Below are 57,671 nucleotides of genomic sequence, written 5' to 3'. Positions count from 1 at the left end.
TCGCCCACCCCACCCTCAACCCCCTGCTGGCGGCGGGCCGCACCACGTGGTCGGACATCCGCCGCGCCCTCACGGCCTGGCTGACGGTCCCGTCCCACCGCGAGACGATCGCCCCCCACTTCCACCCGCTCTCCGCAGTGACCCTCCATCTCCCCTTCGAGGTGGCGGACTACGTGGACTTCTACGCCTCGGAGAACCACGCCCGGAACGTGGGCAAGATCTTCCGCCCCGACTCCCCGGACCCTCTGACCCCCAACTGGAAGCACCTGCCCATCGGTTACCACGGCCGATCCGGCACGGTTGTCGTCTCCGGCACCGAGGTGGTACGCCCCGCCGGCCAGCGCAAAGCACCCACCGACCCGGCACCCGTCTTCGGCCCCTCCACCCGCCTGGACATCGAGGCGGAGGTCGGCTTCGTGGTCGGCGTCCCCTCCGACATGGGCCACCCGGTGGAACTCGGCGACTTCCGCGACCACGTCTTCGGCCTCTGCCTCCTCAACGACTGGTCCGCCCGCGACCTCCAGGCCTGGGAGTACGTCCCCCTCGGCCCCTTCCTCGGCAAGTCCTTCGCCACCTCCGTCTCGGCCTGGATCACCCCCCTGGACGCCCTGGACGAGGCCCGCGTCTCCCCACCCGAGCGCACCCACCCCCTCCTCCCCTACCTGGACGACTCCGCCCCCGACATCGACCCCGGCGGCTACGACCTCCACCTCACCGTCACCGTCAACGGCCACGTCATCTCGGAGCCCCCCTTCTCCACCATGTACTGGACCGCCGCCCAGCAACTCGCCCACCTCACCGCCAACGGCGCCTCCCTCCGCACCGGCGACCTCTACGGCTCCGGCACAGTGAGCGGCCCCACCCCCCACCAACGCGGCTCCCTCCTGGAACTCACCTGGAACGCCCAAGACCCCCTAGACCTCCCCACCGGCAAACGCACCTTCCTGGAAGACGACGACGAGGTGACCATCACGGCCTGGGCCCCGGGCCCGAACGGGACACGGGTAGGCCTGGGCGAGGTAACGGGCAGGGTCGTACCGAGGGACTAGGACGCGGAGGGAAACGTACGACCAGAGGATCCACCCCGACGGCGGGCCCGGCCGCGTACGGCGAGAGCCACGTACGGCGGGCCGGCGACACACGGCGAGAAGGGGGCGTACCTGGGGGTGTCCGCCCGCAGCGGCCGGCGCGTCAACAGGCTGAACTTCTCAGGCGACCCATTCCGCGCCAGACCGAGGACGGACCCCCCCCGGCGCGCCCCCGACGCACCCACCGAACCGCACGCACCCACCCACCCACGGCCCCAAAGGCACCCCAACCGCCGGGGGCACCCATCACACGTCTCCTACGTCCAGTCCTCCGGCTCGGGCTCCGCCTCATCGTCCGGCCAGTCGATCCCACCGTCCGCATTCGAGGCGCCGGCCTCACGCGCCGCCCCCCTCGCCCCGCCGGAGCCGGAGGCCGACGCGCTGCCGGACGGAGCCCCAGCCAGCACCCCCAGCACCCCCTCCCCGTACGTCGCCAGCTTCTTCTCCCCGATTCCGCTGATGGTGCCGAGCTCGGCGACGGACGTGGGCCCCATCGCCGTGATCTCACGAAGCGTGGCGTCGTGGAAGATCACGTACGCTGGGACCCCCTGCTCACGTGCCTGCTCGGCGCGCCAGGCACGCAGCGCCTCGAAGACGGGCAGCAGCTCCGCCGGCAGTTCGACCGCGGCGGCCTTGGCCTTGCGCTCACCCCGGCCGGAGCCGGAGGAACCCGATCCGGAGGAACCGGAGCCGCCCGAAGCCGACCGCGAGGTCACCGGCTTCTTGGGCCCCTTGCGCAGCGGTACGTCCCGCTCCCGCCGCAGTACCGTCCCGCTCTCCTCGGTGAGCACGAGCGTGCCGTACTCGCCCTCGACGGCGAGGAGCCCCTGGGCGAGCAGCTGCCGTACGACGCCCCGCCATTCGCCCTCGGCCATCTCCTCGCCGATGCCGAAGACGGAGAGCTGGTCGTGGTCGAACTGAATGACCTTGGCGGTCCGCCGCCCCAGCAGGATGTCGACGATCTGCACGGCGCCGAACTTCTGCCCGCGCTCCCGCTGCAGCCGCACGACCGCGGAGAGGACCTTCTGCGCTGCGACGGTGCCGTCCCAGGTCTCCGGCGGTACGAGGCAGGTGTCGCAGTTGCCGCAGCCGTCGGCCTGCGGTTCCTGGCCGAAGTACTGGAGCAGCTGGCCGCGCCGGCACTGGGCGGTCTCGCAGAGCGCCAGCATCGCGTCGAGGTGGGCGGCGGCCCGGCGGCGGAACGCCTCGTCGCCCTCGCTGCCCTGGATCATCTTCCGCTGCTGTATGACGTCGTTCAGGCCGTACGCCATCCATGCCGTGGAGGGCAGCCCGTCACGGCCGGCGCGGCCGGTCTCCTGGTAGTAGCCCTCGACCGACTTCGGCAGGTCCAGGTGCGCGACGAACCGTACGTCGGGCTTGTCGATGCCCATGCCGAAGGCGATGGTCGCGACGACCACGAGCCCTTCCTCCCGCAGGAACCGCGACTGGTGTGCCGCGCGGGTGCCCGCGTCGAGCCCCGCGTGGTACGGCACCGCCTCGACGCCGTTCTTGCTCAGGAACTCCGCCGTCCGCTCGACGGAGTTGCGGGACAGGCAGTACACGATGCCCGCGTCGCCGGGGTGCTCCTGGCGCAGGAAGGACAGCAGCTGCTTCTTCGGGTCGGCCTTGGGGACGACCCGGTACTGGATGTTGGGCCGGTCGAAGCTGGCCTCGAAGTGCCGGGCCCCCGGCATGGCCAGCCGCTCGGTGATCTCGCGGTGCGTGGCGTGGGTGGCGGTGGCCGTGAGCGCGATGCGCGGTACGTCGGGCCAGCGCCGGCCCAGCAGCGACAGGGACAGGTAGTCGGGCCGGAAGTCGTGTCCCCACTGGGACACGCAGTGCGCCTCGTCGATCGCGAACACCGAGATCTTGCCGCGCCCCAGCAGATCCAGCGTGGTGTCGAGCCGCAGCCGCTCCGGCGCGAGGTACAGCAGGTCCAGTTCCCCGGCGAGGAACTCGGCCTCGACCACGCGCCGCTCGTCGAAGTCCTGCGTGGAGTTGACGAACCCGGCGCGCACGCCCAGGGCCCGCAGCGCGTCCACCTGGTCCTGCATCAGCGCGATCAGGGGGGAGACCACAATGCCCGTACCGGGTCTGACCAGGGACGGGATCTGGTAGCAGAGTGACTTGCCGCCGCCGGTCGGCATGAGCACGACGGCGTCGCCGCCCGCGACCACATGGTCGATGACCGCTTCCTGCTCACCCCGGAAGGCGTCGTAGCCGAAGACCCGGTGGAGTACGGCCAGCGCCTCGCTCTCCGCAGGGCGCCCGGCGCCCATGGCCCCGCCCGGCCCCGGAGCCGTCCCGCCCGCTCCCGGCCCCGCCGTCATGCCCTCGTCCGCCATCACACTCGTTCCGCCCATCCCGTATGTACCGGTCGTCCCGGTCATCGTCTGTCCCCCGTGTTCCGCGCCGCCGTGCTTCCTCCAGCCCCTGCCACGATAGGCGCCCGCACCGACAGCCTCAGAGTTATCCACAGGCTCCACCCTTCGGAGCGCGCCTCGCCCACGTTCAGCCCCATGGACGACCCCGCCTGACGCCCCCAGGCCGACCCACCGAGCCCCAGCTCGACACCGGCACACAACGGCGGGGCCCCGCCTCCCGAAGGAGGCCGGACCCCGCCGCACAACCGCGCAACCCAGCGGAGCTCTACCGCACGAACACCCCCGCCTGCCCCGCCAGATCCAGGAAGTACTGCGGCGCGACACCGAGCACCAGCGTGACGGCCACCCCGACCCCGATCGCGGTCATGGTCAGCGGTGACGGCACGGCGACCGTCGGCCCCTCCGGGCGCGGCTCGCTGAAGAACATGAGCACGATGACGCGGATGTAGAAGAACGCGGCGATGGCCGAGGAGATCACACCGACCACGACGATCCCGCCCGCACCGCCTTCCGCAGCCGCCTTGAACACGGCGAACTTCCCGGCGAATCCGGAGGTCAGCGGGATGCCCGCGAAGGCCAGCAGGAAGACCGCGAACACGGCCGCCACCAGCGGTGATCTGCGGCCGAGCCCGGCCCACTTGGACAGATGGGTGGCCTCGCCACCCGCGTCCCGCACGAGGGTCACCACGGCGAAGGCGCCGATGGTCACGAACGAGTAGGCGCCCAGGTAGAACAGCACGGACGAGACGCCGTCGGGCGAGGCCGCGATGACACCGGCGAGGATGAAGCCGGCGTGCGCGATCGACGAGTAGGCGAGCAGTCGCTTGATGTCGGTCTGGGTGATGGCGACGATCGCGCCGCCCAGCATGGTGACGACGGCGACGGCCCACATGACCGGCCGCCAGTCCCAGCGCAGGCCGGGCAGGACGACGTAGAGGAGCCTGAGCAGCGCGCCGAAGGCGGCCACCTTGGTCGCTGCCGCCATGAAGCCCGTGACCGGCGTGGGCGCGCCCTGGTACACGTCCGGTGTCCACATGTGGAAGGGCACCGCGCCCACCTTGAACAGCAGGCCCATGATGACCATGGCGGCGCCGATGAGCAGCAGTACGTCGTTGCCCATCGTGCCGGCGAGGGCGGGGTTGATGTCGCCGATGGTGCCGTCGACGACCTGGGCGATCGTCGCGTACTTCACGGAGCCCGCGTACCCGTACAACAGGGCGATGCCGAAGAGGGTGAAGGCGGAGGCGAAGGCGCCGAGGAGGAAGTACTTGACCGCGGCCTCCTGTGACATGAGCCGCTTGCGGCGGGCCACGGCGCACAGCAGGTAGAGCGGGAGCGAGAAGACTTCCAGGGCGATGAAGAGGGTCAGCAGGTCGTTGGCGGCCGGGAAGACCAGCATGCCGCCGATGGCGAAGAGCAGCAGCGGGAACACCTCGGTGGTGGTGAACCCTGCTTTCACGGCGGCTTTCTCGCTGTCGCTGCCGGGCACGGAGGCGGCCTGTGCGGCGAAGGAGTCGACCCGGTTGCCGTGCGCCTCGGGGTCGAGGCGGCGCTCGGCGAAGGTGAAGACGCCGAGGACGCCGGCGAGGAGGATCGTGCCCTGCAGGAATAGGGCCGGTCCGTCGACGGCGATCGCGCCCATCGCGGCGATGCCGGCCTTCGTCGTGCCGTAGCCGCCCGCCGCGAGTGCGACGACCGCGGCGAAGGCGGCGGCGAGTGCCACGACGGAGACGAACATCTGGGTGTAGTAGCGGGACTTGCGTGGCACGAAGGCCTCGACCAGCACCCCGATGATCGCCGCTCCGATGACGATCAGTGTGGGCGACAATTGCCCGTATTCGATCTTCGGCGCGTCGATCTTGGTGATCGGGTCGGCCGCGGTTGTCCACAGGCTGTGGACGGCTGATGCGCTCACTTGGCCGCCTCCACCTCGGGCTGGGGGTCCTTCTTCTGGACGTCGGACATGGTGTGCTCGACCGCCGGGTCGACGATGTCGGTGAGCGGCTTCGGGAAGACGCCCAGGAAGATCAGCAGGACGATCAGGGGGGCGACCACCACGAGTTCCCGCGCCCTGAGGTCGGGCATTCCCTCGACCTCGGCCTTGACCGGGCCCGTCATCGTCCGCTGGTAGAGGACGAGGACGTAGAGCGCGGCGAGGACGATGCCGACGGTGGCGATGATCCCGATCACCGGGTAGCGCGCGAACGTGCCGACCAGGACCAGGAACTCGCTGACGAACGGGGCGAGGCCGGGCAGAGACAGGGTGGCGAGGCCGCCGATCAGGAAGGTGCCGGCGAGCACCGGCGCGACCTTCTGGACGCCTCCGTAGTCGGCGATGAGCCGGGACCCGCGCCGCGAGATCAGGAAGCCGGCGACCAGCATCAGGGCGGCCGTCGAGATGCCGTGGTTGACCATGTAGAGCGTCGCGCCGGACTGGCCCTGGCTGGTCATCGCGAAGATGCCCATGATGATGAACCCGAAGTGCGAGATCGACGCGTACGCGACCAGCCGTTTGATGTCCCGCTGGCCGACGGCGAGCAGCGCCCCGTAGATGATGCTGATGAGCGCCAGGACGAGGATCGCGGGCGTCGCCCACTTGCTGGCCTCCGGGAACAGCTGGAGGCAGAAGCGGAGCATCGCGAAGGTGCCGACCTTGTCGACGACCGCCGTGATCAGTACGGCGACCGGGGTGGTGGCCTCGCCCATGGCGTTGGGCAGCCAGGTGTGCAGCGGCCACAGGGGCGCCTTCACGGCGAAGGCGAAGAAGAAGCCGAGGAACAGCCAGCGTTCGGTGCTGGTCGCCATCTCCAGTGAGCCGTTGGCGCGGGCCTCGGCGATCTCCTGGAGCGAGAAGTTCCCGGCGACCACGTACAGGCCGATCACCGCGGCCAGCATGATCAGGCCGCCGACCAGGTTGTAGAGGAGGAACTTCACGGCGGCGTACGACCGTTGGGTGGACGCCGTCTCCTCGCCGTGCTCGTGGGCACGGTCCCCGAAGCCGCCGATGAGGAAGTACATCGGGATGAGCATGGCTTCGAAGAAGATGTAGAAGAGGAAGACGTCGGTGGCCTCGAAGGAGATGATCACCATCGCCTCGACGGCCAGGATCAGGGCGAAGAAGCCCTGCGTCGGCCGCCACCTTGTGTTGCCGGTCTCCAGCGGGTCGGCGTCGTGCCAGCCCGCGAGGATGATGAACGGGATCAGCAGGGCGGTGAGCGCGACGAGCGCCACCCCGATGCCGTCCACGCCCAGTTCGTACCTCACCCCGAAGTCCGCGATCCAGGCGTGGGACTCGGTGAGTTGGTAGCGGTCGCCGTCCGGGTCGAAGCGGACCAGGACGATCACGGCGAGCACGAGCGTGGCCAGCGAGACGCCCAGGGCCAGCCACTTGGCCGCGTTGCGCCGCGCGGCCGGTACCGCGGCCGTGGCGATCGCCCCGAGGGCCGGGAGCACCGCCGTCGCTGTCAGCAGAGGAAAGGACATCGGTATCAGACCGCCCTCATCAGCAGGGTCACGGCGATGAGGATCGCAGCGCCGCCGAACATCGAGACCGCGTACGAGCGGGCATAGCCGTTCTGGACGCGGCGCAGCCTCCCGGAGAGGCCACCCATGGTGGCCGCCGTGCCGTTGACGACACCGTCGACCAGGGTGTGGTCGACGTACACGAGGGAGCGCGTGAGGTGCTCTCCGCCGCGGACGAGGACGACGTGGTTGAAGTCGTCCTGGAGCAGGTCGCGCCGGGCGGCCCGGGTGAGCAGCGATCCGCGCGGGGCGGCGACGGGGACGGGCCCCCGCCCGTACTGGAGCCAGGCGAGGCCGACGCCGATGACCATCACGGCGACCGTGGCGGCGGTGACCGTCAGCGCGCTGATCGGCGGGTGGCCGTGCGCGTGCTCGGTGACAGGCTCCAGCCAGTGGATGAACCGGTCGCCGAGGCTGAAGTACGCGCCGCCGAAGACCGATCCGACGGCCAGCACGATCATGGGGATCGTCATGACCCTGGGCGACTCGTGCGGGTGCGGTTCCGCGTGCTCGCCGTGGTGCTCGGCGGCGGGCTCCACGCTCGGCTCCGCCGGGGAGGCGGTGGGCCGGCTGCGCCAGCGTTCCTCTCCGAAGAACGTCATCAGCATCACGCGCGTCATGTAGTACGCGGTGATGGCCGCGCCCAGCAGGGCCACGCTGCCGAGGATCCAGCCCTCGGTGCCGCCCTTGGCGAAGGCCGCCTCGATGATCTTGTCCTTGGAGAAGAAGCCGGACAGACCGGGGAAGCCGATGATGGCGAGGTAACCGAGGCCGAAGGTGACGAAGGTGACCGGCATGTACTTGCGCAGGCCGCCGTACTTGCGCATGTCGACCTCGTCGTTCATGCCGTGCATGACCGAGCCGGCGCCGAGGAACAGGCCGGCCTTGAAGAAGCCGTGCGTCACCAGGTGCATGATCGCGAAGACGTAGCCGATGGGGCCGAGGCCGGCGGCCAGCACCATGTAGCCGATCTGCGACATCGTCGATCCGGCGAGGGCCTTCTTGATGTCGTCCTTCGCGCAACCGACGATCGCACCGAAGAGAAGCGTGACCGCGCCGACCACGGTGGTGACGAGCTGCGCGTCCGGGGAGCCGTTGAAGATGTCGGCGGAGCGGACGATCAGGTAGACGCCGGCGGTCACCATGGTCGCGGCGTGGATGAGGGCCGAGACGGGGGTCGGGCCCTCCATCGCGTCCCCGAGCCAGGACTGCAGCGGCACCTGGGCGGACTTGCCGCAGGCGGCCAGCAGCAGCATCAGCGCGATGGCGGTCAGCTTGCCCTCGCCGGTCTCACCGGTGGCCTCCAGGACCGGCCCGAAGGCGAAAGTCCCGAAGGTGGTGAACATCAGCATGATGGCGATGGACAGGCCCACGTCGCCGACGCGGTTGACCAGGAAGGCCTTCTTCGCGGCGGTGGCGGCGCTGGGCTTGTGCTGCCAGAAGCCGATCAGCAGGTACGAGGCGAGGCCGACGCCCTCCCAGCCGACGTACAGCAGCAGGTAGTTGTCGGCGAGGACGAGCAGCAGCATTGCCGCGAGGAACAGGTTCAGATAGCCGAAGAAGCGGCGTCGGCGCTCGTCGTGCTCCATGTACCCGATCGAGTACACGTGGATGAGCGAGCCGACTCCGGTGATCAGCAGGACGAACGTCATCGACAGCTGGTCGAGCTGGAAGGCGACGTCCGCCTGGAAGCCCTCGACGGGGATCCAGCTGAACAGGTGCTGGCCCATCTCGCGGTGTTCGGCGTCCTTGCCGACCATGTCGGCGAAGAGGACGACGCCGATGACGAAGGAGGCGGCGGCGAGGGCCGTGCCGATGAGGTGGCCGACGGCGTCGAGGCGCCGGCCGCCGCACAGCAGGACCGCCGCTCCGAGCAGGGGCGCCGCCACCAGCAGCGCAATCAGGTTCTCCACGATTCTTCCGACCCCTTACAGCTTCATCAGGCTGGCGTCGTCGACCGAGGCCGAGTGGCGGGACCGGAACAGCGACACGATGATCGCGAGTCCGACCACGACCTCCGCGGCGGCGACGACCATCGTGAAGAAGGCGATGATCTGGCCGTCGAGATTGCCGTGCATACGGGAGAAGGCGACGAGGGCGAGGTTGCAGGCGTTGAGCATCAGCTCCACGCACATGAACACCACGATCGCGTTCCGCCTGATCAGGACGCCGGTGGCGCCGATCGTGAACAGTAGGGAGGCGAGATACAGGTAGTTGACGGGATTCACTTCGATGCCTCCCCGCTCTTGCCGCCGTTGCCGCTGTTGCCGCTGTTGCCGCTGTTGGTGCGCTCCAGACGGTCCTCGGCTCGCTGCTCCAGGGCCTTGAGGTCGTTCAGCGCCTCGGTCGACACATCACGGACCTGGCCTCGGTCCCGCAGCGTCTTGCTGACGGTCAGCTCGGACGGGGTGCCGTCGGGCAGCAGGCCCGCGATGTCGACCGCGTTGTGCCGGGCGTACACGCCGGGGGCCGGCAGCGGTGGGAGGTGCTTGCCCTCGCGTACGCGCTCTTCGGCCAGCTCGCGCTGGGTCTTGGCACGCTCGGTGCGCTCGCGGTGGGTGAGGACCATCGCGCCGACGGCGGCCGTGATGAGCAGGGCGCCGGTGAGTTCGAAGGCGAACACGTAGTCGGTGAAGATCAGGGCCGCGAGGCCCTCCACGTTGCCGCCCGCGTTGGCCTGGCCGAGGCCGTTGAACTCCGTCAGTGAGGCGTTGCCGATGCCCGCGACCAGCAGGATGCCGAAGCCGAGGCCACAGAGGAGGGCCAGCCAGCGCTGGCCCTTGATGGTCTCCTTCAGGGAGTCCGCCGCGGTGACGCCGACGAGCATCACCACGAACAGGAACAGCATCATGATCGCGCCGGTGTAGACGACGATCTGGACGACGCCCAGGAAGTAGGCGCCGTTGGCGAGGTAGAACACCGCCAGGATGATCATGGTGCCGGCGAGGCAGAGCGCGCTGTGCACGGCCCTCTTCATGAAGACGGTGCACAGGGCGCCGATCACGGCGACCGTGCCGAGCACCCAGAACTGGAAGGCCTCACCGGTGGAGGTGGTGTAGGCGGCGAGCGCGCTCATGCGTCCGCCTCCTCTTCTTCCGGCTTCTCGCCCTTGGAGTGGGCGACCTGGCGCTCCGTACCGGGCGCGGCCTCGGTGACCAGCCCCCGGTAGTAGTCCTGCTCGTCCGTGCCGGGGAAGATCGAGTGGGGCGAGTCGACCATGCCCTCCTCAAGACCGGCGAGCAGCTGCTCCTTGGTGTAGATGAGGTTGGCGCGGCTGGAGTCGGCCAGTTCGAACTCGTTGGTCATCGTCAGCGCGCGCGTGGGGCACGCCTCGATGCACAGGCCGCACAGGATGCAGCGGGCGTAGTTGATCTGGTAGACGCGGCCGTACCGCTCGCCCGGCGAGTAGCGCTCCTCGTCCGTGTTGTCGGCGCCCTCCACATAGATGGCGTCGGCGGGACACGCCCAGGCGCACAGCTCACAGCCGACGCACTTCTCCAGGCCGTCCGGATGGCGGTTGAGCTGGTGCCGGCCGTGGAACCGGGGGGCCGTGGTCTTCGGCTGCTCCGGATACTGCTCGGTCAGCCGCTTCTTGAACATGGCCTTGAAGGTCACGCCGAAGCCGGCGACCGGGTTCTGGAAGCCCGGCTTGGTCTCTTTCGGTTCCTCAGCCATCGGACGCCTCCTTCCCATTCGAAGATCCGTCACTGTCAGTATCCGACCCACCACTGACAATCAGCTCCCGCTCCCGTCGCGGACGCCTGCGCGGCACCGGCGGGAGGGTCTGTCCGGGCAGGGGCGGTACGGGGAACCCGCCGGCCATCGGGTCGAAGGCGGCCGGTTCGGCGGGCTGGTCCTGTGCCTCGGCCCGGTCGCGGAAGATGTCCGCGACGACCGAGAGGAGGAACAGCACGACCACGACGCCGGCGACGTACAGGGCGATCTCGGCGAAGTCGTAGTTCTCGTTCCTGAGGGTCCGTACGGTCGCGACCATCATCAGCCAGACCACGGAGACCGGGAGGAGGACCTTCCAGCCGAGTTTCATCAGCTGGTCGTAGCGGACGCGCGGGAGTGTGCCGCGCAGCCAGATGAAGAAGAACAGCAGCAGCAGCACCTTCACCACGAACCAGAGCATCGGCCACCAGCCGTGGTTGGCGCCCTCCCAGAAGGTGCTGATGGGCCAGGGGGCCCGCCAGCCGCCGAGGAAGAGCGTCACCGACACGGCCGAGACGGTCACCATGTTGACGTACTCGGCGAGCATGAACAGCGCGAACTTGATCGACGAGTACTCGGTGTTGAAGCCGCCGACCAGGTCGCCCTCGGACTCCGGCATGTCGAACGGGGCCCGGTTGGTCTCGCCGACCATGGTCACGATGTAGATCACGAACGAGACCGGCAGCAGCACGATGTACCAGCGGTCCTGCTGCGCCTCCACGATCGCGGACGTCGACATCGATCCCGAGTAGAGGAAGACCGAGGCGAACGCGGCGCCCATGGCGATCTCGTAGGAGATCATCTGCGCCGCGGAGCGGAGGCCGCCCAGCAGCGGGTAGGTGGAGCCGGAGCTCCAGCCCGCCAGGACGATGCCGTAGATGCCGACCGAGGCGACCGCGAGGATGTAGAGCATCGCGATCGGCAGGTCGGTGAGCTGCATCGTGGTGCGCTGGCCGAAGATCGAGATCTCGTTGCCGGCCGGGCCGAAGGGGATCACCGCGATCGCCATGAAGGCCGGGATGGCCGCGACGACCGGCGCGAGGACGTAGACGACCTTGTCCGCGCGTTTGACGATGACGTCTTCCTTGAGCATCAGCTTGATGCCGTCGGCGAGCGACTGGAGCATGCCCCAGGGGCCGTGCCGGTTGGGGCCGATGCGCAGCTGCATCCAGGCGACGACCTTGCGCTCCCACACGATGGAGAACAGCACGGTCACCATCAGGAAGGCGAAGCAGAACACCGCCTTGACGACGACCAGCCACCAGGGGTCGCGGCCGAACATCGAGAGGTCTTCCGCGGCGAGGTACAAGCTCATGCCTCTACCTCCTCGGGGGCCTCGGCGGCGAGCGTCGCGGGGCCGATACGGACGAGTGCGCCGGGCAGCGCCCCGGTGTCGGAGGCGACGCCCGAGCCGGTGGAGTTCAGCGGGAGCCAGACGACACGGTCGGGCATCTCGGTGATCCGCAGCGGCAGTTCGACGACGCCCGCGGGGCCGCTGACCGCGAGGACGTCGCCGTTCTTGACGCCCACCTCGGCGGCCGTGGCGGCGGACACGCGCGCGTGTGCGGGGTGCCTCGTGCCGGCGAGCGCCTCATCGCCGTCCTGGAGGCGGCCCTGGTCGAGCAGCAGCCGATGCCCGGCCAGTACGGCCTCCCCGGCGGCCGGACGCGGCAGCCCCACCGCGCTCTCCAGTGGCTCGGTGGCCCGTGACCCGTCCCACGCCCCGAGCCGGTCCAGCTCCGCGCGCGTGGTGCGCAGATCGGGCAGCCCCAGGTGGACGTCCATGGCGTCGGCCAGCATCTGGAGCACCCGTCCGTCGGTGGGTGCCACGCGGCGCGTCATCTGGTCGGGCTTGAGCGCGGCCTCGAACAGCCGCACCCGGCCTTCCCAGTTGACGAAGGTGCCCGCCTTCTCGGCGACCGCGGCGACCGGAAGGACGACGTCCGCGTGCTCGGTGACCTCGCTGGGCCGCAGCTCCAGCGACACCAGGAAGCTCACCGCGGACAGTGCCTCACGCGCGCGCGCCGGATCGGGCAGGTCGGCGACCTCCACACCCGCCACCACCAGGGCCCCGAGCTCTCCGGTGGCGGCGGCCTCGACGATCTGACCGGTGTCCCGGCCGTACCTCGACGGGAGTTCGCCGACGCCCCAGGCGGCGGCGACCTCCGCGCGTGCGCGCGGCTCGGTGGCCGGACGCCCGCCCGGCAGCACCGTCGGCAGCGCGCCGGCCTCGACGGCGCCGCGCTCCCCGGCCCGGCGCGGGATCCACACCAGCTGGGCGCCGGTCAGGGACGCGGCCCGTACGGCCGCGGTGAATCCGCCCGCCACGGCCGCGAGACGCTCCCCGACGACGATCACGGCGCCTTCGGTGCGCAGCGCCTCGGCGGCCCGGGTGCCGTCCCCCTCCAGCCCGAAGCCGCTCGCGAGGGCGTCCAGCCACTCGGTCTCGGTGCCGGGCGCGGCGGACAGCAGCGTGCCGCCGGCCTTCTCCAGACCCCGGGTGGCGTGGGTGGCCAGCGAGAACACCTGCTGCTTGTGCCCCCGCCAGGCCTTGCGCAGCCTGAGGAAGACGCCTGGCGCCTCCTCCTCCGCCTCGAACCCGACGAGCAGGACCGCGGGCGCCTTCTCCAGGGAGGCGTACGTGACGCCCGTACCGTCGAGGTCGTGTCCGCGGCCGGCGACCCGGGCGGCCAGGAAGTCGGCCTCCTCGCCGCTGTGCACGCGCGCGCGGAAGTCGATGTCGTTGGTGTCGAGGGCCACGCGCGCGAACTTGCTGTACGCGTAGGCGTCCTCGACGGTGAGCCGGCCGCCGGTCAGGACACCGGCCCGGCCACGCGCGGCCAGGAGCCCCTGGGCGGCGGCCGCCAGGGCCTCCGGCCAGGACGCGGGCTCCAGAACGCCCTCCGCGTTGCGGACCAGCGGGGTGGTCAGCCGGTCCGGCCGCTGCGCGTACCGGAACCCGAACCGCCCCTTGTCGCAGATCCACTCCTCGTTGACGTCCGTGTCGTTGGCGGCGAGGCGCCGCATGACCTTGCCGCGCCGGTGGTCGGTGCGGGTCGCGCAGCCGCCGGAGCAGTGCTCGCACACGGACGGCGAGGAGACCAGGTCGAAGGGCCGGGAGCGGAATCGGTACGCCGCCGAGGTGAGCGCGCCGACCGGGCAGATCTGAATGGTGTTCCCGGAGAAGTACGACTCGAAGGGGTCGCCCTCGCCGATGCCGACCTGCTGGAGCGCGCCCCGCTCGACCAGCTCGATCATCGGGTCGCCCGCGACCTGGTTGGAGAACCGGGTGCAGCGGGCGCACAGCACGCACCGCTCACGGTCGAGCAGCACCTGCGTGGAGATCGGTACCGGCTTCTCGTAGGTGCGCTTCCTGCCCTCGAAGCGGGATTCGGCGTGGCCGTGCGACATGGCCTGGTTCTGCAGGGGGCACTCGCCGCCCTTGTCGCAGACGGGGCAGTCCAGCGGGTGGTTGATGAGCAGGAGCTCCATCACCCCCTTCTGGGCCTTCTCCGCGACCGGGGAGGTGAGGTGGGTCTTGACGACCATCCCGTCGGTGCAGGTGATCGTGCAGGACGCCATGGGCTTGCGCTGGCCCTCGACCTCGACGATGCACTGGCGGCAGGCGCCGACCGGGTCGAGCAGGGGGTGGTCGCAGAAGCGGGGGATCTCGATGCCGAGCTGTTCGGCGGCCCTGATGACCAGGGTGCCCTTGGGCACGCTGATGTCGACGCCGTCGATGGTCAGCGCGACGAGATCTTCCGGCGGGACCGCCGCCTCTCCGCCTCCGGAGGGAGCGCTGGTGGTCACAGTCATGCGTTCACCTCCGTGTACTTGTCCTTGTCGGCCCAGGCCGTCGACTTGGCGGGGTCGAAGGGGCAGCCCCGGCCGCTGATGTGGTCCTCGTACTCCGCGCGGAAGTACTTCAGGGAGGAGAAGATCGGCGAGGCGGCGCCGTCGCCGAGGGCGCAGAAGGACTTGCCGTTGATGTTGTCGGCGATGTCGTTCAGCTTGTCGAGGTCACTCATGACGCCCTTGCCGGCCTCGATGTCGCGCAGCAACTGCACCAGCCAGTACGTGCCTTCGCGGCAGGGGGTGCACTTGCCGCAGGACTCGTGGGCGTAGAACTCGGTCCAGCGGGTGACGGCACGCACGACGCAGGTCGTCTCGTCGAAGCACTGGAGTGCTTTCGTGCCGAGCATGGAACCCGCGGCGCCCACTCCTTCGTAGTCAAGAGGGACGTCGAGGTGCTCGTCGGTGAACATCGGGGTCGAGGAGCCGCCCGGCGTCCAGAACTTGAGGCGATGCCCGGGGCGCATTCCGCCGCTCATCTCCAGGAGCTGGCGGAGTGTGATGCCGAGCGGGGCCTCGTACTGGCCGGGGCCGACAACATGGCCGCTGAGCGAGTAGAGCGTGAAGCCGGGGGACTTCTCGCTGCCCATCGACCTGAACCATTCCTTGCCCTTTTGCATGATGGCGGGAACTGACGCGATGGATTCGACGTTATTCACGACAGTCGGGCACGCATAGAGGCCCTCGACAGCAGGGAAGGGGGGACGAAGCCGCGGTTGACCACGGCGGCCTTCGAGCGAGTCGAGCAGCGCGGTCTCCTCACCGCAGATGTACGCGCCCGCGCCCGCGTGCACGGTGAGTTCCAGGTCGAGTCCGCTGCCCAGGATGTTTTCGCCGAGGAAGCCCGCCGCGTAGGCCTCACGTGCGGCCTCGTGCAACCGCCGCAACACGGGGACCACTTCACCACGCAGATAGATGAAGGCATGCGAAGACCTGATGGCATAGCACGCGATGACAATGCCCTCGATGAGGCTGTGCGGGTTCGCGAAGAGGAGCGGAATGTCCTTGCACGTTCCGGGTTCCGATTCGTCGGCGTTGACAACTAGATAATGTGGTTTTCCATCACCCTGGGGAATGAATTGCCATTTCATTCCGGTGGGAAATCCCGCGCCGCCGCGGCCGCGCAGCCCTGACTCCTTGACGTACGCGATGACATCGTCCGGGGACATGGCGAGCGCCTTGCGCAGCCCCTCGTACCCTTCGTGCCTTCGGTAGACGTCCAGCGACCACGGCTTGTCCTCGTCCCAGAAGGCGGACAGCACGGGTGCGAGCAGCTTCTCGGGGCTGGTGCCCTTGATCTCGGGTGCCAACGTCATCACTCCCCCTCCTCGGCGGCAGGACCTGCCGGGTGGGCTGGGTCCGAGGCCGACGTGTCGTGCGGCGCGTCGTGCGAGCTGAGGTGTTCGGCGGGCGACGGCTCGTGCACCTGGTCGTGCGGCGTGTCCTGCGGGCCGCCGTCCCGCGGATGGACCACGCGCGCGGGCGCGGTCTCTCCCCTCGCCAGGCGGAGGCCGGCCAGCGAGGCGGATCCCGCCCCGCCGCTCGCCTCGACGGCCCCCGGCCGCTCGTCGGGGAAGCCGGCGAGGATCCGCGCGGTGTCCTTGAAGGTGCACAGCGGCGCCCCGCGCGTGGGCGCGACCGGTGCTCCCGCGCGCAGGTCGTCGACGAGGCGCTTGGCGCTGTCCACGGTCTGGTTGTCGAAGAACTCCCAGTTGACCATCACGACCGGGGCGAAGTCGCAGGCCGCGTTGCACTCGATGTGCTCCAGGGTGACCTTGCCGTCGCCGGTGGTCTCCCCGTTGCCGACGGACAGGTGGTCCTGCAGCGCCTCGAAGATCGCGTCGCCGCCCATGACCGCGCACAACGTGTTGGTGCAGACACCCACCTGGTAGTCGCCGCTGGGCCTGCGCCGGTACATGGAGTAGAAGGTGGCGACGGCGGTGACCTCGGCCGTGGTCAGGCCGAGCACCTCGGCGCAGAACCGGATGCCGGTGCGGGTGACATGGCCCTCCTCCGACTGCATGAGATGCAGCAACGGCAGGAGGGCGGACCGGGAGTCCGGGTAGCGGGCGATGACGTCGGCCGCGTCCCGCTCCAGCCGGGCCCGAACGTCGTCCGGGTAGTCGGGCGCGGGCAGTTGGGGCATGCCCAGGCTGACGCCCTCAGGGGTGGTGGTCACCGGTCGACGCCTCCCATCACGGGGTCGATGGACGCGACGGCGACGATGACGTCGGCGACCTGGCCGCCCTCGCACATCGCCGCCATGGCCTGCAGGTTGGTGAAGGACGGGTCGCGGAAGTGGACCCGGAAGGGGCGGGTGCCTCCGTCGGAGACGACGTGCACCCCGAGTTCGCCCTTGGGCGACTCGACCGCCGCGTACGCCTGTCCCGGCGGGACGCGGAAGCCCTCGGTCACCAGCTTGAAGTGGTGGATCAGGGCCTCCATGGAGGTGCCCATGATCTTCTTGATGTGGTCCAGGGAGTTGCCGAGCCCGTCCGGCCCCAGGGCGAGCTGCGCGGGCCACGCGATCTTCTTGTCACCGACCATGACCGGGCCGGGCTGCAGCCGGTCCAGGCACTGTTCGACGATCCGCAGGGACTGGCGCATCTCGTCGAGGCGGATCAGGAAGCGGCCGTAGGAGTCGCAGGTGTCGGCGGTCGGGACGTCGAAGTCGTACGTCTCGTAGCCGCAGTACGGCTGGGCCTTGCGCAGGTCGTGCGGGAGGCCGGCGGAGCGCAGGACCGGGCCGGTGGCGCCGAGGGCCATGCAGCCGGACAGGTCGAGGTAGCCGACGTCCTGCATACGGGCCTTGAAGATGGGGTTCCCGGTGGCGAGCTTGTCGTACTCGGGAAGGTTCTTCTGCATCTTCTTCACGAACTCGCGGATCTGGTCCACCGCGCCGGGCGGCAGGTCCTGGGCGAGTCCGCCGGGCCGGATGTACGCGTGGTTCATGCGCAGGCCGGTGATCAGCTCGTAGATGTCGAGAATGAGTTCACGATCACGGAAGCCGTAGATCATGATCGTGGTGGCGCCCAGTTCCATGCCGCCGGTGGCGATGCACACCAGGTGGGAAGAGAGCCGGTTCAGCTCCATGAGGAGCACGCGGATGATCGTGGCGCGGTCGGGGATCTGGTCCTCGATGCCGAGGAGTTTCTCGACCGCGAGGCAGTACGCCGTCTCGTTGAAGAACGGCGTGAGGTAGTCCATGCGCGTCACGAACGTGGTGCCCTGGGTCCACGTCCGGTATTCGAGGTTCTTCTCGATACCGGTGTGGAGGTAGCCGATGCCGCAGCGGGCCTCGGTGACGGTCTCGCCGTCGATCTCCAGGATGAGCCGGAGCACGCCGTGGGTGGACGGGTGCTGGGGGCCCATGTTGACGATGATGCGTTCGTCGTCGGACTTGGCCGCGGTCTGGGCGAGCTCGTCCCAGTCGCCGCCGGTGACCGTATATACGGTGCCTTCCGTCGTCTCGCGCGGAGAGGCGTGGGACGTGGTCATGAGTACGACCTCCGCTGGTCCGGAGCCGGGATCTGGGCGCCCTTGTACTCGACGGGGATGCCGCCGAGGGGATAGTCCTTGCGCTGCGGGAAGCCCTGCCAGTCGTCCGGCATCATGATCCGCGTCAGCGCGGGGTGGCCGTCGAAGACGATGCCGAAGAAGTCGTACGTCTCGCGCTCGTGCCAGTCGTTGGTCGGGTAGACGGGGACGAGCGACGGGATGTGCGGGTCGGCGTCGGGGGCGGAGACCTCCAGGCGGATCAGCCGGTTGTGGGTGATCGAGCGCAGGTGGTAGACGGCGTGCAGCTCGCGGCCCTTGTCGTCCGGGTAGTGGACGCCGGAGACGCCGGTGCACAGTTCGAAGCGGAGGGCCGGGTCGTCGCGGAGGGTCCGGGCGACGCGCGGCAGATGCTCGCGTTCGATGTGGAAGGTGATCTCGTCGCGGTCGACGACCGTCTTGTCGATCACGTTGCCGGGGACGAGGCCCTGTTCCTCCAGGGCGCCCTCCAGTTCGTCGGCGACCTCGTCGAACCAGCCGCCGTAGGGGCGGGCGCTCTCGCCGGGGAGCCGGATGGAGCGGACCAGGCCGCCGTAGCCTGAGGTGTCGCCGCCGTTGTTGGCGCCGAACATGCCGCGCTGGACGCGGATCTCCTCACCGCCGTCGCCGCGCCGGCCGGGGAGGTTGGAGGCGGCGAGGTCCTTCTCGGGGTTCACCCCGTTCGATCCGTCGGCACCGTTCGTGCCCTTCGCGTCACTCATCGCAGCAGCCCCTTCATCTCGATGAGGGGGAGCGCCTTGAGGGCCGCTTCCTCCGCCTCGCGGGCCGCTTCCTCGGCGTTCACGCCGAGCTTGGACGTCTGGATCTTCTGGTGGAGCTTGAGGATCGCGTCCAGCAGCATCTCGGGCCGCGGCGGGCAGCCCGGGAGATAGATGTCGACCGGGACGATGTGGTCGACGCCCTGGACGATCGCGTAGTTGTTGAACATGCCGCCGGACGACGCGCAGACCCCCATGGAGATCACCCACTTGGGATTCGGCATCTGGTCATAGACCTGCCGCAGCACCGGCGCCATCTTCTGGCTGACCCGGCCGGCCACGATCATGAGGTCCGCCTGGCGCGGTGATCCGCGGAAGACCTCCATGCCGAAGCGCGCCAGGTCGTAACGGCCCGCGCCCGTCGTCATCATCTCGATGGCGCAACAGGCGAGGCCGAAGGTGGCGGGGAAGACGGATGCCTTGCGTACCCAGCCCGCGGCCTGCTCGACGGTGGTCAGCAGGAAGCCGCTCGGCAGTTTTTCTTCGAGTCCCATGCTTAAAGGCCCCTCAGTCCCATTCCAGGCCGCCGCGCCGCCAGACGTACGCGTAGGCGACGAAGACAGTGAGCACGAAGAGCAGCATCTCCACGAGCCCGAAAACACCCAGGGCGTCGAAGGTGACGGCCCAGGGGTAGAGGAAGACGATCTCGATGTCGAAGACGATGAAGAGCATCGCCGTCAGGTAGTACTTGATGGGGAAGCGCCCGCCGCCGGCCGGCGTGGGGGTCGGCTCGATTCCGCATTCATAGGCCTCTAGCTTCGCCCGGTTGTAGCGCTTCGGGCCGATCAGCGAGGCCATGATCACGGAGAAGATCGCAAAGCCTGCCCCGAGGGCTCCCAGTACGAGGATGGGCGCATACGCGTTCACCGCTCCTCGCTCCTCTCAGTCGGCACTGACTGCTGGCGGATGGCATGGGCTCTGCTCTCCCGCCCCACCGGAAACGCGAACCCCTCCCGTCCCGGCGAAGATCGCGAACATGTGAAGCAGGTCACAAGCCCAACTGCCCCGCATCCTATGCCTGCCGGTCTGTGATCTGCGACACGGGGTACGGCACGGAGTTTGTGATCTCCACCACCTGACGAAGGATCATGAAGTCGGATGAGCGACGATCTTCGTACACGAAGCGCCAGAGTGATCACGAGAAGTGACATATTCGCTCGTCGCCGCTGGTCACGTGCGGCGTCTCCATATCAAGAGAGTTCTTGCGCATGCAAATTGGAGCTGGACGGGGGCGCTTGATAATGAGCGGCGTTCACACATCAGAAGGAGGTCCGGTGACGGATGTGGACACGTGCACGCATTCACGAGCGTCGGCGACGGGCGATCCCGCGCGAGACGCGGCCCCATCGGTGACCGTTCCGTGACCTGCGCCACATCCGAGCGAGATCAAATCAACGGGCCTTGGCCACTCGCTGCGATCGATGGTAAGCGCAGGGCAATTCGGGCGTAATCACGAAAGTGCATGATCACAGCACCAGCGAGCGGTGTCCACAATGTCCGTTACGGCGTCAATAAAGGGGGGCGTGCGGGAAATTTGAGGCCTCCATTGAACAACTGTGGCGCAGCACACGTTTCTTGAAGGTATGGAGGACCCCCTGGTACCGCTTGTCCCTATGTCCCACACCGCTCACATACGCAGCCACCGGAAACCCCGCCGCAACGCGTCCTCGATCGCGATGCGCGCCGGAGTCGCCGGTGGTGTTCTCAGCACCGTGGCAGTGGCCGGCGCCTCGACGTCGGCGTTCGCCGCGGAGCCGGTGACGCAGACGCTCGAACTGCCCACCCTCACGGCCGACCTGGCCACGCAGGCCGCGCAGTCCGCGGACGCCACCCAGCAGATGGCGGCCGACTACCAGCTGCAGGCCGAGCGCGACTCGGCCGCCGAAGAGGCGGCCGCGCAGGCGGAGAAGGACCTCGCCAAGGCCAAGAAGGAAGAGGCCCGCAAGAAGGCCGCCGCCGAGGCCGAGCGCAAGGCCGAAGCCGAGCGCGCTTCGCGGAACACGGAGCGGACCACCCTCACGTCCGGCTCTTCCTCGTCCTCGACCACGACCACCCCGACCGCGCCCGCCAGCGGCAGCGTCGGGACGGTCATCGGTTTCCTCAAGGCGCAGCTCGGCGACGCCTACGTCATGGGTGCCACCGGCCCCAACGCGTGGGACTGCTCCTCCCTCGTCCAGGCCGCGTTCAAGCAGGTCGGCGTGGACCTTCCCCGGGTCTCGCAGGACCAGTCGCTGTCCGGCACGGACATCCCGCTGTCCCAGATCCAGGCCGGCGACATCCTGTACTGGGGCGGCAAGGGCTCTGCGTACCACGTGGGTGTCTACCTCGGCGGCGACCAGTACCTCGACGCGGCGAACCCCTCCAAGGGCGTCGTGATCCAGAGTCTCTCCGGCTACCCGGCGTCGGGCGCGGTGCGCGTGCTCTGACCCCCGCGGTCGCACAGGCGCTTTCGGAGGGCCGCTCTCCCTGTCGGGGGCAGCGGCCCTCCGCGCTGCCCGCGCACAGGCCCACAAGGGGGCCACAGGGCGCTCTCAGCCCAGATCGAAGGTGTTGGGCAGGCCGAGCCGGTGGCGGGTCTCGTCGATCCGTTTGAGGGGTTCCAGCTCCGGGGGCCGGTACAGCTCCTGGACCGCACAGCGCTCGGCGTCCGAATCGTCCGCGTCGAGCAGCGCGTTGACGGCCAGCCGCGCGGACTCGTTGGCGCCCTCCATCGACGCCAGGTCCACATCGGTACGGACGTAGTCGCCCGCGAGGAAGAAGTTCGTCACCGCCGTACGGGCCGTGGGGCGGTTGTACAGCGTGCCCGTCGGGTGGATGAGGAGCTGTTCACGGTTCCGCGGATCGGGGCCGCCGAGGCCGGTCACCGCCGGGTCCATGAACCAGCCGAGACGGTCGTCGTCGGTCAGCGTGGTCTTCCCCGAGTCGTTGAGGGCGTCCTTGAGCTGGGCCCAGCACTCGGCGACGACCTCCTCGCGCGTGCACTCCCGGGCCGTCTTCCCGTACAGAATCCCCGGTTTGTCCCACTCCGAGATGATCGCCGAGAGGCAGTCACGGGCGCGCCCGTCGCCGTAGTCGGCCGGAAAGTCCCGTACGTCCCAGAACTGGGCCTGGCCGACGGCGGTGATCGACCAGGGCGAGTCGAGGCAGTTGATGTGGCCGCGCACGACGGGGGTCGGGGTGCGCAGATAGAACATGACGCCGACCATCCAGTCCGTCTCCAGCGCGTCGCACCTGGCGAACTGCGGGTCGGCCGCGCGCAGCGCGGGGCCCCAGGTGGTGCGGGCGTGTTCGACGGGCAGCGCGCAGACATAGTGGTCGGCCGTGACGGTGCGTACGTCGGTGCCGTCGGGCGCGCAGACCCGTACGCCGGTGACGCGGCCGGACTCGTACATGACCTCTCGTACCTGGGTGCCGGTGACGAACTCGACGTCCAGTGAGCGGAGGTGGGTGACCCAGGGGTCGATCCACGCCTCGCTGGTGGGGGCGTTGAGGACGCGGTCGATGTCGGCGTCGGGGCCGTCCATGCCCCGGCCGAGGACGCCCCACAGGAGGAGGGCCTCGATGATGACGCGGCCCACGGTTCGGGTGGAGGCCACTTCCGCGCGGGTGGCGACGAGGTTGCGGGTCTGGCCGATGCCGAGGAGGGTGCGGTACTCCTCGCTCATCCGCCCGGCCCGGATGAACTCCCACCAGCTGGTCTTCTCCCACTGGTCCTCGCGGCGGGCGTCGCAGCTGGTGAGGTGGACCAGGAGACGGTTCGCGAAGTAGGCGATCTCGTGGGCGGGGAGGCGGGTGCCGAGGTCGAGGGCGGAGAGGATCTGGTCGCGGATCCAGGAGGGCGTGAGGTCGCCGGGGGCGGGTGGGGTGGTGGCGCGGCGGAGCGGGAAGTGCAGGTCGGGGCGGCCGTCCGCGCGGGCGAAGAGGGCCTCGCTGCCGCTGCGGAGATTGCCGCGGACGCCGTCGGCGTTGCCGGGGAAGGGGATGCGGCGCATCGTGTCCGGCAGGTTCCGGTAGAAGCCGGGGAAGAAGCGGAAGCCGTGTTCGGCGGGGAGCGGCTCGCGGCCGCCCTCGCCCGTGCCGGGGACGTCCATCGAGCGGGCCTTGCCGCCGAGGACGTCGTAGAACTCGTACACGGTGACGGCGTAGCCGCGTTCGGCGAGTTCGTGGGCGGCGCTGAGGCCGGAGACGCCGCCGCCGAGGACGGCGACGCGGTTGCCTCCGGCGGCGGAAGAGGCGTGCGCGGACGCCCGGGTTCCTAAGGAGAGGCCGACGGCGGTCGCGGCGCCGGCGGTCGCGAGGAAGCGTCTGCGGGTGTGGTCGGTGTGCTCCTGGCACGGCTCTTGGGGCGAGCCCATGTCATTCGAGGTCATGGGCACCGGAGAGTAGGGAGGTGCGCGACGGGACGGAAGGTGATGTCCCGGTCGCGCACAGCACCCTCACACCGGACTACGCCTTCGGCGCCACCTTCGACAGCCCGTTGATGATGCGGTCCATCGCGTCGCCGCCGGTCGGGTCGGTGAGGTTGGCCAGCATCTTCAGGGTGAACTTCATCAGGAGCGGGTGCGTGAGACCCCGCTGCGTGGCGAGCTTCATGACCTTCGGGTTGCCGATGAGCTTCACGAAGGCGCGGCCCATCGTGTAGTAGCCGCCGAAGGTGTCCTTGAGGACCTGGGGGTAGCGCTGGAGGGCGAGTTCGCGCTGGCCGGGGGTGGCGCGGGCGTGGGCCTGGACGATGACGTCGGCGGCGATCTGGCCGGACTCCATGGCGTAGGCGATGCCCTCGCCGTTGAAGGGGTTCACCATGCCGCCGGCGTCGCCGACGAGCAGCAGGCCCTTGGTGTAGTGGGGCTGGCGGTTGAAGGCCATGGGGAGGGCGGCGCCGCGGATGGGGCCCGTCATGTTCTCCGGGGTGTAGCCCCACTCCTCGGGCATGGAGGCGCACCAGGCCTTCAGGACGTCGCGCCAGTCCAGCTCCTTGAAGGCAGCGGAGGTGTTGAGGACGCCCAGGCCGACGTTGGACGTGCCGTCGCCCATGCCGAAGATCCAGCCGTAGCCGGGGAGGAGGCGGTCCTCGCCCGGTCCGCGCTTGTCCCACAGTTCCAGCCAGGACTCCAGGTAGTCGTCGTCGTGGCGCGGGGAGGTGAAGTACGTGCGGACGGCGACGCCCATCGGGCGGTCCTCGCGGCGGTGCAGGCCCATCGCCAGGGAGAGGCGGGTGGAGTTGCCGTCGGCCGCCACGACCAGCGGGGCGTGGAAGGTGACTTCCCGCTTCTCGTCGCCGAGCTTGGCGTGGACACCGGTGATACGGCCCGTGCGGTCGTCGATGATCGGCGCGCCCACGTTGCAGCGCTCGTGCAGCCGGGCGCCCGCCTTCTGGGCCTGGCGGGCGAGCTGCTCGTCGAAGTCGTCGCGCTTGCGGACGAGTCCGTAGTCCGGGTAGGAGGCGAGATCCGGCCAGTCGAGCTGGAGTCGGACGCCACCACCGATGATCCGCAGGCCCTTGTTGCGGAGCCAGCCGGCCTCCTCCGAGATGTCGATGCCCATCGACACGAGCTGCTTGGTGGCGCGGGGCGTGAGGCCGTCGCCGCAGACCTTCTCCCTCGGGAAGCTGGTCTTCTCCAGGAGCAGCACGTCGAGCCCGGCCTTCGCCAGGTAGTACGCGGTGGTGGAACCGGCTGGCCCGGCCCCGACGACGATCACATCGGCGGTGTGTTCGGTAAGGGGCTGGGGCTCGGTCACGACGGGTACTCCCCAAGAAGTAGACGTGGAAGGAACGCTGGAAGACCGGTCGCTGGAACACCAGTACCGGAAGACCAGAAAACATGTGCCGACAGGCGCCGGACATGGGCAGTCTATTCAGCGGTACCGATCACCGGCTGAAGGGCTGCCCCTGTGAACAGAGCTCTGCCCGACGTACGGCTGCGCGTCCCCACCGACGAGGACGCCATCGCCTGGCACCGGATCTTCGACGATCCCGACGTCATGGAGTTCCACGGCGGCAGCTCCGCCGAGCTGTCCGTCTACGAGGAGCTCACCGCCCGCCAGCGCCGCCACGACGCCGAGCACGGGTTCTGTCTGTGGACCATGCTCGACGAGGAGGGCCGGGCCATCGGATTCACCGGGGCCCAGCCGTGGCCCCGGGAGTGGGGCCCGACCGGCGAGATCGAGATCGGCTGGCGGCTCGCCCGCGACCACTGGGGCAAGGGGTATGTGACCGCGGCCGCGCTGCTGACCCTGGAACGGGTGCGGGCGGCCGGTATCAGCGGCGTCGTCGCCATGGTCGACGCCCGCAACGAACGGTCGATCGCCGTCACCCGGCGGCTGGGCATGGAGCTGGCGGAGAAGTACACGACACCGGTCTCGCAACAGCTGGGGCACTGCTACCGGCTGGCGCTGTGACGCCGGGCCGGTGATCGGTGCGGTGACGGTGAACGAGCTTCACCGACCGCCAATCGGTAACGCACAGTAGCTATTTGCCGCAGATCGCCACTCAGTGCTTCCGGGAGGGGCCGCTCGACGGTTACCCTGCCGGTACCGCTGGGGGTGAACATCTGTGCGCGTAACACCCAAGTCATTCGAAGTGCGTGTGCCACGGCTCGTCGGGCTGATGGCCGTGGACGCGCGCGAGACGGCCGAGGCGGGCGGGGTCACCCTCGCCGCGCCCGACCGGCCCGACTTCCATCTCACCGTCGTGGACTACGTCGTACGGCAGTACCCGCCGCCAGGAGTCGAGGTGCCGCGTGGGGCCGCGGTGACCGTGTGGTTCGAGTTGGGCGACGAGGGTGGGGGCGTGCGGGAGCCTCGGCGGGGCGGACCGCAACCGCCCGGTTTGCGCAGGGCGTTGGATGAGCCGGGGGATCCGTTTCCGGTTCGCCGGTAGGGCGGAGGGTGGCGCCGGGTCCGGGGTGGGTTCTCGGGAGCGTCGCAGGCCGCGGGGCGTTCGTGGCTGGTCGCGCCGTTCCCCGCGCCCCTATTTAGGACGCGGGCGGCCACCTCTCGCTGTCAGCGGAGGGTGGTGCTGCGTCTGGGGTGGGTTCGCCGGAGCGTCGCAGGCCGCGGGTGATTCGTGGCTGATCGCGCAGTTCCCCGCGCCCCTTTAGGGACGCGGGCGGCCACCTCTCGTTGCCAGGCGTCCCCTACTTCTGGATCAGCAGGATCGCCACTGCCGCGCCGCCTCCGATCACGAACGCCGCCGCGATGGTGGTGATCCAGACGAGGGCCCGGCCGCGGGGGTTGGGAGGGGTGGTGGTGGGGGGCAGTTGGTGGGCGAGTTCGTAGAGCGGGGGCTCGTGTGGGACCGGTGTGGGGGTCGGCGTCGAGGGCTGGGGCATCGGGAACGATGAGGTCTGCGGCGGGAATCCGTACGCCGGTGCCGGGCCGCCGCTCGGCATCGCGGGCATCGGGGGCGGGATGACGGCGGTGCGGGCTCCCGCCATCTGGACCAGGTAGGGCGCGAGGAAGGCCGCTCCGAAGATCCAGAGGAGGCTGAAGAGGAGGAACTCGGGGATGTCGAGGCCGAGTCCGAGCCGGCCTGCGGCGGAGAACGCGCCGCCGATGTCGGTCGCGGCGGAGCCGGAGGCCTCCATGCTCACACCGCTGATACCGGCGAGGAGCAGGAAGAGGCCGAAGAAGACGCCCGCGGCGAGGAGTTGCTCGCCCCGGCCCGAGGAGCGGCGGGCCGCGAGGACGCCGAGGGTCAGGGCGCAGACCACGCCGAGCGCCAACGCCCCCACGACGGCCCAGGAGTTGACGGCGTCACCCAGTTCGGAGAGCCCGAACGCCTCGCGCTCGTAACCGCCGCCGCCGTACGGGTTGGATTCGCCGAGTCCGTAGTCGCCCGAGGAGTCGTTCCCGTACGACGTGTCGTCCCCGTACCGCGAACCGCCCGCCTCGCCCTGGACGGACGCGCCCCAGGACATGCCGAGGAAGGTGACGGCGAGGTTGGGCAGGACGAGCAGAACGAGCAGGAGCGGGTTGAGGTCCTCGTCCCACTCGGCCCGCCACTCGTTGTTCGCCGCGAGGACGACGAACGTGACGACCGAGCAGAGGACCAGGACGATCGCCATGGCCCGTACGGCCGTTCCGGTCGCCCGGAACAGGGTTCGCGGGCCGGGGCGGGCGGCCAGCCGGGCGGCCAGGTCGTCGCGTTGCAGCAGGGCGCCCGAGACGGCGGCCGTGAGCAGCAACGCGCCCAGCGCCGCGAGCCAGGGCGACGTCGAGACCTCGGCGAGCGCGATATCGGGCTGCGCGAACAGCGCCAGCAGCAGGACGGCGACCGTCACCAGCAGCGTGACCCGTACGGCCGCTTCGAGCCCGGCGGTACGGCCGGCGCCACCGCCGTACGTGCCGTACGCGCCGCTCGTCACCAGCCGGGCGCGGAGCTGTCGTACGCCGATGAAGAGCGCCCCGAGGAACAGGGCGGTCACCGTGAGCGGGACCAGGCTCAGGGTGAAGGCGCCCTCGGCGCTCTGGAAGTCGTCGGAGTAGTCACCGCCGGCCGCCTGCGAGACCTCGAAGCCGCCGCCGAGGCCCTGGAGGAGGGCGGCGAGGGCGAGACCCAGCCGGTCACCGAAGCCGACGAAGTCCTCCTCTCCCTGGTCGTACGACGGGACGGCCAGGGCGACGGCGGCGGCGAAGAGCAGCCCGATCGGCCAGAGCGCGGCCGGCGCGGAGCCGCCCCAGTCGCCCCGGAAGGCCCGGCCGAGGAAGGCGCCCACGGGTGAGGGACGGGCGGGGACGGGGGCGTACGCGGGAGGCGGGGGTGGCGGGCCGAGGGGTGGAGCCATCGAGGGAGCCATCGACGGAGGCGGGGGTGGGGGCGGCGGGGCCGGTAGCGATGTGGGCGGAACGAGCGGAGCCGGGGGTGCCCCCGCTCCCCCGGCCGCTGTCTGTGCCGGTACGCGTTCCCGCCCGCACTTCATGCAGAAGCGTGCCTCGTCGGGACCTGGTGTTGCGCAGTGCGGGCAGTAGGACGTCATGGAACGCTCCGTCATCCAGAAAACTCGTGCCGTGATGAGTCGTGGTCAGACGCGCACGGCTGCCGACCGCTGCGTGCTGACGTATCAACGGACGGTAGTTTTCTGTTGACCGGTTCCCGTCAACAGGGCTCCCTTATGGGCACCCCTCCTACGAGTGAACCCGCGGCCTAGGAGTCGGCCTTGAACCCCCGGTGCAGCGCGACGATCCCGCCCGAGAGGTTCCGCCACGCGACCTTGTCCCAGCCGGCCTTCCGCAGGCGCTCGGCGAGGCCGGCCTGGTCGGGCCAGGCGCGGATGGACTCGGCGAGGTAGACGTACGCGTCGGGGTTGGACGACACCGCGCGGGCGACCGGCGGCAGCGCGCGCATCAGGTACTCGGTGTAGACGGTCCGGAACGGCGTCCATGTGGGGTGGGAGAACTCGCAGATCACGACCCGGCCGCCGGGCTTGGTCACCCGGTACAGCTCCCGCAGCGCGGTGTCCGTGTCCTGCACGTTCCTGAGGCCGAAGGAGATGGTCACCGCGTCGAACGTGTCGTCCTTGAACGGCAGCTTCGTCGCGTCGCCCGCGGTGAACGGCAGCCAGGGGGTGCGCTCCTTGCCGACCTGGAGCATGCCGAGGGAGAAGTCGCACGGGACGACGTAGGCGCCGGTCTGCGCGAAGGGCAGTGAGGAGGTGCCCGTACCGGCCGCCAGGTCCAGGACCTTCTGCGCGGGGCGGGCCTCCACCGCCCGCGCGACCTCCTTGCGCCAGCGCCGGTCCTGTCCGAGGGACAGCACGTCGTTGGTCAGGTCGTACCGTTTCGCCACTCGGTCGAACATCGAGGCGACTTCGTGCGGCTGCTTGTCCAGGGATGCGCGGGTCACGGGCCCATTGTGGCAGTACGGGCCGGACGCACACGCGGCGCCCGGCCGTACCCGCTCACGGCAGCAGCCTCGGCTTCTTCTTCCCCGCCACGTCCTCCACCCAGCCGCACAGCAGGACGAAGACGCCGATCAGCAGCCAGCCGATGCCGAACATGAACCACTGGCTCTCCAGCGGCAGGTACTTCTCGAAGGCGGGCACGTTCCAGAACTGGTCGATCAGCGGAACGGCGAGGATCAGCGCTATCTCGTGCCAGAGGTAGAGGGTCACGGCCCGCGCGTTGAAAATCGTCACCAGCCGGTCGAGCCGCGGGAAGCGGGCGAGCCACGCGAAGTCGATCCTGAAGTGTTCCTTCGCGTACATCAGCAGCGTCACGAAGCCCGCCGACCAGAACGCCTGTGCGAGCGGGATGTCGTCCAGGTCGTACGAGCCGGTCTCGGCCTGGTGGGTGAAGGCGTACCAGCCGCCGTACGCGATCGCCGCGAGGGAGAGCGCGGTGACGGCGAACGGCTTCAGCCGGGCCAGAACCCCGTCGCGGTGGGCGAAGCCGAGGAGCCAGCAGAAGAGGAAGGTGGCCAGGTCGGTGAGGGCGTTGCCGAAGCGGTCGTCCGGCGGTTCCCAGAGGAAGTGGAAGGCCAGGACGGGGGCGAGGGAGGCGACCAGGACCGGCACCGGGGCCAGCCGGAACACCTTCAGCAGGACCGGCGAGAGCAGGACGAACCAGAGGTAGGTGCGCAGGTACCAGAGGATCTCCCAGGCCTGCTCGCCCCAGGCGTTGCCCGGCGGGTCGCCCAGCGGGACGACCCAGTAGACGATCTGCCAACCGGGCATCCAGTCGTGGACCAGCATGGCGACGACCACGAAGAAGCCCCAGAACCAGAAGGGGGGCAGGAGGCGCCTGACGCGGCTCCTGATCACCTTCACCGGCGGGCGCTCCAGGGACTTCGCCATGAGCGTGCCGGCCAGGGCGAACATGACCCCCATCGAGGGGAACACCATCCCCGCCCAGGCCCAGCCGAAGGTGTGGTACGTGACGACGCGGACGAGGGCGACGGCCCGCAGGGCGTCGAAGTAGCGGTCCCGCTGCGGGTGGGTCGGACCTTGCTCCGGTTGGGTCTCGGGCGTCTGCGCACCGAGCGCCGGCGACTCCGCCTTCGTCACCGGTATTTGAGCCGTCTCCTCTACCGGGTCCTCCGGCGCGTACTGCACGTCCGTGTACTGCTGTTGCGTATACGGCTGTTGCACGTGCGGCTGCTGAAGGTACGGGTACTGCGGGGAGCCGTAGTACGGCTGTTGCTCGTAGCCGTACTCGTACCCCTGACCCTGGCCGTACCCCTGGCCGTACCCCTGGCCCTGCCCGCCCTCCCCCCAGCTCATCAGTTCGCCCCGGCCGGGGTGCCGACTTCGCCGGTGCGCTTGAGTTTCTGCCAGCGGAGGCGGCCGCCGGTGAGGGCGGTGATGCAGGAGTGGATGAGGACGAGGTACATCATCTGGCGGTAGGCGAGCTGCTGGAGCGGGAGCATCAGCAGATAGCGGTACTTCTCCTTGTCGAGCTTGAACGCGTAGGCCGCGCAGACGAGTTGGACGCCCAGGACGGCGAGCCAGGCCAGCAGGGACGCCTGGAAATCGACCAAGATCATCGCGTAGACGGTGAAGACGTCTATGAGGGGCGCGAAGACCGGGGTGACGATCTGGAAGATGACGACCAAGGGCGTGCCGACGCGGCCGAAGCGGCCGGACGGCCCCTTGTCCGTCAGGGACTTGCGGTGCTTCCACAGGGCCTGCATGGTGCCGTAGGACCAGCGGTAGCGCTGTGACCAGAGCTGCTTCAGCGACGCGGGGGCCTCGGTCCAGGCGCGGGCGTGCTCCTGGTAGACGACGCGCCAGCCGGCGCGGTGCATGGCGATGGTGATGTCGGTGTCCTCGGCGAGGGTGTCCTCGCTCATGCCGCCGACCTCGAGGACGGCGTCCCGGCGGAACGCGCCGATCGCGCCCGGGATGGTGGGCATGCAGCGCAGCAGGTCGTACATGCGGCGGTCGAGGTTGAAGCCCATCACGTACTCGATGTGCTGCCAGGCGCCGATCACGGTGTTGCGGTTGCCGACCTTGGCGTTGCCCGCGACCGCGCCGACGCCGGGGTCGGCGAAGGGCTGCACCAGCTTGCCGACGGTGTCGGGTTCGAAGACGGTGTCTCCGTCCATCATCACGACGATGCCGTAACTGGCGTTCCGTACGCCGTTGTTGAGGGCGGCGGGCTTGCCCGCGTTCTCCTGGCGGATGACGCGGACGTTGGGGTAGCCCAGCGCCTCCGCGATCTCCTTCGTGCCGTCCGTGGAGCCGTCGTCGACGACGATGATCTCGATGGGGTGGGTGCTCCGGGCGAGGGAGTGGAGCGTGTTGGCGATGCACTCCTTCTCGTTGTACGCGGGCACGATGACGGTCACCGGGCCGGTGATCGGCGGCCCCCAGCTGAACCGGCGTTTGTTGCGTTCCCGGAAGTGCCGGCGGGCGAGGAGCAGCATCATCCCGAAGCGGCCCATGACGGCGACGCCCACGACCATCAGGCCGACCGAGAGCGTCGGCACGGCGTACTCGGCGACGTAGACGGCGGCGATGAGCGCCTTGCCCTCGTACAGGGTGGCGCCGGTGGCGGTGCGGTGGGCGGCCTGCGGGTTCGAAGTACCGGGGGTGCCCTGCCCGTTGGCGGCCGCGCCGCCCTGCTCGTCGGTTCCGGGGGCGCCGCCGGGGGCACCCGCCTGCCGGCCGCTCGCCGCACCGGTGCTGGTGCCGTTCTCGGTCTCGTCCTGCTGCAGGGCGCCGCTGACGGTGGTGAAGGTGTAGCCCTTGGCCTGCATCTTCTTGATGTACGTGCCGAGCGCCTTGACCGTCTGGGAGCGGTCGCCGCCCGCGTCGTGCATGAGGACCGAGGCGCCTTCGCCGTCCTCCGGCGTGGCCCACTTGATGATCTTCTTGACGCCGGGCTTCTTCCAGTCGTCGCTGTCGGTGTCGACGAAGACGCTGGTGTAGCCCTCCTCGCCGAGCTTCTCGTAGACGGGCCAGCTGTAGTTGTCGATGGCGTCCGTCTCGGAGGAGTACGGGGCACGGAAGAGGGTGGTCGTGATGCCGGCCGCGCCCGCGAGGGCGAGCTGCGTCTGGGTCATCTCACGGGTGATGCGGGCGTCGCTCTGGTACGACAGGTCGACGTGCGTGAAGGTGTGGATGCCGATCTCGTGGCCCTGCTCCACCATGTCCTCGACGATGCTCGGGTAGCGCGAGACCATCGAGCCCACCACGAAGAAGGTCGCGGGGATGTCGTACTCCTTCAGGACCGCGAGGATCTCCGGGGTCCAGGTCGGGTTCGGACCGTCGTCGAAGGTGAGCGCGATCGTCTTGTCCGGCACGGACTGCGTCTGCGCGTCGCCGCCCCGGAAGGTCAGGATGGGCCCGCCTTCGAGGATGTCGTCGGGTACGTCGCCTGCGCCGGCCCCGGTACGGACGCGCTGGTCGCCGCCGACCTCGGAGCGCAGATAGCCGTCGAGCAGCATCACGCTGGTCAGCCCGAGCAGGAGCAGCAGGGCGAGGATGACCCGGGGTTTCTGCAGCGCGGCGGCCTTGCCGGTGGCGCGTTGCAGCTTGGAGGGGGCGCGCCGGCGGCCGCGTCGCGCGGGTGTCGTCGTGGTCATGGGGTGGTGCTCCCGTCAGTTGGCGGACGCGGACGGGGACGCTGCGGCGGTGGGGGCGCCGGAGGGCGGGGTGCCTCCGGGGGCTCCGCTGGGGGCGCCCGAGGGGACGCCTTCGGGGGCGATGCCGCCCTGGGGCTGCGGGCCGTTGCCACCGCCGCCGCCGGGTGCGCCGGACTGGCCGCCGCCTCCGCCGAAGGGGAAGAGCTCGGACGGGGACGCGGAGATGCCCCAGCCCATGAACGCCATGCCGAGTACGACGGCGTAACCGAGACAGACGACCTCCAGCAGCGTGCCGCAGCGGCGCAGGAGTCTGGCGCGGCGCCCGGAGTTGTCGACGAAGACGGGGCCGTCCTCTTCCGACCCCTTGAGCTGCTTGCCCTGCTTTCCCTGCTTGCCTTGCTTTCCCTGCTTGCGGCGGCTGCCCCGGGCCGGTGTCGAGGTGATCTCGTACACGGCCTCGGGGGAGAGGTTTTCGTTGGCGGACTCGGATTGCATATCCCCGGATATTAGGGGCTGTTTATTTGGCCAATTCATAGCTTCTCTTGCGAGACGCCCATGAGAAACTCCTTAACCTGTCCTTTTCCTTAGAGAATTCATGAACGACTGCGAAGTCAACGGACCTTGCTTTTGAGGGGATACACCCCGCCCAAAAGGTGCGGTCTGCCCGACTATCACCCTGTTTTCCGTTCACCGTTTCGTGATCGTCCTTCAGAAGTGCAATCCTGAAGAAGCACACATGGAGCACAGTCAGGTGTGGTTCATTTCCATCGTGAGTACCGTGAGGAATTCCCTGAAACCGGTCGCCGGACTGCTCTGTCTCGTGGCCCTGGCCTGCGCGGGCTGCACCACGAAGACGAATGAGTCCGCGTCCACGCCCAGCAGCCCCGCGAGCACGTCCGGCGCATCCGCGACCGATGAGGAGTCTGCGACCGAGGTGTCCACGGCCTACGCGCCCTATGTGGACGCCACCGACACCTCCGACCTCGACGACGCCGGGTCGGCGGCCGCGTACAACCTGGCGTTCGTGATCGCCGACGGCGACGAGTGCACGCCCGCGTGGAACGGGGCCGAGGCGATCGACGACTCGGCGGTGAAGACCCGCATCGCGGCGCTCACCGACTCGGGCGCGTCGGTCCGGGTCTCCTTCGGCGGCGCCTCCGGCACGGAGCTGGCCGAGGCCTGCGACAGCGCGTCCGAGCTCGCCGAGGCCTACGGCGCGGCGCTCGACGCGGCCGGCTCCGCCGAGGCCGACTTCGACGTCGAGGGCGACGCGCTGGCGGACTCCGACTCCGTCACCCTGCGCTCCGAGGCCATAGCCCTCCTCCAGAAGGACCGCCCCGACCTCTCCGTCTCCTTCACCCTCCCCGTCATGCCGTCCGGCCTCGACGACGACGGCGTCGCCCTCCTCGACTCGGCCAACGACAAGTCCGTCCAGGTCACCACGGTCAACATCATGACCATGAACTACGCCAGTTCGTACGGCGACGACATGGGCGACTACGCGGAACAGGCCGCCGAGGCGACGCACGAGCAGCTGATGGACATCTTCGGCACGAGCGACTCCACCGCGTGGGGCGCCCTGGCGCTCACCTCGATGCTCGGCGTCAATGACGTCGACAACGAGACGTTCACGCTGGAGGACGCGGCGCAGGTGCGGGCGTTCGCGGAGGAGAAGGGGATCGCCTGGGTGTCGATGTGGGCGACGTTCCGGGACCAGCAGTGCGGGGACGGGGCGAACGACGAGCTGACCGACTGCAGTGGGGTGAAGCAGGAGGACGGGGCGTTCGGGGAGGCGTTCTCGGGGTGAGCCCCGGGGGCGGCCGGGGGTTCTGTCGTACGCGGGCCGCAGGCCCGGGTCCTGTCGTACGCGGGCCGCAGGCCCGGGTCCTGTCGTACGCGGGCCGCAGGCCCGGGTTCTGTCGTACGCGGGCCGCAGGCCGGTGGGGGCTTGTCGCGCGGTTCCCCGCGCCCCTGAAAGGCGGCTTCGCCCTTCGTTTCAACGGCGCCGGTGGACCAACCGCCCCGCACAGACCGTCGCGATACAGAGGCCGGACTCGTCGAAGACGGCGAGGTCCGCGCGACCGAGGTCGACGATCGCCGTGGGGCGGGTGCGACGGAATACGACCACGTCGTTCCGCTCGGCGGCGGCCCGGAGTTCGGGAGTGTCGGCGTACTCCTCCAGCACCGCGACCGCGCCCGACTTCAGCACCGCGTGGATGCGTTCGCGTGGTGTCGGCGCCTGCGGAAGCGGGCCCTCATGAATACGGGCGGGTCCCAGAACACCGGGCCACCGCCGCACACGGGCACCCGGAAACCGCTCCAGGACCTCCGTCAGGGGCCCCACGGCCTGGACCCTGACGCCTTCCACGACGACGGCCCCGTCCTTGACCGGCTCGGGATCGTCCCAGCTGTACCGCACCTCGTCGGCGGCGTGGATCGTCAGCACCCGAGCCCTAGTTCGCGCTCAGCAGCTTCAGCTCGGGGTGGGCCGTGCCGCCCTCGATCGCCGTGGACGAGATGTGGGACATGACGCGCTCGTCGACGGGGTCGTTCGCCGGGTCGTCGTGGACGAGAAGGTGCTCGTAGGTGGTCGCCCGCTGGGCGGGCACCCGCCCCGCCTTCCTGATCAGGTCGATGATCTCCATGCGGTTGGAGCGGTGCTTGGCTCCGGCGGAGGAGACGACGTTCTCCTCCAGCATGATGGAGCCGAGGTCGTCCGCTCCGTAGTGCAGGGACAGCTGCCCGACCTCCTTGCCCGTGGTGAGCCAGGAGCCCTGGATGTGGGCGATGTTGTCCATGAAGAGCCGCGCGATGGCGATCATGCGCAGGTACTCGAAGAGCGTCGCCTGCGTACGGCCCTTGAGGTGGTTGTTCTCCGGCTGGTACGTGTACGGGATGAAGGCCCGGAAGCCGCCCGTCCGGTCCTGTACGTCACGGATCATCCGCAGGTGCTCGATGCGCTCGGCGTTGGTCTCGCCGGTGCCCATGAGCATCGTGGAGGTGGACTCGACGCCCAGGTTGTGCGCGGCCTCCATGATCTCCAGCCAGCGCTCGCCGGACTCCTTGAGCGGAGCGATGGCCTTGCGGGGCCGCGCGGGAAGCAGCTCGGCGCCGGCGCCGGCGAAGGAGTCGAGACCGGCCGCGTGGATACGCGTGATCGCCTCCTCCGCGCTGACCTTCGAGATCCGGGCCATGTGCTCGACCTCGGACGCGCCGAGGGAGTGGATGACCAGCTGCGGGAACGCCTCCTTGATGGCGGCGAAGTGCTTCTCGTAGTACTCCACCCCGTAGTCCGGGTGGTGCCCGCCCTGGAACATGATCTGCGTACCGCCCAGCTCGACGGTCTCCGCGCAGCGGCGCAGGATGTCGTCGAGATCGCGCGTCCAGCCCTTGTCCGTGGCCTTCGGCGGGGCGTAGAACGCGCAGAACTTGCACGCCGTCACGCAGACGTTCGTGTAGTTGATGTTGCGCTCGATGATGTACGTCGCGATGTGTTCCGTGCCCGCGTACCGCCGCCTGCGTACGGCGTCGGCGGCGGAGCCCAGCGCGTGCAGCGGCGCGTCGCGGTAGAGGTCGAGTGCCTCCTCCGGCGTGATCCGCCCACCCTCTGCGGCACGGTCGAGAACGGACTGGAGATCGGCCTTCTCGGTCACCGGGAGCGTCCCTTTCGTAAGGGTTGAACGGACCGGCCCAGCCTACGCCAGAGGTCCGGATCGCCCGACGTCAGCCCGGCAGCCTGTGGATAACTCCGGGGAACGGCGTGGGACGGCGTGGGACGGCGCGCCGGTCTCACGCCGCGTACGCCTCCAGAAGCAGCCCCACGTACGCTCCCGCGATCATGAACGGGCCGAGGGCGACCAGTTGCCTGCGTACGGCTCGGCGCCGGGCCGCGAGGACAAGGGTGTACCCGCTGCCGATCAGGGCCCCGGCGAAGGTGCCGAGGTACAGCGCGCCCCAGCCGTACCAGCCGAGGGCGGCGCCCAGGCCCACGGCCAGCTTCACGTCACCGAAGCCCAGGGCCAGGGGCCTGATGAGGAAGAAGAGGAAGTAGAGGCCGCCGAGGGCGAGTGCGCCGTACACCGCCGTGCGCCACTGGCCCGCGTGCTCGGGGATGAGCGTCGCCGCCCCCAGCAGGGCGAGGGCCAGGCCCGCGAACGGGAGGGTCAGGGAGTCCGGGAGGCGTTGTGCCCTGAGGTCGACCAGGGTGAGGAGCACGCCGAGGGGGGCGAGGAGAAGCCAGACGGCGAGTTCGGGGCGGGGGCCGGTGGCCAGGGCGAGGAGGGCACAGATCACGGCGGTCAGTGTGGCGACGGTGGGGGCGTAGGGGCCGTATACGCAGGCGGGCAAGGCGAGTTGGGGGTCGGCCTTGCAGCGGGCCGGGCCCAGCCACCCCGCCGCGGGGCCGGTGATCCGGTGGCCGGTGGGGCACTCGGTGTGCCAGGGGGTGTCCTCGTCGACCGTGAAGCGGTAGGCGGGGCGGGGCAGGAGAGTGCCTGTCGCCGCGCCCCACAGTGCGGCGGCTGCGGTCAGGCCGATCAGCCAGGGGTCGAGATCCACGTGGTCAGCCTATGAGTTGTGGCGGGGGCCGCGCGTCAGAGCCCGGGAAGGGCGGGTGCGTTGGCGGGTGTGGGTCGAGTGTGGTTGCTCGCGCGGTTCCCCGCGCCCCTTGAGGGCCTACGGCCCGTACGGGGGCGCCTACTTCACCTTTGCCAGTCTCGCCGTCGGGTCGCCCGCGTCCGCGTTGTCCGACTCGTACTGGAGCTCCTCGCCCACGGGGGTGAGGGTGATCTGGTGGGTGTTCTTCGTGCAGGTCTTGGGGTTGTTCTCGGTGTCGGCGATGCTGGTGGCGAGGACGTGCTTCGCGGTGACCTCTTTGAGGACGAGCCTGTCGTCGCAGGTGCCGCCCAGGAGGTCGACCGAGCGGAAGGTGCCCAACTCGTCGCCCACGTCGGACGGTTCGAGAGTGATCCGGAAGGTGCCGGCGGGCAGGTTGCCGCCGAGGGCGTAGGCGTCGCCCTCCCAGGTGCCGAGGTACTTCGCCGGTACGCCCCCCTCCGCACCGTCGCTCTGGTCGGCCGCCGGCTCGCTCGCCTGGGGAGCCGGGCCCGCCGCGCTGCCGCCGTCGCCGTCGTCCGCGCCCGTGAGCATCCCGACCCCGAACACCGCCCCCACGCTCACCACCGCGAACGCCCCGGCGACGGCCAGGGCGACCGAGCAACTCACCCTTCGGCCACGACCGTTCGGCGCGGTCGTCGACATCGCGGCCACACTCAGCGACAGCTTGCCCGGCGGGGACGACGGCTCCGGCGGAACCGTGTCGGCCACCGCCGCGCCGGCCCGCTGCCCGGGGACGGGTGGCGGGGTCCCGACGGGTGGCGGGATCGGCGGTGACACGACTGGCGGTGACATGACCGGTGGTGGCCCGAACACGCCGCTCTCGGCCGGGGGCGCCGAGTCCCCCACCGCGACCGAGGGGCTGCTGAAGCCCACCGGGCCGGACGGAACCCCTTCCACGGCCTCCAGGTTGAGCAGTTGCACGGCGCTGCGGCCGACCTGTTCGACCAGCGGGCCCGGCAGCCAGCCCGCCGCCACCAGCCGGGCGGCGCCCTCGGGAGCCAGGGTGCGGGCGACCTCGGCCGGGGACGGTCGGGCGGCGGGGTTCTTGGAGAGGCAGTGGGCCACGAGGTCCCTCAGTTCGCCCTCCAGACCGTCGAGTCGGGGCTCTTCGTGGACGACCTTGTAGAGGAGGGAGGCGGAGGAGTCGCCGGGGAAGGGGGACTCGCCGGTGGCGGCGTAGGCGAGGACCGCGCCGAGGGAGAAGACGTCGGCCGCGCCGGTGACGCTCTTGCCGAGGATCTGCTCGGGGGACATGTAGCCGGGGGAGCCGATGGAGACGCCGGTGGAGGTGAGGGACGCCGTGCCGTCCGTCGCGCGGGCGATGCCGAAGTCGATGAGGAGAGGGCCGTCCACGGTCAGCAGTACGTTCGACGGCTTCACGTCCCGGTGGACCAGATCCAGCGCGTGCACGGCGGAGAGGGCCTCCGCCAGGCCGGCGCCCAGAACCCGTACGGAGTGCGGGGGCAGAGGGCCGCCGTCCGCCACGGCCCCGGCGAGGGACGGGCCGGCCGCGTAGCCGGTCGCCACCCAGGGGACCGAGGCCTCCGGGTCCGCGTCCAGGACGGGGGCGGTCCAGGCGCCGCCGACCCGCCGGGCGGCGTCGACCTCGCGCCGGAAGCGGGCGCGGAACTCCTCGTCCAGCGCGAAGTGCGGGTGCACGACCTTGACGGCGACGGTACGGCCGCCCGCGCTGCGCCCCAGATAGACGCGGCCCATCCCGCCGGACCCGAGCCGGCCGAGCAGCCGGTAGGGCCCTACGACCGTGGGTTCACCGACGTCGAGCGGTTGCATGGCGACACCTCCCCCGTACGAACTCCCCTGAACTCTTCACGACTCCCCAGCAGCGTAGTGCCGCACGCCCGACGGAGAGCCCGGCCGAGAGCCGTACGGAGAGCCCGACCGCGAGCCCGACCATGAATGGGAAAGCCGGTGGTGCCGACGGTCAGCCCCCTGCTCCCCTTTCCCACAGTGCACGGAATTCGTCAAATGAATTCCGGGGGAATTGTTCAGGAAAGCAGGTCCACCTTCACGTCCGCCGGAAATCCCGTGGTGGGACCGACCCGGCGCGCGAACTCGGCGACGGCGGCCAGCTGGGGTCCGCCGAAGCGGAAGTCGAGGGTGGTGAAGTACTGCTCCAGGGTCCGCTCGTCGAAGGCCTCCCAGCGGGCCGCCTGCTCGGCGATCTTGCCCACCTCGGTCAGGGACAGGTCCCGGGAGGCCAGGAACGCCTCGTGGACCTGGCGGGTGACCTCCGGCTCCCGTGCCAGGTAGTCCCGCCGCGCCGCCCACACCGCGAAGACGAACGGCAGCCCCGTCCACGCCTTCCACATGGCGCCCAGGTCGTGCACCTCGAGCCCGAACTTGGGGCCGTCGAGCAGATTGGCCCGCAGCGCCGCGTCCCCGATGAGCACCGCCGCCTCCGCCTCCCGCATCATCAGCGGGAGGTCGGGCGGGCAGGTGTAGTACGACGGCTGTACGCCGACGGCCTCGGCCAGCAGCAGTTGCGCGAGGCGTACGGAGGTGCGCGAGGTGGAGCCGAGTGCGACCCGTGCGCCGTCGAGGCGGTCGAGCGGCACCTGGGACACGATGACGCAGGACATCACCGGCCCGTCGCAGCCGACCGCGATGTCGGGGAAGGCGACCAGGTCGTCGGCGTTGCGGAGGAATTCGACGAGGGTGATGGGCCCGATGTCGAGGTCGCCCCGCACCAGCCGCTCGCTGAGCTTCTCCGGGGTGTCCTTGGTGAGCTCGAAGTCGAGAAGCGTGCCCGTTCTCGCGAGCCCCCAGTACAGGGGCAGGCAGTTCAGGAACTGAATGTGGCCGACGCGCGGCCGGGTGCGAGAATTGTCCACATCGCGAGGCTAGCCCTCATGGGGTACGGTGCGGCCCCCGGGGCCCGCGATTGTCTCGCTAAACCCGAAGGACACCTTGTGTCAACCCTCTCATCGGCGTGTCACCGACGGGACTGGCGTGGAAGAGGTGGCGTCACGTCAACCCGCGATCCGAGTGGGTCAAACATTCGAGTGACGTGATCTTTCCCTCTATTGCTTCCTCCTGCCCACATGCTAGGCTCGCCGCCAAGTTGCAGTTTGGTTTCCCTTGCAGTACAGAGCCTGCGGAGCATGTAACCGCGGGCTCTTGTCGTTTTCAGACGTATGCAGTTGTGCGGCATCTTGTTTTCACACTTGCAGGGTTCTGGAGCAGGGCAACCCTTTGGGCCCAAGGAGGGCTTATGGCTACCGGAACCGTGAAGTGGTTCAACGCCGAAAAGGGCTTTGGCTTCATCGCCCAGGAAGGTGGCGGCCCGGACGTATTCGTCCACTACTCCGCCATCAACGCGAGCGGTTTCCGTTCGCTGGAGGAGAACCAGGCGGTCTCCTTCGACGTGACGCAGGGCCCGAAGGGTCCGCAGGCGGAGAACGTCACCCCCGTCTGACCCGTTCGATCTGAGGGATGCCCCCTCTGACGACGTCTGAGAGCACCACCCAAGGAGCCCCTCGCCGTTCGCGGCGCAGGGGCTCCTGCCTTTTCGCGGTCACGCCGCTCCCGTGTGGGTGCCGGTGGTGATGTCGCTCGTCGTGTACGCGGGGCGGCGCAGTTCAGCGCGGTCGGCATCCCGCCGGCCGGGGGCGGACCGCTCGCGGCGGCGGCCATGGGGCTGCTGCTCAACACCCTTACGGCGGCGTTCAGTCTGGCCGTCGCCGATGTACTGGGCCCCGGCCGGGTACGGGAGTTGCTCGCCGGAGCCGCCATGGTGCTCCTGGTGGCCCTGCCGGCCACGGGCGCCCTGTGGCGCTGGGGGTGGCGGTGACCGCGGGGGTGCTGCGGGGGGTGGGGGGCCTAGCCTCGGGTCAGTCGCTCTTCGTGTACGTCAGGCGCTCCACCGTGCCGGACGGGAAGTCGTTGTCGATCTTCTTGTCGTTGACGACGAGTTGGACGGCGCCCGCGTTACCGAGGACCAGGCCGATCGACTCCTTGTCGGAGAAGGTCTTGGTCTCGCCCTGTTCGAGCAGGCCGTCGAAGAGGATCTCGCCGAGGTGGTCCTTGACCCCGATCCAGCTGTCTTCGGTCTGGGCGGTGATACGAACCGTGACCTCGTCCCTGGTCTCTCCCCCGTTCCCGCCCGCGTCCTCCCCGTCGGGGACATCGGTGGCCGGCGGGGGCTCGCTGGCCGACGGAGTCAGCTGGGATTCGGGGGATTTGGAGGATTTGGGGGATTCTGCGGTCGAGGTCGTCCCCCTCCCCTCGTCACGGTTCGCCACGTACACCGCGCCGCCGATGAGCGCGCCCACGATGACCACGGCCACGACAGCGAGGGACATGCCGCCCGACCGAGTCCGTACGGCCGGGGTGGGCCGGTGGCCGATGAGCAGGGTCGGGACCTCTTCGGGAGGGGCCGGGGTCGCGTCCGGTGGCAGGAGGTTCAGGAGGGTGTCGGGGGTGGGGCGGTCGGCCGGGTCTTTGGAGAGGCAGGCGGCGACCAGGGGGCGCAGTGGCTCCGGTACGGCGGTGAGGTCGGCGGGTTCGTGGACCGACCGGTACATCAGCCCCATCGGCGTACCGTCGCCGAACGCGCTGCCGCCGGCCGCCGAGACGAGTACCGCGCCGAGCGCGAACACATCGGTGGCACCGGTGACTTCGAGGCCCTGCGCCTGTTCGGGGGCCAGATAGCCGGGGGTGCCGAAGGCCGCTCCGGTGGAGGTCAGCCGGGTGGACTCCACGGCGCGCGCGATACCGAAGTCGAGGACCCGGGGGCCGTCCTCGGCCATGATGATGTTGCCGGGCTTCAGATCACGGTGGACGAGCCCGCAGCCGTGGATGGCCTGCAACGCCTCCGCCAGGGCGGCGCCCAGCAGCCGCAGCCGCCGCTCGTCCATCGGGCCCTGCTCCGTGAGCAGTTCGGACAGGGTGGGGCCCGGGATGTACGCCGTGGCCAGCCAGGGTGCAGCCGCGTCCGGGTCGGCGTCCACGACGGGCGCCGTATGGAAACCCCCGACCTTGCGCGCGGCGTCGACCTCGGCCCGGAACCGTGCCCGGAAATGCCGGTCGGCGGCCAGTTCGGCGTGAGCCACCTTGACCGCCACGGCGCGTCCACCACGCGACCGCGCCAGATAGACCGTCCCCATACCCCCAAGAGCGGCTTGCGACCCCATGCCGGAGAGGTCACTGCTCGAACCCGGCACTGTCACCAAGTACCGCTGCTACTCGACGTACAAGCTGGGAGCGGGGCGTGAATGGGCGACTCATCAGATCGCTCTGAATGAATCCGGAGATGTCTATCTCGCTCCCGTATCCGAGGATGAAGCAACGGCCTCCGCGATGGCTGCGGCTTCGTCGTGGCCATGAGCGCACGATATGGGGAGCCGCTGTGCACGGGGGAGGTCCGCCGCCAGGACAACCGGAACCGGTCCTGCAACAACCGGTTCCGGCCGCCGTACGCTCTCGCGGGCTCGCCCTTCACATGGCCGCGTACCAGAGATCTTGCGCGGAGAATGCCTCCGTATCCATCGAGGAGAACGCGTCGGGGTATCCGAATGCCTCGGTGAGGGCTTCCAGGCTGCAGGAGAGTTCAGGGGCGACCCATGAGGACACGGTGATGACCTCACAGCCCGACTCGGCCGCCATGGCAGCGGACGGCGAGTCGGCCAACGCCACGCACAGCGGGAGGGTCCCGGAGACGATCGCCTCGTCGCCTTTCTCGCGCCTGAGGGAACCCCACTCCTCCGGGGCCTCCCAATCCCAGTCGAGCGCCAGTTCGCAGCGGGCGGCCAATTCCTCCATGACTCTCTTCGAGTCGAGCCACGACCAGCTCGCGCGACGCCGGGCCGCACGCATCACCACTTCCGACACGTTCATCAGGGAGCACCGCCAGGACCGCCGTGGACGAGGGTCACGCCTTGTTTCGTCGGCTTCTTGTAGACGTTGATGTAGTGGGTGAGTTCTCCGGTTCGCCCGACAACACCGACCGGACCATTCTCCACGTAGACCTTCGCCTTCGGATTGTTGCCCCCTGACCAGAGATTGTGCGCGTCGGCGTACGCCGCCGCGTCGAGCACCGCTCGCTCCGCGTCCACGCCCTTGAGGAAGGCGCTCTTGGTCTGGCCGTCCTGGTTCTCCTTCGACCAGCTGTCGCGGCTACGACCGGGAACGTGCTTCGCCATTCCGTCACCGTCGATGGTGTACTTGCCGTTCGACAGGCGTCCGTGCCGGTCGATCTTGTAGTTCTTGTTGCGGAGCGACAGCATGCTGGGCCGATGCCCGAAGATCGCCGCGACGGCGCTCGGCACCAGGTAGGCGTCACCGTCGATGTCGTAGCCGTAGCTGCCCACCCAGTTGTCGAACTGAGTGCCGTAGTCGCATCCGGGCTCCCCGGGGCCACCACCGTTGCGGCAGTCACCGTCGAAGATCCAGCCGGCGTATTCCGCCGTGCGCGGCGCGTTGGAGATGATCCCGTAGAAGGTCTCCCCGACGGACGAGCAGATCCCGGACAGGACGCCCCAGGAACCGCACCCGCCGTCGGCGTTCGTCGGCGGCACGGCGAAATCCAGTCCGCTGCCGCCGTCGCCGACACTGCCCGTGTCCACGAGTCCCGATTTGCCCTCAGGCTGGTCGTCGCACGAACCGCTCATCGAGGGGTTGCCGCTGCTGTCGAACGAGATGTCGCACGACAGCCCGGTCGGGTCGCTGTAGGCGATGGGGTTGTTGAGCGAGTACGCGTAGGCGTTGAGGGTCTGCGGCGAGAACGGCGTGGTCAGCGGATCGGGGCTGAGGAAACGGCCGAGGGTCGCGTCGTACATACGGGCGCCCAGGATGGACAGGCCCGTCGTGTCGTCCTCGGCCTTGCCGAGGAAGCCTCGGTCGGTGCCGGCCGGCAGGTCCGTCTCGCCGTTCTGGGCGCCGAAGGGGAGGTAGCGGCGGCGCGACGGGGTGCCCGTGGCGGCGTCGACGGTCAGCTGGGTCGACGCCTGGTTGTCGGACATGATCCAGCTCAGCTTGCTCGTGGTCGCGTTCACCGCCGTGCGCGAGGCGACGACCGCGGCGCCGTTGCCGTAGTGACGCGTGGCCTTCGCGGTGGCGCCGGACGCCTTGTGGACCTCCTGGCCCGTGAGATACAGGACGTTCTCGGTCGCCGACCTGCGGATCAGCAGGTTGCCCGCGGCGTCGTAGACGTAGCCGGTGGTGGTGGCCCCGGTGGTCGCGGTGACCTGGCCGAGGGCGTTCCAGACGAAGCCGGTCGTGGCCCCGTTCACCGTGCGGTTGTCGAGTCGGCCGGCGGTGTCGTAGGTGTAGCTGTCCGTACCGGTGGGCGTCTTGATCGTGGCGACGGCGTGCGGGTGGGCGGCGCCGGCCGTGTACGTCGACTGGTCGGCCGAGTAGCCGGGGTAGACGTAGTCGTTGACGCTGCTGGCGGAGGCCGTGGTGCTGGTGACCTTCTGCAGGTTGCCGATGCCGTCGTAGGTGTAGTCGAGCTGGTAGGGGTCCTGGCCGGTGGCCAGATCGGTGGAGAAGGGGCCGGCGCAGCCGGTCGTCGCCGCCGAGGTCCAGGCTCGGGTGACGCGGTTCAGCTCGTCATAGGTGTAGCACTGGTGCTGCCCCGTGACCCGGTCGGCGAGGTCGGTGGTCTGGCCGGCGTTGTCACGGAGGTAGTCGTCGTTCTGGACGGTGCCCTTCGCGCTGGTGGTCGTGGTGATGTTCTTCAGCCAGCCGGTGCCGGTGGCGTCGTCGTAGGTGTACGAACGGCTGGCGGTGGTACCGGTCGTGGCCGTGGTGCCGTAGGTGCGGTCGGTGAGGCGGCCCAGCCTGTCGAAGCCGGTGGAGTCGACGTAGACGGTGTTGTCGAGGTCGCTGGTGAGCTTCTCCGGGTTGCCGTAGGTGTCGTGCACCGTGGTGACGGTCTCCTGCGGGAGGTCCCCGACGGCCGGGTAGGTCACGCTGGTCTGCTGACCGGCGGTGTTGAAGGTGTAGGACGTCTTGTAGGTGCCCTGCAGGCCGCTTCCGTCGCTGGGGATCGTCGTCTGCGCCTCGGTGGTGTTGCCGTCGACGTCGTAGGCGGTGACGGCGGTGGTGTAGGCGTAGCTGCCCGCGTACGAGGTGGAGGCGGCGAGTTTGCCGATGCCGCCCGGCGCCGTGTCGTAGGCGTTGCGGGTCAGTACGGTCGACCCGTTCTGCACGGTCAGCGGCCGGTTGAGGGCGTCGTACGTGTGGGTCAGGACGGTGCCGTTGCCGTCCTTGGCCGTCTCGATGTTGCCGTTGGCGTCGTACGTGATGGCGCCGACGCCGTTCGGGTCGCTGTCGAGGTCCTTGCCACCGACGCGCTCGCCGAGCCAGTTGTAGGTGTAGGTGGTGAGGTTGCCCTTGGAGTCGGTGATCTTCGAGAGCAGACCGCTTCGGGTGTACTCGTAGTACGTGGAGTACGTGGACGGGCCGAACTCGACGACCCTGTCGACTTCTCCGAACACGTTGGTGTACGCGTTCGTGCGCTCACCGGCCGCGGGCATCGCGGTGGTGTAGTCGCCGTGGTAGTTGGTGCGCGTCTGGCCCTGGGTCTGCGCCTCGCCGTTCACCAGGATCCGGGACTCGGTGGTGCGGCCCGCGAAGTCGATGAGCAGGTCGGTGTAGGAGGGCAGGACGGCCACGGTCGGCAGGACCATGCCCGAGCCGGCGGCGTCCGCGTTGTAGAAGGCCGAGCTGGTGCCGGTGGCGTTGCCGGACGTGTCGTACCGGGTGGACACGACCGTGCGGCCGGTGCCGGTCGGTGCGGGCGTCTGGGTCTCGCGGGTGCGGCCCAGGCCGTCGACGTACTCGTACGCGGTCGCGATCTTCCCGCTCGACTCCAGCAGCGTCTTCGTGGTGACCTTCGGCGGGACCGTGGAGACCAGGTCGGGGACGCCCTCGCTGTTGTCCGACGTGGTGACGGTGTAGACGTACTGGAGGGACGGCGTGCCGTCGGGGTACGCGGAGACCCGTGAGGGCTTGAACACCTGGGCGATGCGGCCCACCGAGTCGTGCACGATGCGCGTCGTCCGGTTGTTGACGTCCTGGACCCGGTACGGGGTTCCCCACAGACGGGAGTACCAGGTCGTGGTCGACTGCGGTCCGGCCCCGGCGGTGGTGCCGTCCGGGTCGGGGGTGGTGACCTTGACGCCGTTGATCGGCCAGGACGTCGCCGGCTGGTAGGTCGTCGTGGTGGTCTTCTGCTTGCCGTCGGTGGCCGTGATCTGGCGACCGCCCTGGTCGTAGGTCGCCTTGGCCTCACGGTAGTTGGTGGCGTCGGTGTACTTACGGACCGCTGTGGCCAGGCCGTCGGCCGGCTTGTTGGTGGCGACCGAGGTCGCGCCGTCGTACAGGGTCACCGTGTAGGCGTCCTGGTTGGTGGACGCACGGTTGGCGCAGTCCGCCGCGTAGTGCCGGGTCTCGTCCGGCAGCACCATCCAGCGCTGGACCTGGGAGTCGGGGAAGTAGTCCGTGTTGTAGGCGCGGCCGTAGGTGGTGCAGCGGTTGTCGGCGGTGTCGGACAGGCCCCAGTCGTTGGTGCGCAGGGGCAGTCCGTACTTGGTGCTGGCCGCCTCGGCGGTGTCGTACTCGTCCTTGACGATGTGCTCGCGCCAGCCACTGGAGGTCAGCTCGTGCGTGGTGGTCTTCGAGTCGCGGACGAACCGGGCGTCGGGCAGGCCGGCGTACTGGGCGGTGTTGTGGACCCAGTACTCGTGCCAGACCCGCTTGTGGGACTGGCCGGAGCCGTCGCGGTTGCTGGTCTCCAGCACCTTGCCCTTGAGCCACGCCGAGTCGGTGACCGCCGGGCGTCCGCTGTCGCCGTCGTCGACGGTGACGCTGCGCGTGGCCGACGGGTCGGTCTTCGAGGTGCGGTCGCCGTCCATGCCCCGGTACAGCCAGTGGTAGGTGGAGGCCGCGTTGGACTTGGTGCCCGTGTGGACCTCGACCTGCTGGTAGCCGCGCCACTCGGTCCAGGACTCGTTCTCGTCCTTGGTCAGCGGGTCGTTGGGGTACGCCCAGGCGGGCTTGCCGACGTAGTCGTACGTCGTCGTCATCGTCGGGTCGCCGTCGTTGCCGGAGCCCGCGCCGGGGCCCGGGTCGACGCTCACCTTGGCGACGACGTACTTCTTGAACCAGCCCGTCTTCTCCTCGGTGGCGCCCTCGGGCACCCATCTCTGCTTGAAGCAGGCCTGGGTGTTGTTCGACTCCGAGGGCGGGTTGTCGATGTCGCAGGTGTCCTGGTCGTCGTAGTTGCGGTAGGTGACGTTGGTGAACGAGCCGAGGTCGCCGTGGATCTGGGTGACCCGGCGGAAGTTGAGGACGCCGCCGCCGAGCTGGTTGTCCCGCCACTCACCGTTGATGTTGATGGTCGGCAGGGTGATGTCGTCGCCGTCGCCGTAGCCCTTGCGCTGGACGTAGTCGAGCCAGAGCGTGTTGTCGACGGTGCCTTCGGGGTTGGGCAGGCCGTACTTCATCTGGTACTGCATCGCCGGGTCCCACGCCGAGGCGTCGTTGTCCCGGACGAAGGTCTTGACGTCCCAGAGCATCTTCGTGGCGAAAAAGGTGGGCGAGTACGTCTCACCGGTGATGGTCTTGCAGCCGTTGTCGGCGTTGGTGCCGTCGCACATCAGGTCCGTGGGGACGTCCGGGTAGGAATCCGGGTTGGAGGAGATGGCCGGGCAGGCGGCCGGTTCACTGGCCAGCGGGTCCTTGTCCGCCATCCGCTCCACGCAGCGGCCGACGTAACGCAGGTCGACCTTGGCGGGCAGCTGGGCGCCGGAGATCTGGGAGGCCCAGCCGTACTCGATGCGCACCGGGTAGGCGGCGGAGTCGTAGGAGCGGGCCTGGTCGGTGAGGAGCACGGACCGGTAGTGGTTCTGCTCCTTGTCGTAGAAGTAGGCGGTCTCGACCTCGCTCTGGTCCACGACCCGGTCCAGACCCCACCGGTAGGCCTGCGTGCTCACACCGATGCCGCCGCTGTAGCCGGGCTCGCCCGGATCGTTGCCGAACACCGGAACGGTGAGCACGGAGGAGGTGGCGTCACCGGTGCGCTCGGCGCGGCCCCAGCCGAAGTAGTAGCGCATGCCGTCCTGGGTGGAGATGACCCAGTACTCGTCGTCGGAGCCGTGGCCGCCGGTCAGGTGCTGTACGCGCCAGCCCGGGTCGTCCTGGACGTGGTACGAACCGGTGCCGTTGCCGTCCTGGACGAGGGGGGAGGTGACGCCGTTGAAGCTCATGACGTACATCGCGCCGTCGGCTTCGTTCCCCGAGTTCGGCGAGGCCCAGCACAGGTCGCCGACCCAGCCGGAGCCGGTGCCGTCGTCCTGGCAGCCGCGGTAGCGACGCTCGATGAAGCCGACACCGCCCAGCTCCCAGCCCAGACCGGCCCAGTTGGCCTGGGTGTTCTGGGCCGAGGTCATGCTGTCCACGGACTGCGAGTTGTACTCCAGCGACAGTGACGGCGCGCTGCCCGTGGGCGGCTCGGGGGCCTCCATCGGCAGGTCGTACGTGAACGCGCCGGAGCCCACCGAGACGTTCCAGGACCCGGACGGCTTCAGGGAGGAGGCGCGGTAGTCGCCCGCGTCGGAGGAGGAGCCGGAGGTCAGGGCGTACACCGTCGCCGAGGACGCGGTGGCCGCCATCGTCGACCGGGACAGTTCCGAGCTCTCCTGAAGGGCGGAGGGCTCGGCGGTCGGGTCGCCGTCGGCCTGCACCGTCGCGGTGATGGTGCCCTTGGCCACGTCGTTGGAGACGGACACGGGCTTGGGCTTGCCGGGTGAACAGCCCTTCGCCTTCGGTGTGGTCAGCGCGCACGCGGGCAGGGACACCAGCCGCAGCCGGGAGGCGAAGTTGCCGCCGTAGGCGTACTTGAATCCTGAGTAGTCGAACGTGACCTGCACCGGGCCGGCGGTGGCCGTGCCGTCGCGCCGGGTGACCTCCACGCCGAGGCCGATGCCGCCCACCGGAGACAGCCGCTCGTGGTCCAGGACCTTCACGTCCACCTTGGCGGGGACGGTCGTCTTCGAGGACTGGGCGCGGAACTTCGCGGTCGCCGGGGCGGGGCCCACGGAGACCGCCGCCTTGCTGGTGTCCTTCGCGTCGTCGGGGGTGACCGGGACCTTCTTGCCGGTCTTCAGCCCGGTCAACGACACCCGTGCCTGTGCCGCCTTGGGCCAGACGGTGCGGGCCGGCTTGGTCGGGGTGGCCTCCGCGCGGTCGCGCGGCACGGCTCCGGCGGCCTGGGCCGGGACGTTCACCGGCTGCCTACGGGTGGCCTTCGAGGCCTCGGCGGCGGACGCCGCGCTCTCCACGGTCGGCGCCACGAGAAGCGACGCGGTCAATGCCGCCGCCAGTCCCCACGAACCCCGTATGCCACGTCTGCGCGTCATTCGCACGGACCATCCCCCACCCAACCGGGCCGGGAGGCCCCGGCACGTCAACGAACAGAACCTGCCGCCAGGCGAAGCAAGCGTTCGTTCCAGGCGATGTGATCAGGTCATCGGTGGACGCTAAATGGTCACTCATCAACCGAGGTAGCCCCACAAATCGGATGATCTACACGAACCCTTACTTCACGGCCTCTTTACAGATGTGATTTGCCTCACTATCGGGAACCACATCGCGATACAGCGCCTGACCTGCGGAGATGGGTCTGGTGCACCCCGGTCTCGAAATGGTTGAATCCAGCGGCTGTTCGCACGCAACCAAGGGGGAGGGCTTCCAGGACATGAACGCCGACATGGGCAGACCGAGTCGCCGACAACTACTCAAGCGCGCCGCGGGCCTGACCGGCGCGACTCTCCTGGGCTCCGCCGTCCTCGCCGGCGCCGGCACGGCCGCGGCGGCCGTGGCCACGTCCAAGCGCTTCGACCTCACCGACGGCTCCACCGAGTGGTTCCGGGAGATCCTGCTTCAGGACAACCGGATTCTGCAGTCGTTCTCCTTCGACAACACCAACAAGCACCTCTACACGGCGCAGTTGGTGCAGGCCGGACGCCAACTCCCTGGCGAGACCCGGACGTACACGGGCACCGAGCGCGGCACCAACGGCGACCTGTGCGTCACCCGGCTCGACTGGCAGGGCTACATCATCGGCCGTATGTACCTCAAGGGCTTCGGCCACGGCGTGTCCATCGCCGCCGAACCCTCCGGGAACAGCGCCTACCTGTGGACGGAGACCGCCTCCGTGCCGGACAGCGCGGACGTCGGCTACGGGACGAAGATCGCCCGGTTCAAGTTCGCCAACGGCGCCGTCCTCACGCCGGACTCCCACCGTGTGACCACGTTCGCTCCCGTGCCCGGCTCCGACCACAACACCATCGCCGTCGACCCCGTCAACAGCCGCTTGGCGGTCCGTCATCGCGTCGGCGGAGCCTGGAAGATCAACCTCTACGACCTCGCGACGTTCAAGGCGAGCACGTTCACCCCGCTGGCCGCCATCACCCAGCCGTCCGTGCTCACCGGTGTCACCTTCCAGGGCTACACGACGTTCGGCCAGTACCTCTACACGATGGACGGGACCGCGTACTCGTACGACTCCGCCGGCAACCGGACGAGCGAGAGCAACACCTACGTCACCTCCATCGACTGGAACACCGGGACCGTGGTCCAACGCAGCCTCAGCAAGGCGGGCGAGAGCCTCTTCTACCGGGAGCCGGAAGGGTTGGCCATCCAGGTACCGGACACCGGCAATCCCGCCGCCGCCCGGCTCTTCCTCGGCTTCGGCTCCGAGGAGTCCCTGACCGAGACGGACAAGAAGGCCAGCTTCTACTACAAGGACCTCCTCGTCTGACCGGCCTCGGGGGCCTACCTCTCGTACAACCCCTCGATCTCCGCCCCGAACGCCTCCTCCACAACCTCCCGCCGCAGCTTCATCGACGGCGTCAGGTGGCCCGCCTCCTCCGTGAAGCCGCCCGGCAGGACCGTGAATCTGCGGATCGACTCCGGGCGGGAGACCAGGCGGTTCGCCTCGTCCACCGCGCGTTGGAGGACCGCCCTCAAGTCCGGGTCGGTGGCGAGTTGTTCGAGGGGGATGTCGTGTTTGGCGTTCATCTGGCACCAGTGGGTGATGCCCTCGGTATCCAGGGTCAGGAGGGCGGTGACGTAGGGGCGGCGGTCGCCGATGACCATGGCCTGGGCGATGAGCGGGTGGGAGCGGAGCCAGTTCTCGAGGGGGGCCGGGGCCACGTTCTTGCCGCTGTCGGTGACGAGGATCTCCTTCTTGCGGCCGGTGATCGTGAGGTAGCCCTCGTCGTCGAGGCGGCCGATGTCGCCGGTGGCGAACCAGCCGTCGGGGCTCGCGGGGACGACTCCGCCGGCCTGGGGGTCCCAGTAGCCGCGGAAGATCTGGCCGCCGTGGAGGAGTATCTCGCCGTCGGCGGCTATGCGGACCCGGGTGCCGGGGAGGGGGCGGCCGACCGTGCCGAGGCGGGGGCGGTTCGGTGGGGTGACGGTCACGGCCGCGGTCGTCTCCGTCATGCCGTAGCCCTCGAAGACGTCGATGCCCGCGCCCGCGTAGAAGGCCGCCAGGCGGCGGCCGAGCGGGCTGCCGCCGCAGATGACGTAACGGACCCGGCCGCCGAGCGCCTTGCGGATGCGGCGGTAGACCAGGGGATCGTAGAAGGTGCGGGCCGCCTTGAGGAAGGCGCTGGGGCCGGGGCCGGTGCCGTGCTGCTCGGCCTCCAGGGCCTCGCCGTAGCGGCGGGCCACGGCGGAGGCGCGGTCGTAGGAGGAGGCGCGGCCCATGCGTTCGGCGGAGGCACGGGCCGTGTTGAAGACCTTCTCCAGGACGTACGGGATGAGCAGGAGGAACGTCGGGCGGAAGGACTTCAGGTCCGCGAGGAGGTCCTCCGTGCGGAAGCTCGGTGAGTGGCCGACGCGGATCCGCGCCCGCATACAGGCGATCGCCACCATGCGGCCGAAGACATGGGCGAGGGGGAGGAAGAGGAGGGTGGAGGCCTCCTCGTCCGTCCGCGCGCGGAAGACGGGGTAGAGGAGATCGATCGCGTTGTCGACCTCGGCGCAGAAGTTGCCGTGGGTGAGTGCGCAGCCCTTGGGGCGGCCGGTCGTGCCCGAGGTGTAGATCAGGGTCGCCAGGGTGTCGGGGCCCAACACCCCGCGTCGTACGGCCACTTCCTGGTCCGACACGTCCCGGCCCAGCTCGGCCAGCCGGTCCAGGTGGCTCTTCTCGAAGACCCACATATGGCGCAGGTCGGGGATGCGGTCGAGTTCGGGGCCGAGGGCGGCGGCCTGGCCGGCGCTCTCCACGGCGAGGGCCACGGCACCCGAGTCCTGGAGGATCCAGCGGGTCTGGAAGACGGAGGAGGTCGGGTAGACGGGGACCGTCACCAGGCCCGCCGCCCAGGCCGCGAAGTCCAGGAGCGTCCACTCGTACGTCGTCCGCGCCATGATCGCGATACGGTCGCCCGGCATCAGGCCCTCGGCGATCAGGCCCTTCGCCAGCGCGAGCACCTGGGCGGCGAACTCGACCGCCGTCACATCCCGCCACCGGCCGTCGCCGCCCCCTGCCTCGCCCCCGTCGCTCTCCTTGCGGCTGAGGACCACGGAGTCGGGCTCGTGGGTCGCGTTGTCGAACGGGATGTCCGCGAGTGAGCCGTACGTCACGGACGCGGCGAGCGCGGGCACGTACGCCTCTCGCACGGCGCCGTCCAGTCGCTTCAACTCGGGTTCCACCAGGGCGGTTTCGGTGTGTTCGAGGCTGGACACGGGGCGACTCCTGGGCGTTCGGCGTGCCCGGATCGTACGGGGCCGTTGTGTGAGGGTCGTGTGAGTGCGGCGATGGTCCGGAGGTGGTCCGGGGTCGGGGATGTGCAGCGTCGCCAGTCACTCTCGCACGGTCCAGCCGCAGGTCAAGGGCGCACCAAGTTACCTGAGGGTCACTCAACTCCCAGGGTCCACAGAGGCTCCACAGGGACTCCCACCTAGCCCCTTACCTCGGGTAACGTTACTTTTGAGTAAGAAGCGCCGGCCAAGGGGGAATCCGTCCGATGCACACCCTCACCCTCACCGCCCCGCCCTCCCTCAGCCCGCTCCTCGCCCGGGGCGCCCTCCTCTCACCGTTCAAGAGCCGCAGGCTTCCCCGCGCGGACCTCGGCGCGGACCTCGGCGCGGACCTCCGGTACGGCGCCGACCCGACCGCCCGGCGCGCGCCGCTCCCCCGGCTCCCCCGGCTCGTGCTCCCCGGCGTCCGGATCGACCTCGCGCGCCTCGCCGCCTACGAGCGCGTCTGCGGCTTCCCCACCGGGGAGGACGCCGTCCCACCGACGTACCCGCATGTCCTCGGCTTCCCGCTCGCCATGCGGATCATGTCCGGCCGGGACTTCCCGCTCCCCCTCCTCGGACTCGTCCACACCTCGATCGAGATCACCCGCCGCCGCCGGCTGCCCGCCACCGGAGAGTACGAACTCACCGTGTACGTCGACGAGTTGGCACCCCATCGGCGGGGTACGGAGGCAACGGTGGTGACCGAGGTGCGGGACGGCGGCGACGGCGACGGCGACGGGGTCGCCTGGGAGTCGCGGAGCACGTATCTCGCGCGGCACCGACGGATCGACGACGGCCAGATGAACGGCGGCCAGATCGACGGCGGCGCGGGCCGCCGGGGCGACGGCGGCGGCGACAGTACGCGTGAGCGCCCGCACGAGGCACCCGCGCGCGCCCCCTTCCCCTCCGTCACCGAATGGCGCCTGGCCGCAGACGTGGGCCGGCGGTACGGCGCGGTGTCCGGGGACCGCAACCCCATCCATCTGCATCCGCTCGGCGCACGCCTCTTCGGCTTCCCCCGGCCCATCGCGCACGGCATGTGGACCGTGGCCCGCTGCCTCGCCGAGCACGGCACACCCCCGGCGGCCCTCGTCCGCGCCGAGTTCCGGGCGCCGGTCCCGCTGCCGGGCACGGTGACGTACGCGGCGGACGGGCAGGCGTGGGGCGGCTTCGAACTGCGCGGCGCGGGACCATCCGGTGGGGGTCCGGGCGGTGCAGGTCCGGGCGGTGGGGGTCCGGGCGGTGGCGGTCCGGGCGATGGGGGCCGGGTCCGCCGGGGTCCGGTCGGCGGGGGTTCCGTCGGTGTGGAGCGGGTCCATGTGAGGGGCCACGTGTACCCGCTCGTCGCCTGAGCACACGTGAACATCGTCCGAACTCTGCGCGACCCACAGGCGACGCGGATCGCGGCCTCGGCCGGTCAAACTCCCTGAAAATCAAGGAAGTTGAGAATTCTCACCTGGCGCGCCGACAACCACCGCCCGGTTTTGGCCATGGAACGCTCATCCGGCCCTCAGGAATCGTCCTTAACCTCTCCACACCTCACGGAACGCGTCCGATGCACCCACGCACGGCGCCGCTCGCGGGGCACGCGCCGCCGGACGACCCACGCCAGGAAGGGCCTGAGCCCATGCCACCCAGACGCATCGCCGTACTCGCCGACTCGGACACCCGCTGGAAGTGGGGCGCGGCCGTGGCTCAGCAGCTCGCGCCCGACCACGCGCTCGACGCGTACTTCCTGAGTGGCCGGTCGACCCCGACCGAGCGGCAGCTCGCCGAGATCGGGATCGTGCCCGACACCCGGCGGGAGATATCGGCCGCCGAGCTCGTCGACGACGAGGAACTGGCCGCCGCCGACCTCGTGGTGATGGCCCTCCTGGGCGGTACGGTCCTCACGCTCACGCACAGTCTGGGGCTGGCGTGGGAGGGGCGGGAGCACCGGCCGATCACCGTCACCGGGTACGTCGGTGTCGTCTACGAGAAGATGGTCGACGGGCTGATGACCCGGGCCGGCAGCGATGTCGTCCTCGCCAACTCGGCGTACGACGCCGGCCGCTTCCGTAAGGCGTTCACGAGCGTGGGCATCGACCCGGACACGGTCGTGGAGTGCGCGCTGCCGTTCCTCGGCGGCGACCCGTATCTGCCGTCCGGCGAGCGGCCGTTCACGCTCACCTTCGCCGTGCAGCCGTCCGTGCCCAAGGGGAAGTCCGCGCGGCTCGCGCTCCTTGAGCGGGCCGCCGCGCACGCCCGCCGGCACCCCGAGCGGCAGGTGCTGATCAAGCTGCGCAGCATGCCGGGCGAGGCGACCACACACGTCGAGGCCGACCCGTACCAGCTGCTGGTCGAGGAGCTGGCCGAGCCCGCGCCCGCCAACCTCCAGCTCGTCTACGGCAACATGGGCGAGGTCCTCGACCGCACCGATCTGCTGGTGACCGTCAGCTCCACAGCGGCCCTGGAGTCGATGCACCGGGGCGTCCCCACCGCGATCCTCACCGACTTCGGCGTCCGCGAGGCCCACGGCAACCACTACTTCCTGCACTCCGGCTGCCTCGCCTCCTGGGACGACCTGGACGCCGGCGCGCTGCCGCAGCCGGACCCGGCCTGGTCGGCGGCCCAGGGCATCGGCAAGTCCGACCCGTACGCCGCCGCTCGCGCCCGCGTGGCCGCGCTGCGCGCCGGCGGCCCCCTGCCGGCCCTGCGCCCCTACTACACGCCTCAGCGCGCCGCGCTCTACCTCGGCGACCTCCTCCGCCGCCACGGCCTCGACGAGAAGGGCCGCTCGCTGCCTGCGGCGCTCGGCGGCAGCGACCCCAGCCGGGTCAAGGCCGCGGTGCGCCGCGTGGCGCGCAGCGGGGCGAAGTCGCTGTATCGGGTGGGGCGGCAGCGGGTGGCGCCTACGTTGCGGAAGTGGGGGGCGGCGTAGCGGGGGGTGGGCGGCGGCGGTCGTCGTTCGGGTGCGGGTCCGGTGGGGGCTGGTCGCGCGGTTCCCCGCGCCCCTGAATGCCCCCGGGCGCGACCCATGCCGCCAAGGGGCGCGGGGAACCGCGCGAGCAACCACGAACCACCCGCACCCGCACCCGCACCCGCACCACAATCGTCACCCCCGAACCATCACGCGCTCGGCGGTGTCCACGGGCGGCCGTCCATCAGGTCGCCCAATCCGGCCCAGGCGAAGTTCATCAGGGTCGCGGCGGCTTGGCGGGCGGTGATGCCGGGGGTCGCGTTGGCCCAGGCGGCGAGGGCCTCGGCGGCGCCCACCAGGCCCTCGGCGAGGCCCGCGACCTCGCGCTCGGGCAGGGACGGATCGCGGCGGGCCTCCCGGGCGCCGACCAGGATCAGCCCGGTCACGAACGCCACCATCTCCGCACGCATCTCCGCCACTTCGGTCGCGAAGGGCTCTCCGTGCGTACGGGCCTGGAGGTGCAGTACGGCCCAGGCGTCCGGGTTGCGCGCGGTGTGCGTGAAGAAGGCCCGCAGCCCTTCCCAGAGTTGCCGGTCGGCGGGCAGCTCCGGGTCCACGCCCGCGCGTACGGCGGTGGTGAGGGCCTTGACCTCGCGCCGGATGCAGGCTGTGAAGAGGTCTTCCTTGGAGTTCAGGTACAGATACACCAACGGCTTGGACACGCCCGCGAGTTCGGCGATCTCGTCCATCGACGCGGCACGGTAGCCGCGCTGCCCGAAGGTCCGCACCGCCGCGTCCAGCATCTGCTGTTCCCGCACCGCGCGAGGCATCCGCTTACTCTTCACCGCACTCATGCGGGCAAGCGTACGGTTCCGACGACTTGTATGGACCTGTCCATGTCGGGCTGTCCTACGAAGCCCGCGTCCTCGCCGCGTCGTCCGCCTCGTCCTCCTGGCTGCGGCTGGCCGCGATGTTGGTCTTGACGCGGTTGATGTGCTGGTCGAGGTGCGGGGCGATCTGGGCCGAGGCCCGGTCGCGCTCCTTGCGCAGGGCGATGAAGCTGATCGGCGCGGAGAGCAGGAGGGAGAGCAGGACGATCCACATGCCGTTCGAGGCGCCGAGGCCGCGCGGGGCGACGCCCGAGTAGACGAGGGCCCAGACGACCACGAAGCAGCCCACGAAGATACCGAGGCGCATCAGTGTGTAGCGGAGCATCTCAATCCACTCTTCCGTTTCCGTTCCGAACGTCGCGGAACGTCGCCGAACATTCCAAAGGGCACCGTCCAGTGAAGCACGGTCGGCGTGCGATCTTGCAGGGGGGTGCGGGGCCCTCCGGGCGGCCCGGGGCGGGGGCGGCGGCTCAGGTCAGGGGCAGCAGCATCGTGATGTCGTCGCGGTGGTCGTCGGGGGCGACGCGGACGGCGCCGGGGACCCGGCCGACCTCCTTGTAGCCACAGGTCGCGTAGAAGTGTTCGAGGCCCTCGCCGCCTCGGCAGCCCAGGCGGATGGCCTCTATGCCCTCGAAGCCGCGGGCCGCCGTCTCGGCCGCCCGCAGGAGGGCGCGGCCGTAGCCCCTGCCCTGGTGGGTGGGGTGGACCATCACCGTGTACAGCCAGACCCAGTGGGTCATCAGGCGGTGCGTGTTGAAGCTGAGGAACGCGACCGCCGCCGGCCTCGTCTCCTCGTCGAATCCGACGAGGAGACGCTGCCTGCCCTCTGCCAGCGCCACCAGGTGTTTCACCAGCTCCGGGCGGATCTCCTCCGACGTGACCGGAGGCACGAAGCCGACGGCTCCGCCGGTGTTGGAGACGTCTGTCCAGAGGGTGAGGATGCCGTCGTGAAGGGTGGGGGTGGGGGGTGGGTCCAGCTGAAAGGTGAGGGGCATTGGGGGAGGCTAACGAGGGGTGGGGGTTCGGCTGCGGGTGGGTGGGGGCTGGTCGCGGGGGTGGCCCCCCCCCCCCCAACCCCGGGGGCCCCCCC

43 protein-coding genes and 1 pseudogene (1 of these 44 running past the window's edge) are annotated in these 57,671 nt (G+C 69.8%); 10 read left to right on the top strand and 34 right to left on the bottom strand.

Translation table 11 applies throughout. The annotated features are described in order from the left end of the window. A protein-coding gene (gene fahA, locus I8N67_RS01180; protein WP_200300654.1) for a fumarylacetoacetase crosses the window boundary here: on the top strand, positions 1-1,049 show its 3' portion. It extends 196 nt beyond the left edge of the window; the window shows 1,049 of its 1,245 coding nt (coding positions 197-1,245); its start codon lies off the left edge, out of view; it ends in the stop codon at positions 1,047-1,049. 296 nt (positions 1,050-1,345) lie between these two features. Here fahA and recQ read toward each other — a convergent pair whose 3' ends face one another. From recQ to I8N67_RS01105, 15 genes are all read right to left on the bottom strand, one after another. Beyond that, on the bottom strand, positions 1,346-3,451 hold the full coding sequence (gene recQ / locus I8N67_RS01175; protein ID WP_372443607.1) for a DNA helicase RecQ: 2,106 nt from the start codon (positions 3,449-3,451) through the stop codon (positions 1,346-1,348). A 286-nt stretch (positions 3,452-3,737) separates the two neighbouring features. Next, complete coding sequence (nuoN, locus tag I8N67_RS01170; RefSeq protein ID WP_200300653.1) at positions 3,738-5,387, bottom strand: NADH-quinone oxidoreductase subunit NuoN; 1,650 nt, start codon at positions 5,385-5,387, stop codon at positions 3,738-3,740. Further along, a complete protein-coding gene (locus I8N67_RS01165) occupies positions 5,384-6,955 on the bottom strand; it encodes an NADH-quinone oxidoreductase subunit M (protein ID WP_200300652.1) in 1,572 nt (523 codons plus the stop codon). The genes nuoN and I8N67_RS01165 overlap by 4 nt, the downstream gene beginning before the upstream one ends. A gap of 5 nt (positions 6,956-6,960) precedes the next feature. Continuing rightward, positions 6,961-8,907: an NADH-quinone oxidoreductase subunit L gene (gene nuoL / locus I8N67_RS01160; RefSeq protein WP_200300651.1), complete on the bottom strand. Its 1,947-nt coding sequence runs from the start codon at positions 8,905-8,907 to the stop codon at positions 6,961-6,963. A gap of 15 nt (positions 8,908-8,922) precedes the next feature. After that, on the bottom strand, positions 8,923-9,222 hold the full coding sequence (nuoK, locus tag I8N67_RS01155; protein WP_200300650.1) for an NADH-quinone oxidoreductase subunit NuoK: 300 nt from the start codon (positions 9,220-9,222) through the stop codon (positions 8,923-8,925). Then, positions 9,219-10,070, bottom strand: a complete 852-nt coding sequence (locus tag I8N67_RS01150) for an NADH-quinone oxidoreductase subunit J (RefSeq protein ID WP_200300649.1) — start codon at positions 10,068-10,070, stop codon at positions 9,219-9,221. The genes nuoK and I8N67_RS01150 overlap by 4 nt, the downstream gene beginning before the upstream one ends. Further along, a complete protein-coding gene (gene nuoI, locus I8N67_RS01145) occupies positions 10,067-10,669 on the bottom strand; it encodes an NADH-quinone oxidoreductase subunit NuoI (RefSeq protein ID WP_200300648.1) in 603 nt (200 codons plus the stop codon). Before nuoI ends, I8N67_RS01150 begins: the two co-directional genes overlap by 4 nt. Continuing rightward, a complete protein-coding gene (nuoH, locus tag I8N67_RS01140) occupies positions 10,662-12,023 on the bottom strand; it encodes an NADH-quinone oxidoreductase subunit NuoH (RefSeq protein ID WP_200300647.1) in 1,362 nt (453 codons plus the stop codon). The genes nuoI and nuoH overlap by 8 nt, the downstream gene beginning before the upstream one ends. Beyond that, complete coding sequence (locus I8N67_RS01135) at positions 12,020-14,524, bottom strand: NADH-quinone oxidoreductase subunit G (protein ID WP_200300646.1); 2,505 nt, start codon at positions 14,522-14,524, stop codon at positions 12,020-12,022. The genes nuoH and I8N67_RS01135 overlap by 4 nt, the downstream gene beginning before the upstream one ends. After that, positions 14,521-15,879 (bottom strand): NADH-quinone oxidoreductase subunit NuoF, encoded by a 1,359-nt coding sequence (gene nuoF, locus I8N67_RS01130; RefSeq protein WP_200300645.1) that lies wholly within the window; start codon positions 15,877-15,879, stop codon positions 14,521-14,523. Before nuoF ends, I8N67_RS01135 begins: the two co-directional genes overlap by 4 nt. Further along, on the bottom strand, positions 15,876-16,706 hold the full coding sequence (nuoE, locus tag I8N67_RS01125) for an NADH-quinone oxidoreductase subunit NuoE (protein WP_200300774.1): 831 nt from the start codon (positions 16,704-16,706) through the stop codon (positions 15,876-15,878). The genes nuoF and nuoE overlap by 4 nt, the downstream gene beginning before the upstream one ends. 29 nt (positions 16,707-16,735) lie before the next feature. After that, positions 16,736-18,058 (bottom strand): NADH-quinone oxidoreductase subunit D, encoded by a 1,323-nt coding sequence (locus I8N67_RS01120; RefSeq protein ID WP_200300644.1) that lies wholly within the window; start codon positions 18,056-18,058, stop codon positions 16,736-16,738. Beyond that, the gene (locus tag I8N67_RS01115) at positions 18,055-18,816 is read right to left on the bottom strand and encodes an NADH-quinone oxidoreductase subunit C (protein ID WP_200300643.1); all 762 of its coding nucleotides are present in this window, start codon (positions 18,814-18,816) and stop codon (positions 18,055-18,057) included. Before I8N67_RS01115 ends, I8N67_RS01120 begins: the two co-directional genes overlap by 4 nt. Beyond that, positions 18,813-19,367 (bottom strand): NuoB/complex I 20 kDa subunit family protein, encoded by a 555-nt coding sequence (locus tag I8N67_RS01110; RefSeq protein ID WP_005476347.1) that lies wholly within the window; start codon positions 19,365-19,367, stop codon positions 18,813-18,815. Before I8N67_RS01110 ends, I8N67_RS01115 begins: the two co-directional genes overlap by 4 nt. 13 nt (positions 19,368-19,380) lie before the next feature. Further along, entirely contained in the window at positions 19,381-19,740 is a 360-nt protein-coding gene (locus tag I8N67_RS01105; protein WP_005476348.1) for an NADH-quinone oxidoreductase subunit A, read from the bottom strand. A 716-nt stretch (positions 19,741-20,456) separates the two neighbouring features. Here I8N67_RS01105 and I8N67_RS01100 point away from each other — a divergent pair. Beyond that, positions 20,457-21,299, top strand: coding sequence for a C40 family peptidase (locus I8N67_RS01100; RefSeq protein WP_200300642.1), 843 nt, complete (start codon positions 20,457-20,459; stop codon positions 21,297-21,299). A gap of 105 nt (positions 21,300-21,404) precedes the next feature. Here I8N67_RS01100 and I8N67_RS01095 read toward each other — a convergent pair whose 3' ends face one another. Then, a complete protein-coding gene (locus I8N67_RS01095; protein ID WP_234044741.1) occupies positions 21,405-23,243 on the bottom strand; it encodes a hydroxysqualene dehydroxylase in 1,839 nt (612 codons plus the stop codon). Between the two features lie 76 nt (positions 23,244-23,319). Continuing rightward, positions 23,320-24,612 (bottom strand): geranylgeranyl reductase family protein, encoded by a 1,293-nt coding sequence (locus I8N67_RS01090; RefSeq protein WP_200300641.1) that lies wholly within the window; start codon positions 24,610-24,612, stop codon positions 23,320-23,322. A gap of 153 nt (positions 24,613-24,765) precedes the next feature. Between I8N67_RS01090 and I8N67_RS01085 the strand changes: the two genes are divergently transcribed. Both I8N67_RS01085 and I8N67_RS01080 read left to right on the top strand, forming a co-directional pair. Continuing rightward, positions 24,766-25,272: a GNAT family N-acetyltransferase gene (locus tag I8N67_RS01085; RefSeq protein ID WP_200300640.1), complete on the top strand. Its 507-nt coding sequence runs from the start codon at positions 24,766-24,768 to the stop codon at positions 25,270-25,272. A 154-nt stretch (positions 25,273-25,426) separates the two neighbouring features. Beyond that, a complete protein-coding gene (locus I8N67_RS01080) occupies positions 25,427-25,753 on the top strand; it encodes a PASTA domain-containing protein (protein ID WP_200300639.1) in 327 nt (108 codons plus the stop codon). A gap of 256 nt (positions 25,754-26,009) precedes the next feature. Here the strand turns inward: I8N67_RS01080 and I8N67_RS01075 are convergent, their stop codons facing one another. The 5 genes from I8N67_RS01075 to I8N67_RS01055 all read right to left on the bottom strand — a co-directional run bounded on the left by I8N67_RS01075 (position 26,010) and on the right by I8N67_RS01055 (position 32,893). Then, a complete protein-coding gene (locus I8N67_RS01075; protein WP_372443601.1) occupies positions 26,010-27,851 on the bottom strand; it encodes a zinc ribbon domain-containing protein in 1,842 nt (613 codons plus the stop codon). Between the two features lie 167 nt (positions 27,852-28,018). Then, a complete protein-coding gene (locus I8N67_RS01070; RefSeq protein WP_200300638.1) occupies positions 28,019-28,717 on the bottom strand; it encodes a demethylmenaquinone methyltransferase in 699 nt (232 codons plus the stop codon). Positions 28,718-28,772: 55 nt separating this feature from the next. Next, positions 28,773-30,092, bottom strand: a complete 1,320-nt coding sequence (locus I8N67_RS01065; protein WP_200300637.1) for an acyltransferase family protein — start codon at positions 30,090-30,092, stop codon at positions 28,773-28,775. Then, complete coding sequence (locus I8N67_RS01060; RefSeq protein ID WP_200300636.1) at positions 30,092-32,398, bottom strand: bifunctional polysaccharide deacetylase/glycosyltransferase family 2 protein; 2,307 nt, start codon at positions 32,396-32,398, stop codon at positions 30,092-30,094. The genes I8N67_RS01065 and I8N67_RS01060 overlap by 1 nt, the downstream gene beginning before the upstream one ends. A 15-nt stretch (positions 32,399-32,413) precedes the next feature. Continuing rightward, positions 32,414-32,893, bottom strand: coding sequence for a hypothetical protein (locus tag I8N67_RS01055; protein ID WP_200300635.1), 480 nt, complete (start codon positions 32,891-32,893; stop codon positions 32,414-32,416). A gap of 283 nt (positions 32,894-33,176) precedes the next feature. On the opposite strand from I8N67_RS01055, the gene I8N67_RS01050 reads away from it, so the two are divergent. Next, positions 33,177-34,205 carry a chitinase gene (locus tag I8N67_RS01050; protein WP_200300634.1) on the top strand — a complete coding sequence of 343 codons (1,029 nt, stop codon included), beginning with the start codon at positions 33,177-33,179 and terminating at the stop codon, positions 34,203-34,205. Between the two features lie 189 nt (positions 34,206-34,394). Here I8N67_RS01050 and I8N67_RS01045 read toward each other — a convergent pair whose 3' ends face one another. The 5 genes from I8N67_RS01045 to I8N67_RS01025 all read right to left on the bottom strand — a co-directional run bounded on the left by I8N67_RS01045 (position 34,395) and on the right by I8N67_RS01025 (position 39,867). After that, positions 34,395-34,844: a hypothetical protein gene (locus I8N67_RS01045; RefSeq protein ID WP_200300633.1), complete on the bottom strand. Its 450-nt coding sequence runs from the start codon at positions 34,842-34,844 to the stop codon at positions 34,395-34,397. A 7-nt stretch (positions 34,845-34,851) separates the two neighbouring features. Then, positions 34,852-36,051, bottom strand: coding sequence for a cyclic dehypoxanthinyl futalosine synthase (mqnC, locus tag I8N67_RS01040; RefSeq protein ID WP_200300632.1), 1,200 nt, complete (start codon positions 36,049-36,051; stop codon positions 34,852-34,854). Positions 36,052-36,187: 136 nt separating this feature from the next. Continuing rightward, the gene (locus I8N67_RS01035; RefSeq protein WP_200300631.1) at positions 36,188-36,955 is read right to left on the bottom strand and encodes a prepilin peptidase; all 768 of its coding nucleotides are present in this window, start codon (positions 36,953-36,955) and stop codon (positions 36,188-36,190) included. Between the two features lie 138 nt (positions 36,956-37,093). Then, on the bottom strand, positions 37,094-38,806 hold the full coding sequence (locus tag I8N67_RS01030; protein WP_200300630.1) for a serine/threonine-protein kinase: 1,713 nt from the start codon (positions 38,804-38,806) through the stop codon (positions 37,094-37,096). A 215-nt stretch (positions 38,807-39,021) separates the two neighbouring features. Further along, a complete protein-coding gene (locus I8N67_RS01025) occupies positions 39,022-39,867 on the bottom strand; it encodes a menaquinone biosynthetic enzyme MqnA/MqnD family protein (RefSeq protein WP_200300629.1) in 846 nt (281 codons plus the stop codon). A gap of 380 nt (positions 39,868-40,247) precedes the next feature. On the opposite strand from I8N67_RS01025, the gene I8N67_RS01020 reads away from it, so the two are divergent. Further along, positions 40,248-40,451 (top strand): cold-shock protein, encoded by a 204-nt coding sequence (locus I8N67_RS01020; RefSeq protein ID WP_003998944.1) that lies wholly within the window; start codon positions 40,248-40,250, stop codon positions 40,449-40,451. A gap of 109 nt (positions 40,452-40,560) precedes the next feature. Then, positions 40,561-40,772, top strand: a pseudogene (locus tag I8N67_RS01015) (AzlC family ABC transporter permease); the annotation flags it as partial. Positions 40,773-40,866: 94 nt separating this feature from the next. Here the strand turns inward: I8N67_RS01015 and I8N67_RS01010 are convergent. From I8N67_RS01010 to I8N67_RS01000, 3 genes are all read right to left on the bottom strand, one after another. Next, entirely contained in the window at positions 40,867-42,141 is a 1,275-nt protein-coding gene (locus tag I8N67_RS01010; RefSeq protein WP_200300628.1) for a RodZ domain-containing protein, read from the bottom strand. 331 nt (positions 42,142-42,472) lie between these two features. Then, positions 42,473-42,871: a hypothetical protein gene (locus I8N67_RS01005; protein ID WP_200300627.1), complete on the bottom strand. Its 399-nt coding sequence runs from the start codon at positions 42,869-42,871 to the stop codon at positions 42,473-42,475. Further along, a complete protein-coding gene (locus I8N67_RS01000) occupies positions 42,871-49,398 on the bottom strand; it encodes an RHS repeat domain-containing protein (protein WP_234044734.1) in 6,528 nt (2,175 codons plus the stop codon). The genes I8N67_RS01005 and I8N67_RS01000 overlap by 1 nt, the downstream gene beginning before the upstream one ends. 350 nt (positions 49,399-49,748) lie before the next feature. Here I8N67_RS01000 and I8N67_RS00995 point away from each other — a divergent pair, with 350 nt between their 5' ends. Then, positions 49,749-50,801 carry a phage baseplate protein gene (locus I8N67_RS00995; RefSeq protein WP_234044733.1) on the top strand — a complete coding sequence of 351 codons (1,053 nt, stop codon included), beginning with the start codon at positions 49,749-49,751 and terminating at the stop codon, positions 50,799-50,801. A gap of 14 nt (positions 50,802-50,815) precedes the next feature. Here the strand turns inward: I8N67_RS00995 and I8N67_RS00990 are convergent, their stop codons facing one another. Continuing rightward, the gene (locus I8N67_RS00990; RefSeq protein WP_200300625.1) at positions 50,816-52,735 is read right to left on the bottom strand and encodes an AMP-dependent synthetase/ligase; all 1,920 of its coding nucleotides are present in this window, start codon (positions 52,733-52,735) and stop codon (positions 50,816-50,818) included. Between the two features lie 281 nt (positions 52,736-53,016). Here I8N67_RS00990 and I8N67_RS00985 point away from each other — a divergent pair, with 281 nt between their 5' ends. Continuing rightward, on the top strand, positions 53,017-54,144 hold the full coding sequence (locus tag I8N67_RS00985) for a MaoC family dehydratase (protein WP_200300624.1): 1,128 nt from the start codon (positions 53,017-53,019) through the stop codon (positions 54,142-54,144). A 275-nt stretch (positions 54,145-54,419) separates the two neighbouring features. After that, complete coding sequence (locus tag I8N67_RS00980) at positions 54,420-55,712, top strand: DUF6716 putative glycosyltransferase (RefSeq protein ID WP_200300623.1); 1,293 nt, start codon at positions 54,420-54,422, stop codon at positions 55,710-55,712. A gap of 188 nt (positions 55,713-55,900) precedes the next feature. On the opposite strand, the gene I8N67_RS00975 is transcribed toward I8N67_RS00980, so the two are convergent. The 3 genes from I8N67_RS00975 to I8N67_RS00965 form a co-directional block, all read right to left on the bottom strand. Next, a complete protein-coding gene (locus tag I8N67_RS00975; protein ID WP_200300622.1) occupies positions 55,901-56,545 on the bottom strand; it encodes a TetR/AcrR family transcriptional regulator in 645 nt (214 codons plus the stop codon). A gap of 55 nt (positions 56,546-56,600) precedes the next feature. Then, positions 56,601-56,906 (bottom strand): DUF4229 domain-containing protein, encoded by a 306-nt coding sequence (locus I8N67_RS00970; protein WP_200300621.1) that lies wholly within the window; start codon positions 56,904-56,906, stop codon positions 56,601-56,603. Between the two features lie 145 nt (positions 56,907-57,051). Next, a complete protein-coding gene (locus I8N67_RS00965) occupies positions 57,052-57,576 on the bottom strand; it encodes a GNAT family N-acetyltransferase (protein ID WP_200300620.1) in 525 nt (174 codons plus the stop codon). Between the last annotated feature and the right edge of the window lie 95 nt (positions 57,577-57,671).

The sequence above is a fragment of the Streptomyces adelaidensis genome, assembly GCF_016598475.1.
Taxonomy (GTDB): domain Bacteria; phylum Actinomycetota; class Actinomycetes; order Streptomycetales; family Streptomycetaceae; genus Streptomyces; species Streptomyces adelaidensis.
The sequence above is the reverse complement of the archived record's forward strand: the minus strand, read 5'-3'. Positions and strand labels throughout refer to the sequence as shown.

Excerpts from the sequence above, each read along its gene's own strand:
- I8N67_RS01005 (WP_200300627.1), bottom strand. The coding sequence starts at position 42,871 with ATGAACGTGTCGGAAGTGGTGATGCGTGCGGCCCGGCGTCGCGCGAGC.
- I8N67_RS00975 (WP_200300622.1), bottom strand. The coding sequence starts at position 56,545 with ATGAGTGCGGTGAAGAGTAAGCGGATGCCTCGCGCGGTGCGGGAACAG.
- I8N67_RS01030 (WP_200300630.1), bottom strand. The coding sequence starts at position 38,806 with ATGCAACCGCTCGACGTCGGTGAACCCACGGTCGTAGGGCCCTACCGG.
- recQ (WP_372443607.1), bottom strand. The coding sequence starts at position 3,451 with ATGGGCGGAACGAGTGTGATGGCGGACGAGGGCATGACGGCGGGGCCG.
- I8N67_RS01135 (WP_200300646.1), bottom strand. The coding sequence starts at position 14,524 with ATGACTGTGACCACCAGCGCTCCCTCCGGAGGCGGAGAGGCGGCGGTC.
- I8N67_RS01120 (WP_200300644.1), bottom strand. The coding sequence starts at position 18,058 with ATGACCACGTCCCACGCCTCTCCGCGCGAGACGACGGAAGGCACCGTA.
- I8N67_RS01060 (WP_200300636.1), bottom strand. The coding sequence starts at position 32,398 with ATGACCACGACGACACCCGCGCGACGCGGCCGCCGGCGCGCCCCCTCC.
- I8N67_RS00980 (WP_200300623.1), top strand. The coding sequence starts at position 54,420 with ATGCCACCCAGACGCATCGCCGTACTCGCCGACTCGGACACCCGCTGG.
- I8N67_RS00995 (WP_234044733.1), top strand. The coding sequence starts at position 49,749 with ATGGGCAGACCGAGTCGCCGACAACTACTCAAGCGCGCCGCGGGCCTG.
- I8N67_RS00965 (WP_200300620.1), bottom strand. The coding sequence starts at position 57,576 with ATGCCCCTCACCTTTCAGCTGGACCCACCCCCCACCCCCACCCTTCAC.
- I8N67_RS01075 (WP_372443601.1), bottom strand. The coding sequence starts at position 27,851 with ATGACGTCCTACTGCCCGCACTGCGCAACACCAGGTCCCGACGAGGCA.
- I8N67_RS01065 (WP_200300637.1), bottom strand. The coding sequence starts at position 30,092 with ATGAGCTGGGGGGAGGGCGGGCAGGGCCAGGGGTACGGCCAGGGGTAC.
- I8N67_RS01115 (WP_200300643.1), bottom strand. The coding sequence starts at position 18,816 with ATGAGTGACGCGAAGGGCACGAACGGTGCCGACGGATCGAACGGGGTG.
- nuoH (WP_200300647.1), bottom strand. The coding sequence starts at position 12,023 with ATGAGCTTGTACCTCGCCGCGGAAGACCTCTCGATGTTCGGCCGCGAC.
- I8N67_RS01110 (WP_005476347.1), bottom strand. The coding sequence starts at position 19,367 with ATGGGACTCGAAGAAAAACTGCCGAGCGGCTTCCTGCTGACCACCGTC.
- I8N67_RS01055 (WP_200300635.1), bottom strand. The coding sequence starts at position 32,893 with ATGCAATCCGAGTCCGCCAACGAAAACCTCTCCCCCGAGGCCGTGTAC.
- nuoE (WP_200300774.1), bottom strand. The coding sequence starts at position 16,706 with ATGCCCCAACTGCCCGCGCCCGACTACCCGGACGACGTTCGGGCCCGG.
- I8N67_RS00970 (WP_200300621.1), bottom strand. The coding sequence starts at position 56,906 with ATGCTCCGCTACACACTGATGCGCCTCGGTATCTTCGTGGGCTGCTTC.
- I8N67_RS01165 (WP_200300652.1), bottom strand. The coding sequence starts at position 6,955 with ATGTCCTTTCCTCTGCTGACAGCGACGGCGGTGCTCCCGGCCCTCGGG.
- I8N67_RS01100 (WP_200300642.1), top strand. The coding sequence starts at position 20,457 with ATGGAGGACCCCCTGGTACCGCTTGTCCCTATGTCCCACACCGCTCAC.
- I8N67_RS01150 (WP_200300649.1), bottom strand. The coding sequence starts at position 10,070 with ATGAGCGCGCTCGCCGCCTACACCACCTCCACCGGTGAGGCCTTCCAG.
- I8N67_RS01020 (WP_003998944.1), top strand. The coding sequence starts at position 40,248 with ATGGCTACCGGAACCGTGAAGTGGTTCAACGCCGAAAAGGGCTTTGGC.
- I8N67_RS01000 (WP_234044734.1), bottom strand. The coding sequence starts at position 49,398 with ATGACGCGCAGACGTGGCATACGGGGTTCGTGGGGACTGGCGGCGGCA.
- I8N67_RS00985 (WP_200300624.1), top strand. The coding sequence starts at position 53,017 with ATGCACACCCTCACCCTCACCGCCCCGCCCTCCCTCAGCCCGCTCCTC.
- nuoI (WP_200300648.1), bottom strand. The coding sequence starts at position 10,669 with ATGGCTGAGGAACCGAAAGAGACCAAGCCGGGCTTCCAGAACCCGGTC.
- I8N67_RS01010 (WP_200300628.1), bottom strand. The coding sequence starts at position 42,141 with ATGGGGACGGTCTATCTGGCGCGGTCGCGTGGTGGACGCGCCGTGGCG.
- I8N67_RS01095 (WP_234044741.1), bottom strand. The coding sequence starts at position 23,243 with ATGACCTCGAATGACATGGGCTCGCCCCAAGAGCCGTGCCAGGAGCAC.